The organism is Niabella sp., assembly GCF_030150205.1.
Classification (GTDB): domain Bacteria; phylum Bacteroidota; class Bacteroidia; order Chitinophagales; family Chitinophagaceae; genus Niabella.
In genome coordinates this window covers 1-57,671 of record NZ_JASLGT010000012.1, presented here as the reverse complement: position 1 = coordinate 57,671, position 57,671 = coordinate 1, and the positions used below count along the sequence as shown (strand labels likewise).

Annotated in this window: 50 protein-coding genes (1 of these 50 running past the window's edge); 29 read left to right on the top strand and 21 right to left on the bottom strand. The window is 47.1% G+C overall.

Annotated elements, in window-relative coordinates; genetic code table 11:
- Nucleotides 1-105: the 5' portion of a histidine kinase gene (locus tag Q1V85_RS11985; RefSeq protein ID WP_300600212.1), read on the bottom strand. 945 nt of this gene lie to the left of the window's left edge; 105 of the gene's 1,050 nt are visible here — the first part of the coding sequence; its start codon is at nt 103-105; its stop codon lies beyond the left edge, outside the window.
- Between the two features lie 190 nt (nt 106-295).
- Here Q1V85_RS11985 and Q1V85_RS11980 point away from each other — a divergent pair, with 190 nt between their 5' ends.
- Complete coding sequence (locus Q1V85_RS11980; protein ID WP_300600210.1) at nt 296-1,024, top strand: LytTR family DNA-binding domain-containing protein; 729 nt, start codon at nt 296-298, stop codon at nt 1,022-1,024.
- Here Q1V85_RS11980 and Q1V85_RS11975 read toward each other — a convergent pair.
- On the bottom strand, nt 1,017-1,487 hold the full coding sequence (locus Q1V85_RS11975; RefSeq protein WP_300600209.1) for a hypothetical protein: 471 nt from the start codon (nt 1,485-1,487) through the stop codon (nt 1,017-1,019). The two genes, Q1V85_RS11980 and Q1V85_RS11975, sit on opposite strands and share 8 nt — an antisense overlap.
- Nucleotides 1,488-1,912: 425 nt before the next feature.
- Here Q1V85_RS11975 and Q1V85_RS11970 point away from each other — a divergent pair, with 425 nt between their 5' ends.
- The gene (locus Q1V85_RS11970) at nt 1,913-2,911 is read left to right on the top strand and encodes an Ig-like domain-containing protein (RefSeq protein ID WP_300600207.1); all 999 of its coding nucleotides are present in this window, start codon (nt 1,913-1,915) and stop codon (nt 2,909-2,911) included.
- Between the two features lie 153 nt (nt 2,912-3,064).
- On the opposite strand, the gene Q1V85_RS11965 is transcribed toward Q1V85_RS11970, so the two are convergent.
- Nucleotides 3,065-3,430: an ArsC/Spx/MgsR family protein gene (locus Q1V85_RS11965; RefSeq protein ID WP_300600205.1), complete on the bottom strand. Its 366-nt coding sequence runs from the start codon at nt 3,428-3,430 to the stop codon at nt 3,065-3,067.
- Between the two features lie 376 nt (nt 3,431-3,806).
- Here Q1V85_RS11965 and Q1V85_RS11960 point away from each other — a divergent pair, with 376 nt between their 5' ends.
- The 4 genes from Q1V85_RS11960 (at nt 3,807) to Q1V85_RS11945 (ending at nt 6,502) form a co-directional block, all read left to right on the top strand.
- Nucleotides 3,807-4,403 carry a NifU family protein gene (locus tag Q1V85_RS11960; RefSeq protein ID WP_235555314.1) on the top strand — a complete coding sequence of 199 codons (597 nt, stop codon included), beginning with the start codon at nt 3,807-3,809 and terminating at the stop codon, nt 4,401-4,403.
- Nucleotides 4,404-4,516: 113 nt separating this feature from the next.
- Nucleotides 4,517-5,065, top strand: coding sequence for a M23 family metallopeptidase (locus tag Q1V85_RS11955; protein ID WP_300600201.1), 549 nt, complete (start codon nt 4,517-4,519; stop codon nt 5,063-5,065).
- Nucleotides 5,066-5,119: 54 nt separating this feature from the next.
- A complete protein-coding gene (locus tag Q1V85_RS11950) occupies nt 5,120-5,656 on the top strand; it encodes an ATP-binding protein (RefSeq protein ID WP_300600199.1) in 537 nt (178 codons plus the stop codon).
- A 69-nt stretch (nt 5,657-5,725) separates the two neighbouring features.
- Nucleotides 5,726-6,502, top strand: a complete 777-nt coding sequence (locus Q1V85_RS11945) for a M48 family metallopeptidase (protein WP_300600198.1) — start codon at nt 5,726-5,728, stop codon at nt 6,500-6,502.
- A gap of 472 nt (nt 6,503-6,974) precedes the next feature.
- On the opposite strand, the gene pdxA is transcribed toward Q1V85_RS11945, so the two are convergent.
- The 5 genes from pdxA to Q1V85_RS11920 form a co-directional block, all read right to left on the bottom strand.
- Nucleotides 6,975-8,060, bottom strand: coding sequence for a 4-hydroxythreonine-4-phosphate dehydrogenase PdxA (pdxA, locus tag Q1V85_RS11940; protein ID WP_300600196.1), 1,086 nt, complete (start codon nt 8,058-8,060; stop codon nt 6,975-6,977).
- A 155-nt stretch (nt 8,061-8,215) separates the two neighbouring features.
- Nucleotides 8,216-11,074: a carbamoyl-phosphate synthase large subunit gene (carB, locus tag Q1V85_RS11935; protein WP_300600194.1), complete on the bottom strand. Its 2,859-nt coding sequence runs from the start codon at nt 11,072-11,074 to the stop codon at nt 8,216-8,218.
- Nucleotides 11,075-11,224: 150 nt separating this feature from the next.
- Nucleotides 11,225-12,823 carry a S8 family serine peptidase gene (locus Q1V85_RS11930; protein WP_300600192.1) on the bottom strand — a complete coding sequence of 533 codons (1,599 nt, stop codon included), beginning with the start codon at nt 12,821-12,823 and terminating at the stop codon, nt 11,225-11,227.
- A 44-nt stretch (nt 12,824-12,867) separates the two neighbouring features.
- Nucleotides 12,868-13,536 carry a DUF4476 domain-containing protein gene (locus tag Q1V85_RS11925; RefSeq protein ID WP_300600191.1) on the bottom strand — a complete coding sequence of 223 codons (669 nt, stop codon included), beginning with the start codon at nt 13,534-13,536 and terminating at the stop codon, nt 12,868-12,870.
- A gap of 308 nt (nt 13,537-13,844) precedes the next feature.
- Complete coding sequence (locus Q1V85_RS11920) at nt 13,845-14,813, bottom strand: c-type cytochrome (RefSeq protein ID WP_300600188.1); 969 nt, start codon at nt 14,811-14,813, stop codon at nt 13,845-13,847.
- Nucleotides 14,814-14,931: 118 nt separating this feature from the next.
- Here Q1V85_RS11920 and Q1V85_RS11915 point away from each other — a divergent pair, with 118 nt between their 5' ends.
- Both Q1V85_RS11915 and bcp read left to right on the top strand, forming a co-directional pair.
- Nucleotides 14,932-16,806: a peptidoglycan DD-metalloendopeptidase family protein gene (locus Q1V85_RS11915; protein ID WP_300600187.1), complete on the top strand. Its 1,875-nt coding sequence runs from the start codon at nt 14,932-14,934 to the stop codon at nt 16,804-16,806.
- Between the two features lie 24 nt (nt 16,807-16,830).
- Nucleotides 16,831-17,298, top strand: a complete 468-nt coding sequence (gene bcp / locus Q1V85_RS11910) for a thioredoxin-dependent thiol peroxidase (RefSeq protein WP_300600184.1) — start codon at nt 16,831-16,833, stop codon at nt 17,296-17,298.
- Nucleotides 17,299-17,324: 26 nt separating this feature from the next.
- Here bcp and Q1V85_RS11905 read toward each other — a convergent pair whose 3' ends face one another.
- On the bottom strand, nt 17,325-17,927 hold the full coding sequence (locus Q1V85_RS11905) for a Uma2 family endonuclease (RefSeq protein WP_300600182.1): 603 nt from the start codon (nt 17,925-17,927) through the stop codon (nt 17,325-17,327).
- Nucleotides 17,928-17,985: 58 nt separating this feature from the next.
- On the opposite strand from Q1V85_RS11905, the gene Q1V85_RS11900 reads away from it, so the two are divergent.
- A complete protein-coding gene (locus Q1V85_RS11900; RefSeq protein WP_300600179.1) occupies nt 17,986-18,327 on the top strand; it encodes a DUF4157 domain-containing protein in 342 nt (113 codons plus the stop codon).
- 31 nt (nt 18,328-18,358) lie between these two features.
- On the opposite strand, the gene Q1V85_RS11895 is transcribed toward Q1V85_RS11900, so the two are convergent.
- Nucleotides 18,359-19,132, bottom strand: a complete 774-nt coding sequence (locus tag Q1V85_RS11895) for a biotin--[acetyl-CoA-carboxylase] ligase (protein WP_300600176.1) — start codon at nt 19,130-19,132, stop codon at nt 18,359-18,361.
- 92 nt (nt 19,133-19,224) lie between these two features.
- Between Q1V85_RS11895 and rsfS the strand changes: the two genes are divergently transcribed.
- The 4 genes from rsfS to Q1V85_RS11875 all read left to right on the top strand — a co-directional run bounded on the left by rsfS (nt 19,225) and on the right by Q1V85_RS11875 (nt 23,075).
- Nucleotides 19,225-19,632, top strand: coding sequence for a ribosome silencing factor (gene rsfS, locus Q1V85_RS11890; RefSeq protein ID WP_300600174.1), 408 nt, complete (start codon nt 19,225-19,227; stop codon nt 19,630-19,632).
- A 71-nt stretch (nt 19,633-19,703) separates the two neighbouring features.
- A complete protein-coding gene (gene ftsH / locus Q1V85_RS11885) occupies nt 19,704-21,770 on the top strand; it encodes an ATP-dependent zinc metalloprotease FtsH (RefSeq protein WP_300600171.1) in 2,067 nt (688 codons plus the stop codon).
- Between the two features lie 234 nt (nt 21,771-22,004).
- Nucleotides 22,005-22,646 carry an LUD domain-containing protein gene (locus Q1V85_RS11880; RefSeq protein ID WP_300600169.1) on the top strand — a complete coding sequence of 214 codons (642 nt, stop codon included), beginning with the start codon at nt 22,005-22,007 and terminating at the stop codon, nt 22,644-22,646.
- A gap of 12 nt (nt 22,647-22,658) precedes the next feature.
- On the top strand, nt 22,659-23,075 hold the full coding sequence (locus Q1V85_RS11875) for a gamma-glutamylcyclotransferase family protein (RefSeq protein WP_300600166.1): 417 nt from the start codon (nt 22,659-22,661) through the stop codon (nt 23,073-23,075).
- A 99-nt stretch (nt 23,076-23,174) separates the two neighbouring features.
- On the opposite strand, the gene Q1V85_RS11870 is transcribed toward Q1V85_RS11875, so the two are convergent.
- Nucleotides 23,175-24,707, bottom strand: a complete 1,533-nt coding sequence (locus Q1V85_RS11870; protein ID WP_300600165.1) for an arylsulfatase — start codon at nt 24,705-24,707, stop codon at nt 23,175-23,177.
- Between the two features lie 408 nt (nt 24,708-25,115).
- Here Q1V85_RS11870 and Q1V85_RS11865 point away from each other — a divergent pair, with 408 nt between their 5' ends.
- The 3 genes from Q1V85_RS11865 (at nt 25,116) to Q1V85_RS11855 (ending at nt 27,957) form a co-directional block, all read left to right on the top strand.
- Nucleotides 25,116-25,892: a UDP-2,3-diacylglucosamine diphosphatase gene (locus Q1V85_RS11865; protein ID WP_300600163.1), complete on the top strand. Its 777-nt coding sequence runs from the start codon at nt 25,116-25,118 to the stop codon at nt 25,890-25,892.
- Nucleotides 25,889-26,698, top strand: coding sequence for a hypothetical protein (locus Q1V85_RS11860; protein ID WP_300600161.1), 810 nt, complete (start codon nt 25,889-25,891; stop codon nt 26,696-26,698). The genes Q1V85_RS11865 and Q1V85_RS11860 overlap by 4 nt, the downstream gene beginning before the upstream one ends.
- 137 nt (nt 26,699-26,835) lie before the next feature.
- Nucleotides 26,836-27,957, top strand: a complete 1,122-nt coding sequence (locus Q1V85_RS11855) for a mechanosensitive ion channel domain-containing protein (RefSeq protein ID WP_300600159.1) — start codon at nt 26,836-26,838, stop codon at nt 27,955-27,957.
- A 109-nt stretch (nt 27,958-28,066) separates the two neighbouring features.
- On the opposite strand, the gene Q1V85_RS11850 is transcribed toward Q1V85_RS11855, so the two are convergent.
- Nucleotides 28,067-28,588, bottom strand: coding sequence for a thioredoxin family protein (locus tag Q1V85_RS11850; protein WP_300600158.1), 522 nt, complete (start codon nt 28,586-28,588; stop codon nt 28,067-28,069).
- 124 nt (nt 28,589-28,712) lie between these two features.
- Entirely contained in the window at nt 28,713-29,402 is a 690-nt protein-coding gene (locus tag Q1V85_RS11845; RefSeq protein ID WP_300600156.1) for a MerR family transcriptional regulator, read from the bottom strand.
- Between the two features lie 589 nt (nt 29,403-29,991).
- Here Q1V85_RS11845 and Q1V85_RS11840 point away from each other — a divergent pair.
- The 4 genes from Q1V85_RS11840 to Q1V85_RS11825 are packed head-to-tail and all read left to right on the top strand — an operon-like array spanning nt 29,992 to nt 32,791.
- A complete protein-coding gene (locus tag Q1V85_RS11840) occupies nt 29,992-30,705 on the top strand; it encodes a hypothetical protein (RefSeq protein WP_300600154.1) in 714 nt (237 codons plus the stop codon).
- Nucleotides 30,706-30,733: 28 nt separating this feature from the next.
- Nucleotides 30,734-31,378 (top strand): hypothetical protein, encoded by a 645-nt coding sequence (locus Q1V85_RS11835; protein WP_300600153.1) that lies wholly within the window; start codon nt 30,734-30,736, stop codon nt 31,376-31,378.
- Nucleotides 31,360-32,169: an ATP-binding protein gene (locus Q1V85_RS11830; protein ID WP_300600151.1), complete on the top strand. Its 810-nt coding sequence runs from the start codon at nt 31,360-31,362 to the stop codon at nt 32,167-32,169. The genes Q1V85_RS11835 and Q1V85_RS11830 overlap by 19 nt, the downstream gene beginning before the upstream one ends.
- Nucleotides 32,159-32,791: a response regulator transcription factor gene (locus Q1V85_RS11825; protein WP_300600149.1), complete on the top strand. Its 633-nt coding sequence runs from the start codon at nt 32,159-32,161 to the stop codon at nt 32,789-32,791. The genes Q1V85_RS11830 and Q1V85_RS11825 overlap by 11 nt, the downstream gene beginning before the upstream one ends.
- Before the next feature lie 93 nt (nt 32,792-32,884).
- Here Q1V85_RS11825 and Q1V85_RS11820 read toward each other — a convergent pair whose 3' ends face one another.
- From Q1V85_RS11820 to Q1V85_RS11810, 3 genes are all read right to left on the bottom strand, one after another.
- Nucleotides 32,885-34,354 carry a S41 family peptidase gene (locus tag Q1V85_RS11820; protein ID WP_300600148.1) on the bottom strand — a complete coding sequence of 490 codons (1,470 nt, stop codon included), beginning with the start codon at nt 34,352-34,354 and terminating at the stop codon, nt 32,885-32,887.
- Between the two features lie 290 nt (nt 34,355-34,644).
- Nucleotides 34,645-37,485: a DNA polymerase I gene (gene polA / locus Q1V85_RS11815; RefSeq protein WP_300600146.1), complete on the bottom strand. Its 2,841-nt coding sequence runs from the start codon at nt 37,483-37,485 to the stop codon at nt 34,645-34,647.
- 520 nt (nt 37,486-38,005) lie between these two features.
- The gene (locus tag Q1V85_RS11810) at nt 38,006-38,680 is read right to left on the bottom strand and encodes a hypothetical protein (RefSeq protein ID WP_300600143.1); all 675 of its coding nucleotides are present in this window, start codon (nt 38,678-38,680) and stop codon (nt 38,006-38,008) included.
- A gap of 182 nt (nt 38,681-38,862) precedes the next feature.
- Between Q1V85_RS11810 and Q1V85_RS11805 the strand changes: the two genes are divergently transcribed.
- Nucleotides 38,863-40,905, top strand: coding sequence for an OmpA family protein (locus tag Q1V85_RS11805; protein WP_300600141.1), 2,043 nt, complete (start codon nt 38,863-38,865; stop codon nt 40,903-40,905).
- A gap of 123 nt (nt 40,906-41,028) precedes the next feature.
- Here Q1V85_RS11805 and Q1V85_RS11800 read toward each other — a convergent pair whose 3' ends face one another.
- On the bottom strand, nt 41,029-41,445 hold the full coding sequence (locus tag Q1V85_RS11800) for a hypothetical protein (RefSeq protein ID WP_300600139.1): 417 nt from the start codon (nt 41,443-41,445) through the stop codon (nt 41,029-41,031).
- Nucleotides 41,446-41,582: 137 nt separating this feature from the next.
- Here Q1V85_RS11800 and Q1V85_RS11795 point away from each other — a divergent pair, with 137 nt between their 5' ends.
- Nucleotides 41,583-42,050, top strand: coding sequence for a hypothetical protein (locus Q1V85_RS11795; protein ID WP_300600137.1), 468 nt, complete (start codon nt 41,583-41,585; stop codon nt 42,048-42,050).
- A 251-nt stretch (nt 42,051-42,301) separates the two neighbouring features.
- Here Q1V85_RS11795 and Q1V85_RS11790 read toward each other — a convergent pair whose 3' ends face one another.
- The 3 genes from Q1V85_RS11790 to Q1V85_RS11780 all read right to left on the bottom strand — a co-directional run bounded on the left by Q1V85_RS11790 (nt 42,302) and on the right by Q1V85_RS11780 (nt 47,960).
- Nucleotides 42,302-44,752 carry a glycoside hydrolase family 9 protein gene (locus Q1V85_RS11790; protein WP_300600135.1) on the bottom strand — a complete coding sequence of 817 codons (2,451 nt, stop codon included), beginning with the start codon at nt 44,750-44,752 and terminating at the stop codon, nt 42,302-42,304.
- A gap of 486 nt (nt 44,753-45,238) precedes the next feature.
- A complete protein-coding gene (gene uvrB, locus Q1V85_RS11785; protein WP_300600133.1) occupies nt 45,239-47,278 on the bottom strand; it encodes an excinuclease ABC subunit UvrB in 2,040 nt (679 codons plus the stop codon).
- A 214-nt stretch (nt 47,279-47,492) separates the two neighbouring features.
- Nucleotides 47,493-47,960, bottom strand: coding sequence for a methylglyoxal synthase (locus tag Q1V85_RS11780; protein WP_300600132.1), 468 nt, complete (start codon nt 47,958-47,960; stop codon nt 47,493-47,495).
- 101 nt (nt 47,961-48,061) lie between these two features.
- On the opposite strand from Q1V85_RS11780, the gene Q1V85_RS11775 reads away from it, so the two are divergent.
- The 7 genes from Q1V85_RS11775 to Q1V85_RS11745 all read left to right on the top strand — a co-directional run bounded on the left by Q1V85_RS11775 (nt 48,062) and on the right by Q1V85_RS11745 (nt 57,393).
- Nucleotides 48,062-48,952, top strand: coding sequence for a hypothetical protein (locus Q1V85_RS11775; RefSeq protein ID WP_300600130.1), 891 nt, complete (start codon nt 48,062-48,064; stop codon nt 48,950-48,952).
- Between the two features lie 225 nt (nt 48,953-49,177).
- Nucleotides 49,178-51,811, top strand: a complete 2,634-nt coding sequence (alaS, locus tag Q1V85_RS11770) for an alanine--tRNA ligase (protein ID WP_300600129.1) — start codon at nt 49,178-49,180, stop codon at nt 51,809-51,811.
- Nucleotides 51,812-51,946: 135 nt separating this feature from the next.
- Complete coding sequence (locus tag Q1V85_RS11765) at nt 51,947-52,822, top strand: ion transporter (protein WP_300600127.1); 876 nt, start codon at nt 51,947-51,949, stop codon at nt 52,820-52,822.
- 3 nt (nt 52,823-52,825) lie between these two features.
- Nucleotides 52,826-53,419 (top strand): hypothetical protein, encoded by a 594-nt coding sequence (locus Q1V85_RS11760; RefSeq protein WP_300600124.1) that lies wholly within the window; start codon nt 52,826-52,828, stop codon nt 53,417-53,419.
- A 101-nt stretch (nt 53,420-53,520) separates the two neighbouring features.
- Nucleotides 53,521-54,516: a PDZ domain-containing protein gene (locus tag Q1V85_RS11755; RefSeq protein WP_300600121.1), complete on the top strand. Its 996-nt coding sequence runs from the start codon at nt 53,521-53,523 to the stop codon at nt 54,514-54,516.
- Nucleotides 54,517-54,701: 185 nt separating this feature from the next.
- Complete coding sequence (gene gatB / locus Q1V85_RS11750; protein ID WP_300600120.1) at nt 54,702-56,147, top strand: Asp-tRNA(Asn)/Glu-tRNA(Gln) amidotransferase subunit GatB; 1,446 nt, start codon at nt 54,702-54,704, stop codon at nt 56,145-56,147.
- 76 nt (nt 56,148-56,223) lie between these two features.
- On the top strand, nt 56,224-57,393 hold the full coding sequence (locus tag Q1V85_RS11745; RefSeq protein WP_300600118.1) for a TlpA disulfide reductase family protein: 1,170 nt from the start codon (nt 56,224-56,226) through the stop codon (nt 57,391-57,393).
- Between the two features lie 96 nt (nt 57,394-57,489).
- Here Q1V85_RS11745 and Q1V85_RS11740 read toward each other — a convergent pair.
- The coding region (locus Q1V85_RS11740; protein WP_300600116.1) for a transposase family protein at nt 57,490-57,671 on the bottom strand (182 nt) is incomplete at its 5' end.

The window sequence follows — 57,671 nt, the reverse complement described above, 5'->3', positions numbered from 1 at the left end:
CAGCCTGGGGCTGCCGTACAGCAAAGTCATAATAACAAGGGTGGCTATAAACACCAGGAGCTCCTTACGGGTAGCGTTGTTGGATGATTTTTGTTGCTGCTGCATTAAGGGGTGATTAATTCCTGCAAGTTTACGATAAATTACAATCCGTACTGGTGCAGATCTACCAACCGCCCGTACAGCGGATGAAACCCGCAACTTCGCGGATTTTGAGGTTGTTTGTCGAAAAGAACAGCCGCATTAAAGAATTCGGATTATCTTGGCCCTTATTTACCCTTTCTAGTAAACAACGGTTATGTCGAAAAGATCGGTACTGGTTGTGGATGATGAAGAACACGGAAGAGTGCTGGTAAAGCAATACCTGAAGGGCCACGATCACTTTTTTATTGCAGGCGAATGCCATAATGGTATTGAAGCCATCAAATACATTAATATGATGGAGCCGGATCTTGTATTTCTCGATATACAGATGCCGGGCGCTGATGGCTTTGAAGTACTGCAGCGCATTGAGCATGTTCCCCGGATCATTTTTACCACCGCATTTGACCAGTATGCCATTAAAGCTTTTGAGATCAATGCCGTCGATTACCTGCTGAAACCCTACACCCGGGAGCGCTTTGACAATGCAATGACCCGCCTGCACGCAACACCCCGGCAGCTTTCCAACCTCGTGACAGAGGTTACCGCCGCAAGAGGCAGCTATCCAGAACGTATTATGGTAGAACATAAAAAAAGATACCAGAATATATCCGTGGCGGATATCATGTATATGAAGGCCAACCGCGATTATACCGAAGTGCATACAAAATCCGGCTCCTATTTAAGCACCCTGGGCATTAGCATGATTGAAGGCAAATTTGATCCCGCAAAATTTATCCGCATACACCGGTCGGTTATTGTAAACATGGACCACGTAAAGGAGCTCTACCGCGATACGGGAAAGACCCTGCTGGTAATAGATAACGGGCTTGAGCTCAATGTGGGCAGGAACTACCTGGGTAATATTAAAAATCACATCATTTAATGGTATAAACCGCCGTCATTTCATGCTGCCGGCTGCCATTGCTAAACCGGTGCAGCAACACCAGTTTTTTTGCTTCAGAAACGGCCACCTCATATACCTTTGGTCCTGCGTTTTCTTCATTTACTGTTAGCCTTTTTTGTGCTGCCTCATAAGCCCAGTTTCCTGTTTCCTTTTGTGCTGCCTCATCATCACAACGGGCGGCACCGTAAAACCGCAGCACCCGGCGATTGCTCCGGAAAAGCAAGCCATCATCCCGCTCACAAAGATCCAGTTTTCCGGCAATATCGGTTTCCGGCTCGCCGTCAAGATCCCAATCCATTGCCGGGTGCACTGTTAGCGAAACCAGCTGCCAGTTCTTTTCTGTAAACGGTGCCTCCTCTTCCGGAGCATTACGTGCCTGCAGCTTGCAGGAAACAAAGGTTAACAGGCCTATTACAAAAGCCCACCCGGTTGTTCTGTTCATAGTTGTTAATAACGAAATCGTACAAGAATTTAAATTTCCCGCCAAAACTAAGTACCCTTCCGGTATTCATACGGCGCCTTCTACCAGCAACGTAATAAAAAGATAAATGGCCGTTTTTATCGACAAAGACCATTTACAGATTAGTGATTACTGCATTCAAAAAGAGCCATGAGCGGCGTTGCTTCCCTTGTTGTTATGACATCACTATATGGCCATATATATCCCACACAATAAGAATTCCGGCCGTTTGCCAAACGCCACTCATACAGCTCCGGCAGCAGCCTCACATCGGTTCGTCTCCTTATCCCGTTGTTCATCCGCAGCATATGAATCTGGCAGAATACCCAACGGCGGCGGCCCGCCGTCGTTTATCTTGCGCAGGCTTTTGTAAAAGGTATTATTGAAATCCAAAATCAACCATCACAATGAAAAAACAATCACTTATTGCTGTCCTGTGTCTGATTACACTTTTTCTAACCAGCTGCTCAAAAAAAGACGGACCTTCCAAAGACGATGATCCAGGCCAACCATCCCCCGCAGATGAAATACGGACACCTGTTCCTTTTCAACAACTGCCGCCATCTTCCCGGGAATTTACGGTTGCCGGTACCCGCACTTATGTGGATGTAATGGGAAAGCAACGCAGCAAACTGCCGGCCTTCCGGAATCTCGCCGTTAAACAAAATACGATGCGCGGATATGTAAAAGATGTGTATGGCCGTCCTGTAAAAGGAGCCGATATCGGCATCCGCTCTTCCATCATCGGCGGCACTTACAGTTCCGCTTCCGGTCAAACAGATGCCAATGGTTATTATGAGATCCTGCTGCCCGTAGGCACGGTTGCCGTTTGGGGTGCCAAATACCTGATGGATTATGAATCCGGAAAAGCCCCCGTATCATTGTTTCCGGCAGACAGCAGCCTGGGCAGTTTCCGTTCTGTGGACGGCGCAATAAAAAATTTCGTACTGCTGCCCTACGGACAGGGCCAGCCGGAACAGATCGTCAAAGGCCCTTACTGGCCCAGCAGCTATATGGGCGGTTCCATACACCTGTCGTATAGCCTGCGTACCGAATCGCTGCCGCTGCCCGGAAGTTTCCCGGTTGGTTCGGTGATCCTTATAAAACTTACGCCGCTGGATCTGCTGTATGCCGATGAAAAGATCAGCTTTACTATCCGGAAAGTGGTAGAGAGCAATGAGCTTTATATCAACAATATTCCGGTAGGGCGTTATAAACTGGAGCTGAAGCTGGAGAATGGACCGGATATCCGCATGACGGAAAGCATCAACCTCAAACCCGATTTTGGGATGCAGCCCAAGCAGGCTTTGGGCAGCACGCAAATTACCTTTATACCCGGAGATCCGGAAGTGATGGTATGGTATGGCAACTGGTGGATCGTACCCATCAATATTGAGCTCCCATAGCATTTCAGTTGCCCGGTTATTCTTTTTTTAAGCCCGGCCGCAGCACTGCTATGATGCACTGTTTAAGCCTGTTCCGCTACAGCTCTTCAACCTCTGGTGCACGGCCAGTTTCTTCGCGCAGCGTTTCCCAAAAGGAACGCTGCGCATCAATAATCACAAAGACGCCGATAAAAAAGCAGACAGGGCTTCTACATTTTTCTTTTCGCTGCCGATAAAAATCTTATGATCAATGATCACCACCGGGCGTTTTAAAAAAGTATCATGTTCCAGGATATAATCGCGGTAATCATTCTCAGTGAGTTTTTTATCCTTTAATCCCAGTTCCTTATACAACAGTGCCCGGCGGCTGAACAGGGCTTCATAACTTCCTGCGAGGTCCTTCATAGCACTTAATTGCTCAGGTGTTATTTTTTCCGTACGAATGTCCTGCAGCTGAAACCCGTTCTTCACATTGATTCCGGCCTCTTCCATTATTTTCTTACAGGTATCGCAGGTTGCGAGATAATATATTTTTTTCATGTATCAATAGATCGCCCCTGACGGGCTGTTTTGAAGAATCGAAAATATCCGGTCAAAAATAACGATTGCAACAATAAAGAGCGGGCATTGCCGCGAATCTTCGGCGCCATATTTTAAACTACATTTCCATTTATATTGCTCTCCGCTTATACCCCCCGGGTTTAAAATGTCTATGGATCAACGGAGGCCCTGGTAAGTACAGGATCAAAAAAGGAGACGGATTATCTGCGGCAGGTCCCATTTTTCAAAAACCAGGAGCGGCCTTACAGGAGCACTCTTGAACGGTCTGAACGACAAAATGTTATATACTGAGGCCCACTCTTTTCAACCAATACGGTCAAATATTGTTAATTTTGTAAATTAATAGCAGCATATCATGATAAAAACAGGCAACCCCGTGATCAGTATTTATACAGAAATGACTCCGAACCCGGAAACAATGAAGTTTGTGGCCAACAAGTTATTGTACCCTGGTAAAAGCATTGATTTTCCGGATGCAGAAGCAGCCAAGCCTTCGCCGCTTGCAACCGAATTGTTTGGTTTTCCTTTTATAAAAGCTGTTTTTATAGCCAGCAACTTCGTTACGCTTACCAAAACCGCCGATGCGGAATGGCAGGATGTAACGCCTTCGATCCGCCAGTTTTTAAAAGATTACCTGGAAGAAGGCAAGGTGGTGATTAACGAGGATGAAGTGGTTACCGTTAAAAAAGAAAGCAGCAATGAAGTTTCCGCAGACGATGATGATGTGGTAAAACGCATTAAAGAGCTGTTAGAGAACTATGTAAAGCCGGCCGTTGAAATGGACGGCGGAGCCATCCAGTTTCGCAGTTATAATGATGGTGTGGTAAACCTGATGATGCAGGGAAGCTGCAGCGGCTGTCCGTCTTCGATGATTACGCTGAAAGCCGGCATTGAAGGAATGATGAAACGCATGATCCCGGAAGTAAAGGAAGTAGTAGCAGAAGCAGAATAATCCATCAGAATTAATACATTTGTTGGCGTCACCGTACTGGTGGCGCTTTTTTAATGCGTTCAGCCATCCTCATATTCCTGGCCCTTGCTGTTTTGGCAGGCAGCTGCGGTTACATGAACAATCCTTTACGCCGGGAAACACACCGGCTCCAAAGGGGAAAAATCGTTGATACCAGTTCCTTTATTTACGACCTTCCCTATCCCAAAGGTGTTAGTCATACCCTGGTACAGGGCTACTTTACACAGTTTACACATAAACGCCGGGCAGCCCTCGATTTTAAAATGCCCATAGGTTCTGTTGTTTGTGCCGCAAGGGAGGGGGTGGTTGTCCGGCTGAAGGAAGACGGAAACCAGGGTGGCATTAAAAAATCGAACCGGGTGCATGCCAATTATGTGGTCATTCAGCATGCGGACAGCTCGCGGGCCGGATACTGGCACCTGCAAAAAAACGGGGTATTGGTAAATGTGGGCGACACGGTTAAAAAGGGACAGCCCATCGCACGCAGTGGTAATACCGGTTATACCTATTTTCCGCATCTTCATTTTATTGTATGGACCTTTGACCGCAACGGACGGTTTAAACAAATGCCCACCCGGTTCCGCATCAAAAAGGGGACGCGATATCTGCGCGCCATCCGCAATTACCGCAATCCTCCGGATTAACCGGCCCCAGCCATTTTCGTTTTCATTATTTCCTGATCTCTTACTCAAAAAAACATGCTGAAAAAAATTGTGATCATTGGTCCCGAAAGTACCGGAAAAAGCAACCTATGTGCCGCCCTGGCCCGGCATTACGAAACCAGCTGGTGCCCGGAATATGCCCGGGATTTTCTGATGGAAAACGGGAAAACCTATACCTATGATGATCTGCTGGTTATTGCAAAAGGCCAACTGGCACTGGAAGATCAATACAGTCAACAGCTCCGGAACACCGGGACTTCACCGTTGTTTATTGACACCGATATGTATGTAATGAAAGTGTGGTGCGAATTCGTTTTTAATAAATGCCACACTTTTATCCTGGATGCCATCGCCGAACGGCGCTATGATCTGTACCTGCTTTGTAACACAGACCTGCCCTGGGTACAGGACGAACTAAGAGAGTACCCTGATCCCGAAACCCGGGAAGAGCTATTCCAGATCTATAAATCCCTGCTGATTGATCAGGAAACACCGTGGGTAGAAATTAAAGGCCTGGGAACCAACCGGATCGAAGCCGCAATAAATGCGGTAGATGGATTCATGAATTCCTGATCCCGTAACACTGTATTAACAGAAACCCCTTAGTTTTGGCGCAAAATTTATCATTCAAAACCGAAAAACATGAAGAAAGTCGTATTATCACTCGCTATCCTTACAACACTGGGCACCACTTCTTTTGCACAATTCAAACTAAACTCAAAAACCATTGGCGCTGCAGAAAAAGGCGTAAAAGCAGCCACTTTCAGCGATGCTGATGCCGCCAAACTGGCCAGTCAGGCTGTAGAATGGATGGATGCCAACAACCCGGTTGCCAGGCCGGAGGATCCATATGCCGTTCGTTTGAACAAAATCTTTGCAAAACATAAAAGCGAAGACGGCCTCAACCTGAACTATAAGGTTTATATGGTGAAGGATATCAATGCCTTTGCCTGTGCCGATGGCAGCATCCGGGTATTTGCAGCCCTGATGGATCTGATGACTGATGAAGAGATCCTTTCGGTGATCGGACATGAGATCGGGCACGTAAAAAATAAGGATACCAGGGATGCCATTCGTGCAGCTTATAAAAGAGCGGCTATTACCGATGCAGCGGCCTCCCAGTCCGGAGCAGTAGCGCAACTCAGCGAAAGCCAGCTGGGCCAGTTTGCCAATGCCGTTCTTGAGTCAAAATACAGCCGTAAGCAGGAATCTGAAGCAGACGCCTACGGCTACGATTTTCTAAAAAGAAATGGCTATAATGTAATGGCCATGGCCAGCGCATTTAATAAACTGGCAGACCTGAGCAGCGGAGCTAAGGCCAGCAATACCGAAAAGATGCTGAGCAGCCACCCGGATAGTAAGGATCGCGCTGCCAAAGTGGAAGAAAAAGCCAAACAGGACGGGCTTTATAAGAAATAATTCAGAACGCTTTTAATAGCTGCAGCGATCCTTCGGGATCGCTTTTTTTTGTGCCGGTGCCGGGATGGTCCGGAAACAGCAAAAACAGCAAGCACCGTTTTGCTTCACCTTTTTTTTTGCCGGTCCGGGCTTAAAAATCGGGGCATTCATCGAATAATTTTAAAACAGAGTTTTGGGCATGCTACTTTTACCACGGTTTAGAGGGCTTAAGAGTGGGCTACCGGATCTTTCCAGATCATCGTACCCCCTCTTATTTTTTTTTTACACCCTCCCGTTTTCAGTGTTATGTCACTGAAACATTGAAGATTCAGCATTAGCAGCTCCGCAAAATTATTACTGACGAAAACAGCAAAACAGTTTTATCCAATTCAGAGGGGAACGTCATGCGCCGCCGAAGGAATGCCAGGCATCGGCCTCAAAAAAAATCCCGCCGTGTACCGGCAGGATCCTGAATCATATGTTATTGGATAATCTATTCTTCTATTTTTTCATCTTCCAGCCGGGAAACCACCTCAGGTGATACTTTGCGCAGCGGATTGGCGTGTTGTTCTCCATACTCCGCACGCTGACTGATGATATCAGCACAGGTATAAACCGCCTGCAGGAATGAACCGGCATCTGCCCGCCCCTTGCCGGCAATATCAAACGCCACACCATGGTCCGGTGAGGTACGCACCACTTCCAGTCCGGCCGTATAATTCACCCCTTCTCCCTGCGCCAGCGATTTAAAGGGTATCAATCCCTGATCATGGTACATGGCCAGTACGGCATCAAATTTTTCATATTGTCCCCGGGCAAAAAAGGCGTCTGCGCTATACGGGCCAAAGGCAAGGATATTTTTGTTCCGCGCCTGTTTAATGGCCGGAGCAATAATGGTTTGTTCCTCGTTCCCGACCAGGCCTTCATCCCCTGCGTGCGGGTTCAGCCCAAGCACGGCAATACGGGGTTTGCCAATACCAAAATCCCGCTGCAGGCTACTGTTGATAATCGCAAGTTTGCTCAGGATTGCCTCAGCTGTAATATGCTGCGCCACCTCGCTGATGGGAACATGTTCGGTTACCAGCGCTACCCGCATATTTTCGGCACACATCATCATCACCACATCCCTGGCATTGAAACTGGCTTTGAGATAAGGCGTGTGCCCGGTATAGGAAAACTGCTCCGATTGTACATTGGTTTTATGAATGGGTGCTGTTACCAACCCGTCGATCTTTTTTTCCTTCAACGCCCCGATGGCTGTTTCCAGAGAAGTAACGGCATAGCGGCCGCCGGTTTCATTGAGTGTTCCGGGGGTAATATTCACTTCCTCTTCCCAGCAATTAAAAATGGTTACCTGTTTGGGGTTGATCTTATCATATTCCCGGGTATGAAAAAAGCTGAAATTACTTTCCGATACCGTTTTCCTGTAAAAATTTACCGCTTTGTTATTGGCAAAAATAACAGGGGTACAGATATCCAGGAGGCGCGCATCAGAGAACGTCTTCACAATCAATTCAATACCAATACCATTCAGATCACCGGAAGTGATCCCGATCACCGGTTTTTGTTTATGCGTCATAGTATGATTGTCGATAATTAAACCGTGAAAATACGATAAAAACAGTTATGCAGGACTTGAAGTCCCGTATCACCATCTGCTTCCAATTCCGCATAGCGCAAAAAAGCCGGTACAAAATAATTTGTCCGGCTTTTGATTTAAGGTTATTGCATTGATTACTTGCTAAGGAACATGCTCCGGTCTTTATATAACTGTCTGAAATAAGGATCTTTCAGATTTTTGATAAAGCGGATGGCTTCCCCGGTACTCTTCATCTCGGGCCCCAGTTCTTTGTTTACACCCGGGAATTTATTAAAGCTGAAAACCGGCTCTTTGATCGCATAGCCGTCCAGTTTCTTCTCAAATGTAAAATCGGTGAGCTTGTTGGCTCCGATCATTACCTTGGTGGCAATATTCAGGTAAGGGATCTGGTAAGCCTTGGCAATAAATGGCGTGGTACGGGATGCACGTGGGTTGGCCTCAATCACATACACAGTGCCATCTTTAATGGCAAACTGGATATTGATTAATCCCCGGATGTCCAGTGCCCGTGCTATTTTTTCCGCGTAATGCTCCATGGTGGTTACCTCCATCGGGGAAAGGTTAAAGGCCGGTAATACGGCGTTGCTGTCTCCACTGTGGATGCCCGCCGGCTCAATATGCTCCATTACTCCCATTACGTGGAAGTTCTCGCCGTCATAGATCGCGTCTACTTCTGCCTCCTGGCAACGATCGAGGAAATGATCGATCAGGATCTTATTGCCGGGAATATGCTTCAGCAGGCTGATCACCGCTCTTTCTACTTCATCATCATTGAGCACGATCCGCATCCGTTGTCCGCCCAACACATAGGAAGGACGTACCAGTACCGGATAGCCCACGCGGTTGGCGATCTGTACGGCTTCATCAACCGTCCAGGCCGAACCATATTCAGGATAAGGGATCTTTAATTCTTTCAGCATATCGCTAAACCGGCCGCGGTCTTCTGCAATATCCATATTATCAAAGCTGGTACCCATGATTTCTACGCCCATTTCTTTGATCTTTTCTGCCAGCTTCAGGGCAGTTTGTCCGCCCAGCTGCACGATCACCCCTGCGGGTTTTTCGTATTCGATCAGTTCGCGCACATGCTCCCAGTATACCGGCTCAAAGTACAGCTTGTCCGCCATATCAAAGTCGGTACTCACCGTTTCGGGGTTGCAGTTCATCATGATGGCCTCATAACCGGCTTCTTTAATCGCCAGCAGTCCGTGCACACAGCAATAATCGAACTCAATGCCCTGACCGATACGGTTAGGACCGCTGCCCAATACGATGATCTTTTTCCGGTCAGAAACTTTTGACTCGTTGTGCACCAGGTCCCCGGCACTCAGGTCCGACTTGGCAGGCGCATCAAAAGTGGAATAGAAATATGGTGTTTTTGCCTCAAATTCGGCACTGCAGGTATCTACCATTTTATAAACCCGGTTGATACCCAGCTCTTTCCTGCGGGCATACACGGCTTCTTCGGTATTTCCATGCCCCATGATTTCGGCAATCTGGGCATCGCTGAATCCGTTTACCTTGGCATCCCGCAGCAGGTCTGCCGGCAAGGTATCCAGGTTATACTCGGCAATTTTCTTTTCCAGTATGCAAAGTTTCTGAATTTCAGAAAGGAACCAGCGATCGATACCATTGGTGGCTTTTGAAATGGTTCCTACAGAAACACCTGCCATCAGGGCATCTTTTATACGGAAAATACGATCCCATTTCGGCGTTTTGATATATTCCAGTAATTCTTCTGCGCGCATCAGGCTTTTACCATAGTATCCCAGGCCGATGGCGTTATTCTCCAGGCTCTGGCAGGCTTTCTGTACCGCTTCGTTAAAGCTGCGGCCGATGGCCATTACCTCACCCACACTCTTCATCTGCAGGCCCAGTGTATCATTGGCTCCTTTAAATTTATCAAAATTCCAGCGGGGAATTTTTACAATTACATAGTCGAGCGCCGGTTCAAAATAGGCCGAAGTGGTTTTGGTGATCTGGTTTTCCAGCTCATCCAGGTTATAACCAATGGCCAGTTTTGCGGCAATTTTTGCGATCGGATAACCGGTTGCTTTTGAAGCAAGCGCTGAAGAACGGCTCACGCGGGGGTTGATCTCAATCGCGATGATCTCTTCGGTTTCGGGGTTCATGGCAAACTGTACGTTACAGCCGCCGGCAAAGTTGCCCAGGTCGCGCATCATCCGGATAGCGGTATTCCGCATCAGCTGCATCCCGGTATCGCTCAAGGTCATGGAAGGCGCTACCGTAATGGAATCACCGGTGTGCACCCCCATGGGGTCGAAGTTTTCTACCGTACAAATGATGCATACGTTGTCCGCAGCATCTCTTAACAATTCCAGCTCAAACTCTTTCCAGCCCAGCACGGCTTTTTCTACCAGTACCTCGTGAATGGGCGAAGCTTGTAAACCGCGGTTCAGCGCTTCATCCAGCTCATCTTTATCGTGTACAAAACCGCCACCGGTACCCCCCAGGGTAAAAGAGGGGCGGATCACCAGGGGAAAACCGATCTCCTGGGCGAATTCTTTTCCTTCCAGGAAGGAGTTGGCTGTTTTTGCTGTAGCCACCTGAATTCCCAGCTCAATCATCCACTGACGGAACAATTCCCGGTCTTCTGCCTTATCTATCGCCTTGATATCCACACCAATAAGTCGCACATTGTATTCTTTCCACAGCCCCAGTTCTTCTGCTTCTTTACAAAGGTTCAATGCTGTCTGACCTCCCATTGTGGGCAATACCGCGTCAATTTCATTCTCCTGCAGAATCTGTTCAATACTTTCGGTGGTCAGCGGTAAAAGGTATACACGGTCTGCCATCATCGGATCGGTCATGATCGTGGCCGGGTTGCTGTTGACCAGGATCACTTTGATCCCTTCTTCCCGCAAACTGCGGGCGGCCTGGGTGCCGGAGTAGTCAAATTCACAAGCCTGACCGATCACAATGGGACCGGAACCAATAATTAATACCGTTTTTATGGAAGTATCTTTGGGCATCTTTTATGCTTTCTTTTAAAAAAAATAAATTGCGCAAAAGTAGGCCTAAAACAGGAAAAAGAGGGCTTTAATATTGAAGAATTTCCAGGTAATTTTCATTTTCAAAAAACGAACGGTAGTAAAATGTCGTATGGCCAATGCTTCCCGGTACTAGTTTTCCCGGCTGATCGCCAGCTGTACTGCCCCGGCGGCATTGGCGATCCTGCCGGAGCTACACAGCTCAGATAGCAATATTTTCTCGTCTTTTGTACCCGGTTTAACAACCGGCTCCTCCAATAGGGTTCCGGATTTTTTTATTATATCTACCACTTCGGTAGCCTTCAGTTTTGGAAAATACGATCGTAAAAGGGCTGCAATACCGGCCACAACCGGGCTTGCGAGACTGGTACCACTGGCCATTTGTGTACCATCACCGGCAATGGCGCAGTGAATCTGGAGCCCCGGTGCAAACAGATCTACCTTTTTCTTACCATAATTGCTAAACCCCGCCACCAGGGCACCTAAACTGGCATCCCCGCTGGCCCCCACCTGGAGCATGTTTGGCAAAAACCGGTGATCAATGGTATATGAACTGGGATAATGATCATCTACATCAATATCTTCAGCATCATTGCCGGCGGCGTGTACCAGCACCACATCTTTTGAAAGCGCATATTCAATGGCCTCGTCTACCCAGCGCTTATCGGCCGATATGTATTTGCCAAAGCTCATATTGATTACCCGGGCGCCATGATCTACTGCATACCGGATGGAAAGCGCCACATCTTTGTCAAATTCATCCTTGCCCAGGATCCCCCGGATCATCATGATCTTTACATTATCCGCAATGCCATCAATGCCAATACCATTGTTGCGCACGGCCCCAATCACGCTGCTGACACCGGTCCCGTGATACCCGCTGAAACCCGTAAGATTATGATTCCCATATCTGGTCTTTGTAATATCATAATCATCATCCTGCAGCAGTTTCCCCCGCACGTCCTCCGGAGTGGTGGTTAATTTCAGCAGGTTGTCTTCCTGCTCTTTTTTGTAATCGCCGAATTCTTTTATAAAGCCGGCATTACTGGTTTGTCCGTCTCTCAGAATATTTTTCCAGATCCCGATCAGGTCCCTGTTGGCATCGGTAACCAAAACGCTGTCCAGGTCCTTCAGGGTGAACACTTCTTTATTCAGCGCTTTTTTCAGCATTGTATTCGACCGTTCGGCCAGCGCCCAATCTCCACGCAGGTTATCGATGATCTTTGATGCACTGTTGTACGAATCAACCAGCTTTTGATGGGCCCGTTTCCATTCCCGGTAGTGCCACTGCTGGTTCGTTGCAATGGCTGCACTATCCTTTCCTTCAAACTGTGCTTTAAACCGGTGGTAAGTACGCCAATCGTCGCTGATGCTTATTGAAAGGTTTTCACCGTTTGGCGCGCCCAGGTAATTCCATCCGTAATAATCATCTACCAGTCCGTTGCCATCATCATCTGTATGATTATTGGGAATTTCTTTGGGATTGTGCCACAGCACGGGTTTCAGGTCTGGCTGCAGGGTATCAATGCCGCTGTCGATTACCGCCACAATCACCGGGGTACTTTTGCGTCCTTTTAAAAGTGTATAGGCCTGGTTGAGACTGATGCCCCGGTACCCATCCTGCTGATAATCCAGGTAATGCCAGTCTTTTATTTCAGGCTTTACGGTTTGTGTATGCCCCAGGCTTATGCAAAACAGCAACACAGCGGTTACCGCCATCCGTTTTTTCATGTCTCTTATAAATAAAGTCCATGAAAATAATCCTTATTATTGATTTATTGCTGATTTAAAAATTTCATAAACTCCGTTTGTTCACCCAAAAAAGTAAAGGAATCCCTTAACTGATGGTAGTTCTGTTTATCCAACACCTGGGGAAAAACCAGTTTTGCCATTTTCAGTTTATTGCTTCCAAAACTAAAACTGGAGATCCACTGCCGCACCTGGGCCGTGGTAAAGGAATTGTATTTGGTACCCGCCCTGAGAATCGCTTCTTTATCGTTGTCAAATACCTTACTACCGATAGCCGCCGCCAGGGCATTGGCATCTGCGTCTTTCATTTTCGGAAGCCGCGGATAAGCCGGTTGTTCCGGGTACGATACCGGTGGTACAACAGTGCCTCCCGGTTTTGTCTTTAATGTTTCCGTGGTTTTATCCAGCTGCATTTGTTCTCGTACCCGGATGATTGCCTTTTGACCGGATTTCAGATCCACCGTGGTTTCGCGCATAGAAGCTTCGGGGAAAAACGGATCCCATATCTTCAGATAATATATACCGGCAGGCAGGTTGGCAATGGAAATATTCGATCCGCTTTCTTCAAAGTAACAGTTTGTATTTTCCAAAATGACCTGGAAGGTATGATTCCGGTCGTTTTTTACCTGGATCGTCGATTGAGCCCCTGCAAAACAGGGAAGGCAGAGCAACAGGAAGTGGTACAACTTTTTCATAACATTTCGCTTTACGGATAGAAGCATCTTTTTATAAAAGCGTTCGCTTCCGGTTGTTAAGAATGTTACAAATAGGAGGTTCTGGTTGTAGCTAAGTCAATAATAATGCCGCAGATGCGCAGATTTTAGGATTTAAACATGGAAAAGCTTCAAAAATGGATTGCCCCCTTAATATGGACAACCCGTGAAAAATGGTTGCAGCACACTTTGGTGTCCTGCAAAGCAGCATCAGCAGATCAGCGGCGATAAAGGCTTGCCGATGTGATAGCCACTGATCAGTAGCCGATCAATAAAAGGGTTGTTTGCTGCTATTTTTTTGCTTCTGTAAATATAACCACGCGATGATCTGCCGGCTTTATTGTTTTGAGGTACGCAAAAATGGCTTTCAGATCACGCTCCGTCATACCCGCATACATACTCCAGGGCATGATCGTGTTGAACTCCTTTTTTCCTACAGGGTGCAGCGCTCCGGGCAGATTGTATGATTTAAACCGGCTAACGAACATACTATCTGTCCAGGCGCCAATGCCGGTTTTAACATCGGGTGTAATATTAGGTGTGTGCAAAACACCGGCCGGCATCACAAATTCCCGTCCTCCATTGAATGCTTTTTCCAGTATGATCTGTCCTTTCTCAATAGGTGTATGACATTCCACGCAGGCGGCAATCGTCACCAGGTATTCACCCCGCTTCACCACATCGGACGTATCAGGCCGCGGCATCGGCACCGCCTTTTTCGGGATGGTATTGATGATAAAGTTCAGCGGGAAGTCGATCTTCCGGGCCGGCGGATCACTTTTTATGGATGTCAGGGTGCGCAGGTAGGCAATGATGCTTAACACATCCTCCGGATCCATTTTCCCATAATTCAAATAGGGCATCACCGGGAACAATGCTTCCCCCTCCCGGTTCACACCGGTTGTAATGGTCCGGTAAATCTCACCATCGGTCCAACCGGAAAGATGATACGGTGTAATATTTTTAGAATAAAAGGTACCTGGAAAGCCCATTTCAGGACCGAAATATTCACCGCCTATACCGGTTGACCCTTCTACCACCGGACCCGAAAACCGCGTCCAGTCTCTTGTTGAATGACAATCCATACAAACGGCCACATGATTGGCCAGGTAGCGGCCTCTTTCGACCCGGTCCGGTAATGACTTCGCCTGCACATCCGGAGCTTTTCCTACCGCAGGCAATAAAACTTTAAGATATCCCAATGCAGCTACAATCAGTATGATAACAGCAAGGATCAAAAATTTCAGGAAACGTTTCATAAAGCAGTGGATTTACGTACCTATAAATGTAATCCCTTTCCTCCGGGAAAGGGCCTTTATCGCTAAAATTTGGGATATAGGGTACACCAATTCTGCCTGTTTCCCTATTTTTGAATGGATGGCAAAGCATTTTTTCTTATCCCTGTTCTTGTTAGCCGGTTGTTTTTCGCATGCTCAACTTTATAAAAAACCGGTTTACCCGCAAAATTATTTCCGCTGGCCCACCCTGCTGACGCCCGATATTGTTGCCAATATGGGTGAATTGCGTCCCAATCACTGGCATATGGGGCTGGATGTGCGCACCAATCAAAAAGTAAACCAGCAGGTGGTAGCAGCGGCAGATGGCTATATTGCGTTTGTAGGTATTGAACCCTTAAGCTGGGGTCGCTGGATCATCATCAATCACCCCAACGGACTCTCTACACTGTATGGTCATCTGAATGATTTCCGGCCCGATCTGGAAGCATATGTAACCAACCATCAGTACCAGCAGGAATCCTGGGAAACCCACCTGGATATTCCGCCGGGAAAATTCCCGGTAAAAAAAGGAGATTTTATTTCCTATAGCGGTACTACCGGTGGTTCCCAGGGGCCTCATGTACATTGGGAGGTGATCGATACCAAATCCGGAAGGCGTTTGAACCCGGATCTGTTTGGCACGCCGTTTAATGATATTTACCCCCCAACCCTGGTGAAGCTGGTGATGTACGACCGGAGCAACAGCAGCTACGACCAGTACCCAGCCGGGTTTTCGCTGCACCGGGCAGGAACCAATTACACCGTTTCGGGAGGCACTATTCAAACCGCGCTCAACAACCTGAGCTTTGCCATTCAGGCCTACGATACCTGGAACAGTGCCGGCAACCGCGATGGCATTTACAGTGCCCGGCTTTTTTTTGACGAGCAGGAGATCTCCAGCTTTTATATCGACAGCATCGGCTATAACAACACCCGGTATATGAATTGCCAGGTTGATTATAAGATGAAGGCCAGTGGCGGACCCTGGGTGCAGCATGTATCCAAACTCCCGGGCGACCGCGGAGGCGTTTATTATGATCTGGGCTGGAATAACAATACGATCCGGTTGAAAGACACCAGTGACCATGATATACAACTGCTGGTAAGCGATACCCGCGGCAATACGGCAACCCTTTCATTTAAACTAAAAAACAACGGAACTGCACCTCCTGCTGTTAAGTCCTATGAATGGTTACCCAACCGGTTGAACCGCATTTTTAAACCTGACTTTGAGGCCTACCTGCCGATGTTTGTTTTGTATGATAAAATGAACGCCGGTTACGCACGGTTTCCCTCTGGAGGCGGCAGCAGCATTTCTGCAAGGCATAAACTGGGCGAAAATGATATTCCGGTGCACAGCGATTTTGAAGTACGCATTAAACCGGAAAAACCGGTTACGCAAGAGAACCGCGATCGCATTGTGATCAAAAGAACCGGCAGCAGCAATACGGTAAAAAAAGCCAGCTGGAACGGGGAATGGGTGAGTGCATTATTTCGTGATTTCGGGACCTTTGAAGCTTTTGTAGACAATACGCCCCCCTCCATCAATGCATTGGGCAGTGGTGAAATTGTTGATCTCAGCCGCAGTTCCCGGATCGCCTTTACCCCTACCGACAATTCCGGTATTGCCGGTTTCCGTGCGGAGATAGATGGCCGCTGGATACGGTTTACCAATGATAAGGGCAAAACGTATCTCTATTATTTTGATGAAAAAGTACCTCCGGGAGAACATACCCTTACCGTAACTGTTACAGATATAGCAGGCAACAAAACCGAACGCAGCTGGAAGTTTAGAAGAGGAGCCGGTACTGTTGCGGATGAACCGGTACGCGAACGGTCGAAAACCACCACAAAAAAAACGGCTTCCGGCAAACATACCGTTTCAAAAAAGACCAATCCCTCCCGGTCAAAAACAGGAGGAAAGACGTCTTCTGGGAAGACCGTAAAAAAGACCCCCAGCAAGAAGAAAAAATAAGGAGCAAAAACTGTTTAAATTTATATGGCAACGCATTTAAAAGAGGGTGACAAAGCCCCCGCATTTACCGGTACCGATCAGGATGGTAAAAAGATTTCGCTGAAAGATTTTAAAGGGCAAAAAGTAGTCCTGTATTTTTATCCTGAGGATGACACACCTACCTGCACTATACAGGCCTGCAACCTGCGCGACAATTACGCCCTTTTGAAAAAAGAAGGTTTACAAATCATTGGCATTAGTCCCGATGATGAGGCAAAGCACAAGAAATTCGAAAAGAAATTTTCGCTTCCCTTTCCGCTGCTGGCCGACCCGCGGCATGTCATTATTGAAAAATATGGAGTATGGGGCGAAAAACAAATGTTCGGCAATAAGTATATGGGCTTACACCGCACTACTTTTGTGATCGATGAAAAAGGGATCATCCAGAAAATCTTCCTCAAGCCCAAAAGCGCCAGTCATGCGGAAGAAATTATCAGCAAGCTGAAAAAATAAAACGCACCAACCGGCTCACCGGCGGTTTACGATGTTAATTTGGTTCCTTCGTAAATATCAGGAATTGCAATGCGGGCATCAACTGCTTTAATGATCAGGGTATCGCCGGAAGTTTTATACTCTTCCAGCTCCCAATGCCCGGAGTTATTGAGCCGGAACACTTCGATGCTGATGCTTTCTGAATCGACCAGGATATACTCTTTCAATGCCGGGATATCGCGGTATAGTTTGAATTTGCTGCCCCGGTCATAATCTCTTGTAGAACGCGAAAGGATCTCGATCAGCACAGTAGGAGCAACAGCGGTTTCGGCATCTTCGGGGGAAGAAACAATATCTCCGCAGATAATGGAAATATCGGGGTAAGTGAATAGTGTATTTTCCGGGATATGAATCCGCATATCACTTCCAAAGGGCGTACACGGTTTCCCCCGAAGCTGCAAGTACAATTGCCCCATCATGTTTGAGAAAATAACATTGTGCTTTCTTCCGGCGCCGGCCATGGCAAAAATTCCGCCGCGGTAGTACTCATGTTTTTCCGGGGAAGCGTTCTCCATTTCCAGGTATTCCGGAATGGTGTAATATGCTTTCTGGTAAGCGGGTGCAGGCTCATTCAAAATATGATCTTCCATATTTGCAAGTTACAACTTTTTACAGCGGGTTTTCTGTCGTATTTTTGAGTCACCGATCATGCATTTTTTTCGCATTAAAGAAAATTCATTCCTTGCCCGGCTGGCCGCCGGAAAATTAAAATCAAAAAATGTGGCCATGGTCCTTGGCCACACCATTCATTTGTATGGGGTTAGCCAGGCTGCATTCCTGGCGGATGAACGTTGGGTGCGGCACGAGCTGAAACACATTGAACAATACCAACGATACGGAGTACTCAGATTTTTATTCAAATACCTGGTTCAGTCCATAAAATATGGGTATTATAACTGCCCGCTTGAAAAAGAAGCCCGGGCTGCTGAAAAGGATGCCGCTATCCTGGCCCGGTTTGAATTGAAGAAGAATGGCAATGCGCAGGTGTGATGATTACTACCGGAAACGCGGCCATATTTCCTTACACTATCTGCCAGCCTAACTCGCCAAAATCATACATGGGCTTGGGAGCGCCTTCCAGCAACAGCTGGCCCTCCGCGCTTACGGCTTTCACCACTGCGGAAAATATGCCGCCCTGCTCATCCCGGAATGTTACCTGTTCGTTTCGCTTGTATAAAAAACGGTTATATTGCTCCAGCACGGTGGCGAAACTGGCTTCAAAACCGGCATCCAGCGCTTTAAACCGCTTAAAAATACGCTCCGCCAATTCGTTTGCCAGCGTCAGGCAGTCAAAGCTTTTCCCGGTTACCTGTTTAAGGGAAACGGCCTGCTTCAGTTCCTCCGGAAAATGATCCTGGTTGATATTGATCCCGATACCAGCCACCGCCCATTTCCATTTCTGTCCGGTAATGATGTTTTCAATCAGCATTCCAACTGCCTTTCTGTCTTGAAAATAAATATCATTCGGCCATTTAATAAACCAGTTGCCGGGTGCCAGATCCGCCAAAAATGCCCGGGTTTCCACCGCAATCATCGCACTCAATGCAAATAAATGGTCCAGTTCCAGGCTTTTAGGCGCTATAATAAGGCTCAGGTGGATGTTTTGCCCCGATGCGGTCACCCATTTTTTACCTCGTTGCCCCTTACCGGCCAGTTGCTCGTGCGCAAAAATCCCCATGCCATGGTATGCCAAACCTTCACGTATCCGGCTAAGGGCATAGTTATTGGTACTGTCTACCTGCGGCAATTCAATGACAACAGGAAATTGGGAAGCATCTGCCTTTTTTTGCGTCAATATTTGCTATTTTTGAACAAAGTAAAATAAGTTTAAGGATTCAGTTCCTGTAAAGGGGTCGATTCCCGTTAAAAAAATATAAATTCTTCTATTTGGAACCATTAGCATCGCTAACAAAACGTAAAATTTCAGGTACAGCCAGGCTTACAAGAAATTCTAAAATTTTCAAGACGATCATTTCTGCCATCCAGGAAAAAAAGGGGGAACGTATTGTTTCATTGGATCTGAGGCAGATAACAGAAGCCGTATCTGATTTTTTTATCATATGCGAGGCTACCAGCGGCCCCCAGATCAAATCGATCGCCGATAACATTGAATACCGGGTTAAAGAGGCAACCGGAGAAAATGTTTACCAGCGGGAAGGAGGACAAAAACTGCAATGGGTTTTAATGGACTATGTGAATGTTGTCGTTCATATCATGCTGCCGGAACAACGCAAATTCTACAACCTGGAAGAAATGTGGAGTGACAGCAATGCAAAAGAGCACAATGAGTCTTGATTGAGGAAAAATAATAATACCTCTTTAAACATTTCAATAAAATTTGCCTTATAGTATCATAATTACAGAACATGTCTCAAAACAATTATAACAGACAAGAAAAACAGCGGAATAACCCGTTTTCACCCAAGCCTTCGGGTAACGGTGGCGGTAATGAACCCAAAAAGGTGAGATTTGGCAGCTATTGGGCATTTATTATCATCCTGGCCATTATGCTGGCCTTGCAATTCCTGAATCCATTTGGTTCTTCGAGCAAAGAGATCAATATTGATGTATTCCAGGCCATGGTTCAAAAAGGCGATGTAGACAAATATGCGATTGTAAACAACCGGAGTGTTGTAAGAGTCTGGATAAAAAAAGACAGTCTTTCCAAATACCAGGAAACCGATAAAGGAAAAGGTGGCAATACCCTGATACCGGCCAACAACGATCCCAACATGTTTTTTGAAATTACCAGCGGGGATAAGTTTGTCGATCAGATGAAAGACTTCTACAAAGATCATCCCCAGGTGGTGCAGCCTCCAAAAACAGTAACGAATGACAGCGATTTTATCGGCCGTTCGATCAGTTTTATTCTTCCGTTCCTTTTATTGATTGGCGTATGGATCTTAATGATGCGCAAAATGGGTGGTGGCGCCGGTGGCGGTGCCGGACCTGGCGGTATTTTTAATATCGGTAAATCCAAGGCCACTCTTTTTGATAAAGGCACCCGGGTAAACATCACTTTTGCAGATGTGGCAGGGCTGGATGAGGCGAAAGTGGAGGTGATGGAAATTGTTGATTTTTTAAGAAATCCAAAAAAATACACGAGTCTTGGTGGTAAAATACCCAAAGGCGCCCTGCTGGTGGGTCCTCCCGGAACCGGTAAAACCCTTTTGGCAAAGGCGATGGCCGGCGAAGCACAGGTACCTTTTTTCAGCCTGAGCGGCTCCGATTTTGTGGAAATGTTTGTTGGCGTAGGTGCCAGCCGGGTACGCGACCTGTTTAAACAGGCCCGTGAAAAAGCCCCCTGTATCATTTTTATTGATGAAATTGACGCCATTGGCCGTGCACGTGGTAAAAATGCCATGATGAGTAATGATGAGCGGGAAAGCACACTGAACCAGATGCTGGTGGAAATGGATGGGTTTGGTACGGATACCGGTATCATTGTACTGGCCGCTACCAACCGCCCGGATGTATTGGATTCTGCATTACTTCGGCCGGGCCGTTTCGACCGTCAGATCACCATCGACCAACCCGACCTGGCCGGCCGTGAAGCGATCTTTAAGGTACATTTAAAAGAGATCAAAACCTCCGAATCGCTGGATATTCATAAACTGGCAGAACAAACGCCCGGTTTTGCGGGGGCAGATATTGCCAACGTTTGTAATGAAGCTGCATTGATCGCAGCCCGTAAAAACAAAAGCGGGGTGGATATGGCCGACTTCCAGGATGCCATTGACCGGGTAATTGGAGGTCTTGAAAAGAAAAACAAAATCATTGCCCCGCACGAGAAGGAAGTAATTGCGTACCATGAAGCAGGACATGCTGTAGCCGGATGGTTCCTGGAGCATGCGTATCCGCTGCTGAAAGTAACCATTGTTCCAAGAGGAACAGCGGCTTTGGGATATGCACAGTACACTCCGAAGGAGCAATACCTTTACCGGACCGAAGACCTGATACATCGTATGTGCATGGCTCTGGGCGGCCGCGTAAGTGAGCAGATCTTTTTTGGAAAAATATCTACCGGTGCCGGAAGCGATCTGGAGAATGTAACACAAATCGCATACTCGATGGTAACTGTGTACGGCATGAGCAAAAAAGTAGGGAATGTGAGTTTCTATAACCCGCATCAGGATACCTCTTTTACAAAACCGTACAGTGAAGAAACGTCCAAACTGATCGATGAGGAAGTACGGGCCATCATTGCCGAATGTTATGACAAAACGGTAGCTCTTTTAACAGAAAAGAAAGAGCAGGTAGAGATCATTGCAAAAGCGCTGCTGGAAAAAGAAGTATTGTTCCAGGCAGATGTGGAAGTCCTGATTGGCAAACGGCCCTTTGAGGAAAAGAAATTGCTGGCGGATGAACCCCCGGTAGTTCCGATTGAACCGGTTCCCGGTGGTGTGCCTCCCACAAGTCCGACAGCGAATTAATCGTTATCATACTTATTGCAAAGCGTTGTTTCACACATGTTGAAACAACGCTTTTTTCTTTTAATGTATTGCACGCTTTAACAAAACGTATTTTATACGTTTGCCGGCATCAAAAACATCTTCCTGAAAGAAGAACAATACAGACGCCGGTAGTTATAAATACACCGGCCCGGATTCTAAAATATTGTATGTAGAATCTGTCAGGTACATCGGCTAATTGACTAAATTCGCACAGTGATCAGATCCTCAAAAGATACCGTACTAAAGAAGATCCGGGAAGCACTGAGCCAGCCAACACCCATCCCTTTTCCCAAAAGTGAGGGACAATCGCTGGTTTTCCAGCCGCTTCACCAGGAACTGGAAATTGAATTTGCAGAACGTTTTACGGCACTCCAGGGGCAATTTGCCTTTTGTTTGAGCCGGAAAGAACTGATCAGCCAGTTTCATGCCCTGTTGTCAAAAACCGGCTGGCAAAAGATCTATTGCCAGGAACCGGAACTGTCTGTGCTGATGGGTCAGCAGCTTGAGATCAGCAGCAACCCGGCAGACCTTGAAGCCTGTGATGTAGCCATCACCAGCTGCGAGTACCTGGTTGCCCGTACAGGAAGCATTGTAATGAGCGCGGCTCAGCTCAGTGGCCGGAGAACCAGCGTTTATGCACCGGTTCATATTTGTATCGCGTACACCAGTCAGCTGGTTTTTGATGTAAAAGATGCGCTGGAAGGATTGAAAGAACGGTACAACGATGCCCTACCCTCCCTGATGACCTTTGCCACCGGCCCCAGCCGTACGGCGGATATTGAAAAGACCCTGGTGGTAGGTGTACATGGCCCGAAAGAAGTATTTGTTTTTTTAATTGACGACATCTCCGAATAGCAACCCCATTATATGCAAAGCAATTACCTGTTTGTGTACGGCTCCCTGTTAAGCGGGTTCAAAAGCCCGGCCTATGAATATATTGCCCGTTATTTTGAATTGGTTGGACCGGCCACGGCATCCGGTACTTTATACGACCTGGGAGCATACCCTGCGGCCCTTCCGGACAGCAGCGGGCGAAAGATCATCGGAGAATTATACAAAATCCGCCATACCCATCAGCTATCGTATGCCATCGCACAGCTGGATGGGTACGAGGGATTGCATCCTGAGGCCGGTGAAACCGCCGACTATAAACGGGAACTTTCGCAGGTCCTTCATAACGATGCGTCTTTTGAAGCCTGGGTATACTGGTTTAATCATGCAATCAATGACAAACCGGTTATTGCATCGGGCGATGTACTCGAATACCTGAACTCCAGGAAATAATATTCCGGAAAAGATGGAGCCATACATCGTTCTGTGAATCGCTACATCCCTTCGGGATTGAGCAAATAATAACAGGTTATTTTAAATAGCGGCACCGGGTCATTCAGCGGCATATCCTTTTTTCCAAAGATCCACCGGGGCATCATTTTTTTGGCGCCTGCCCGGTGTGCTTCTTCCATTATCCACATATTGCTGCAACAGCGCTGTTAACCGCTTTACCACCTCGGGATATGCGGCCTGGACATTGTGCTGTTCCCGGATGTCAGTATCCAGGTCATACAATTGCACAACCGGTAGCCCCCGTTTAAACGCTTCGGCATTTTTCGGTGCTGCCCATCCCCCGGAACCGGGGCATAACTCCAGCTTCCATTTTCCCTGACGGATCGCAAAGTTTCCGTCGATGGAATGATGCACTGTCGCTTCCCGGATCTCACGCGAAGACAGCCCTGTTAAATAAGGTAATATATTATAACTGTCCCCGGCCGCTGCATCCGGCAACGGTTTGCGGAGTATGCCGGCAACCGTTGCCATAAAATCGCTCAGGCAAACGGTATAATTACAGGAAGTGCCGGCACGTACCATACGGGGCCACTTCACCAGGAATGGGATGCGATGCCCACCTTCCCAAATATCTGCTTTATACCCCCGGTACTCAAGACTGGGGTAATGCCCCTGTGCTTCTACATTCCAGGTGTTTAATACATAGGGGGCAAAACCGTTATCACTGGCAAACATGATCAGGGTATTTTCTGCAATTTTTCCTTCATCAACCGCTTTCAATAGCTCACCAACAGCCCAATCGGTTTCCATTACATAATCGCCGTATTCCGTTACACCGCTTTTCCCTTTAAATGCATCCGACGGAACAATGGGGGTATGCGGTGATGGCAAGGTAAAATACAAAAAGAACGGGCGCGGTTCCTTGGATCGGTTATGTATATAGGATACGGCCTTTGAGGTAAGTGCCGGCAAACAATCTACCGCTTCAAAATCAGCAGCGGCAGGCCCTTCCCGCACCCATTTTTTGGTTGTATTGGGAAGACCCACGGTGCGGTCGTTCTCAATAAAAACAAACGGTGGCATATCCAGCGAAGCGGCAATGCCATAAAAATAATCAAAGCCCAATGCGTTGGGACCACCCGTAATACGGCTGCTGTAATCGACCTCCGGTATCTTACCCGGTTTGGTTATCTTCCATCCCAACCCCAGGTGCCATTTGCCAATACAGGCTGTAGCATAACCATTTTGCTGTAAAAAGCGGGCCACTGTCAACCGGGAGGAATCGATCAGCGGTTTACCATAACCATCAATCACTCCCTTGGCCAGTCGGCTACGCCAGGCATACCTTCCGGTTATAATACTGTAACGGGAAGGAGTACATACCGCCGAGGAAGCGTGCACGTCGTCAAAACGCATGCCTTCCTGCCCGATCCTGTCGATATTAGGGGTCTGGATCTTCCCATTTTTGTTGTACAACTTTACATCTCCAATGCCTAAATCATCGGTGAGGATGTAAATGATATTCGGAGCAGCGGCGGCCTGTTGTCGTTTTTGAGCCTGAACCGCCCCGGGCTGCGCCAGCAACAAAACGGGCACCACTGCGCTCCTCAGTAACCGGATAAAAGCTTTCATGGATCCTGATTATATTGTTAAGAGAATGGCATACATTGCGTATATAAAAGTAGGCGTTCCAGACAGGTTATCCTCTTTCTTTTTTACCGATCATTCAGTTATTTTAACCAGAAGGTCATTTCCCCATTGAACTTCCTATCGCCAGAACCTGTAAATGCCCGAAAGGCAGCCTGCCAAAGCAGCAAAAAGTGCCTTGTGTACAAGAAATTTGTTTACAAAAATCCTGTACACAAAAAAGTTGTACACAAAAACGCGGCACCCAGATTTGTGTACAAAAAATCGCCGTCCAAAAAACTGTAAACAAACGATAACCGGCCGGCGTACCTCTATTTGCTCACACCGGACGGTAGCCGGGATAACCGGTTCTTTCCGCTTTAACAATTACCTTTGCGTAAATTTATACATCTCTTGCAAGCAGGTAAACATATCTATTTTCTTTCCGATTTTCACCTGGGGGTTCCTACCTATGAAGACAGCCTGGAACGGGAAAAACTATTGGTCCGGTTCCTTGATGAGATCAAAGACAAAGCCGCTGAGATCTTTATTGTAGGCGACATGTTTGATTTCTGGTATGAGTACCGCCATGTGGTGCCCAAGGGTTATGTGCGCATCCTGGGCAAGCTCGCCGAACTGTCTGACCAGGGCATCCGGCTTCATTTTTTTGTGGGCAATCATGATATGTGGATGAAGGATTATTTTCAGCGGGAATTAAATATGCCCGTTTATTTTGAGCCCAAGGCATTTGAATGGAACGGCAAACAGTTTCTTATCGGCCACGGAGATGGCCTGGGCCCGGGGGATCATGGCTATAAACGGCTGAAGAAAATTTTCCGCAACCCCGTTTGCCAATGGTTATTTGGTGTATTGCCGCCCATGGTCGGGATTGGAACGGCTAACTTCATGAGCCGCAGAAGCCGGGCCAAGACCGGCAGCACGGAGGAAACCTTCCTGGGGGCAGACCGGGAATGGCTGATCACCTATTGCAGGGAACAGTTGCAAAAAAAGCACTACGATTTTTTCATCTTCGGACATCGCCATCTGCCGATCGATTTTCGTCTTACACCAGCCAGCCGCTATATTAACCTGGGCGATTGGATCCGCTTTTTTACATATGCCGTCTTTGATGGAAACGATGTACAACTGATTTCTTACCTGGACAAACAAGAAAAAATAATCCGCAGATGAAATGCCGCTTCGTTCTATTGCCAATTGTTTTATTGCTGTGGGTAACGGTAAACGGCCAGCTTTCTCTTGAAAAGCTCCGAACATTCCCGGGTAATTACGCATCCATGGCGGTAGACAACCTGGAGAATATATATCTCCTGGGAAGCAATAATCAATTAAAAAAGCTAAACGAAAAGGGAGACTCTGTTGCAGTATATAACAATATAAAAAAGCTGGGTGCCGCATCCCTGCTTGACGTATCGAACCCCTTGCGGGTACTTTTATATTATAAGAACTTTGCAACGGTTGTTATGCTAGACCGGTTATTGTCGCCTGTCAACAACATCGATCTCCGCCGTCAGCAGATCTTCAATGCAGAAGCCGTAGGACTTTCCTATGATGGCAAGATCTGGTTATATGACAATATGGAGAATGTATTAAAAAAAGTGGATGAAAATGGCACCATTCTATCCAAAACACCAGATTTCCGGCAGATTTTTAACGAAGCACCTGCCCCCCAGCAGATCATCGACCGCAATAAGCTGATTTATCTTTATGATTCTGCCCGCGGCATTTACACTTTCGATTATTATGGTGCGTATAAAGGCAAGATCGCCATCACCCGCTGGCAGAATCTTCACATCACCGATAAATACATTTACGGCAATGATGCCGGGCGGTTTTACCGTTATACGCTTAACTCCCTCAAATTTGAAGAATGGACCATTCCCGGTGTCATCCAAAATAAACGGCAATATATTTTTGAAGATGGCTTGCTTTATGTACTGGATGCAGAAGGACTTTCTGTTTATTCCTGCCGCTTATAGCATACGTTCCTTTTTCTGATAGTGGCCAATGCATCCGTTTTTTCCGCTGCGACCGGAGGCTTTCTATATATTCCCATACAATCTCAATCAACGACCAGTGGGTCTTAATCTGCGCATTAATTTTTATTTTTGCCGTCATGAACGAATTCTTAAACCAGGTTTACTTCAATAATTCGATACGATCCTATATTGCAGTTGGCACTACGATCCTTGTAGTGCTGTTGTTTAAAAAATACATCGCACACTACCTGGCCCTCGGCATTTTTAAGATACTAAAGATCCGCTGGAAGAACATCGATTTTCCTACTTTTCGTGCACTGGCAGCAAAGCCCCTGGGACTTTTCTTTGCTGTGCTTATCACGGTTACAGCGCTGGACAAATTAAACCTTCCTTCAGAACTGGAGTTTAGTCTTTATAAGATCACCTTCCGGGAACTGTTGCGGATGACCGGCACCTTCTTCATCATTTTTACCTTCTTTCAGTTTATTATAAAAATGATCGATTTTATAATGCTGATGGTGCAGGGAATTTACATGAAGGAGCAAACAGGCCAGGGAACCCACCAGCTGGTTTTCTTTTTTAAGGACCTGATCAAAGTACTGGTTGCCCTTGTTGGGTTACTTTTCATCCTTAAATACACCTTCAACTATAATATTAAAGGCCTGCTTACCGGCCTGAGCATTGTGGGCGCAGCTGTTGCCCTGGCATTAAAGGAAAGCCTGGAAAACCTGATTGCTTCCTTTATCATCTTTTTTGATAAACCCTTTGCCACCGGCGATTCAGTAAAACTCAATTCCGTTTCGGGAGTTGTTGAAAAAATTGGTTTAAGAAGCACGCGTATCCGTTCGGATGACAAGTCGTTTATTACCGTACCGAATAAACAAATGGTAGACAGCGTCCTCGACAACCAATCGAACCGGGTGCAACGCAGGGCCGAACTAAAGCTGGAGGTTTCGGCTTCCACCAGCGCTGGGGCCATTGAACAACTGCTCAGCGGCATTCGCGAAATTCTGAGCGGCGAAGGCGTGCTTTCATCTTCTGCATTTGTAACAAGCATTACCGCCAATGCCATCCTGATCAATTGCGAATATTTTACGGGGGCCAATGCGCGGGAGTTTAGTATGATACGGGAACGCAATACGCTGAAAGTGCTTTCCCTGCTTGAACAGCTGAACATTGCCACGGCTCAGAGTGTAAGCGATATCAAGATCATCCGGGATGAAGCCACCAATGTAGCCACAGAGGCACAGAAGCAATGAATGCGATGATTTTTCCGCTTGGTGAGTGCCGGGTTGGCAATCAGGATGTATTTGGTTAAGAAATCTGTGTTTCAGCGGCATTGCTGCAGCGAATATGAAAAACCGTAGCTTATTTGGCCTTCTTTATAATATCGGCCAGCTCCACATCAAACCTGCCGGTTTCTCCGTATTCTATTACACGGCCCAACTCTGTATCGTGATGATAAACAATAATGGTAGGCACCCGGGTCACATTCAGGTTTTTCGTAATCGCTCCCTTATCCAGCTTGCTGCGGTCAACCGCCAGCAACGACACTTTTCCTTTATCAAAACCAGCGGCCTCCAGTATCTTGTAAAAACGGGGGATCACATAGTGTGAATCCGGACACCAGGTACCCATAAAAACCTTAAACCAGATCTGCTCCCTGTTTTTTTTCACAGTTTTCACCACTTCCGGCCGGGGCTCATAAATCCTTTCTCCTTCTGCAAACCACTTAAGGGTGGTGTCGGCCTTTAGCAGGCTATCTGTAATATGTCCCTTGTATATTTTCTCCTGCCTGCCATTATGATCCTCCATGGCCACCTCATATTGCTGGGCCCGGCTCAGCATTGAAGCACACAATAAAATGCCCGCAAAAAAGATTCTTTTCATAAAACTTACCGGTTTCACTAACAGGGACGTTTAGTTCCCGTAATAACGTTGTACCATCACAAAAAAACAGTCCGTTCTGTTCCAAAAATGAAAAAGGTTCGTGCTTTTACGAACCCCTTTATTATTAGATCCCGGCTTTGAGCTCCAGGAGAAATCCCCTGATCCGCTGCAGCGACTGTACTGCTGCAAATTTCTCATCCGCCTTTTTATGATTCTTCAAATATTCCTTGGCACCCTCAATCGTAAATTTTCTCCGGCGCAGCAGGTCGTAAATCAGGAAAAGATTTTTAACATCCTGCGGCCGGAAAAAGCGATCGCCTTTGCCATTCTTTTTAGGTTTCAAAATATCAAACTCCGACTCCCAGTACCGGATCAGTGAATGGCTTTCTTTAAACATGGCTGTCACTTCACCCATACTATAATAGTGTTTTTTAAACAGCACTTCTTCATCCGGCATTTCTACTGCATCCGCCGCAATGCTGTTTTCCCGCACAGACCTCCGGCCCCGGGTACCCGGCGGACGGCGCTCCGGCAGATCGGCAGCTTTTTCATCAGCCTCATCCTCTTCCAGGTCTTCCTCGCTATCTGCCACCGCTTCCGGTGTTATAACCGCATCTTCAGAGAACTCCTGTTCCTCCGCAACCGCCGTCTCCAGAACTTCCTCCGGAACGGGCTGCGCCTCCTCTTCCGATACCTCCAGCTCAATCGTTGCGGGGGGCCTCAGTATATTCTTTTTAGGCTTGGGTAGTGGTTCCACTTTTTCCACTTCATCCAGAAATGAAAAAGCGCCCTGGGGTTGTGCTGGTTTTGTCATGAGTGGTACAAATCTGGTAATAAACAAAAAATAAAAGTAAACAATGAAATGTTAAGGCATCTCAAAAAATACAGGTTGCCGCAATTTAACCTTTAAACAGGGATCTCCAAAGTATTTTATGCCTTCTTATTCCTATCAAAAAAAGGGCCATCCTGCATTGGCGGGATGACCCATTGGGGTTTCTAGAGTTTAGCTGTTGACTGAATTTCCGATAAGTCAGGACATGTATTTTGATGGTTTGCGTTTTCTGAATACTTTAAAAATGGATTGCATTGTTTATGATGTTTGTTTCCTGTTGATGCAGGAACCCTTGTTTTAATGTGGTGCTGCACTGCAAAGATGCAGCGGCAACCGGTCCGTACCAATGTGATAAATACCCAATTTCAGGGGGATTTTCCCGATTTCGATTACCGTATTTTTACGGATGGTGTTTCTGGCTGATTTTATCAAAAAACGAACACATTCTATTGATATTAAGCCCTTTGCAAATCGATTGTACCTGTATTTGTAAACTTATTTTTTATCATCCGGCATTTGAATATAGATTTATGCTGCCAGATCAAACAATAAAAAACTAAAACCATTTATTATGAAACGATTTCCCTCCTTTTTGCTTTTCCTGGTAATGCTTGCCGGGCTTATTTACCTCTTTTTGGAGAACCGGAAACTGCGGGAAGCGGGCAGCAATGATACCCGTTTTTTTGTATCTGAGGGCAGCGTAAATCCCAAAGATATCAAGCTAACCTTTGTATCGCGAAGCAAGGCGCTGGAAATGACCAAAACATTCCGGGATTTTCAATACCAGTTTATCACGGAAGGGCTCAACCGGTACCTGGGCAATCAGCCCGATAGTACACAAAAAACTACTTTCTGGGATTCTAGGCTGACCACCTTTTCACTGGACAGCATTAAAAAACTGGTATATACCATGGATGAATTGGTACGGAGCGGAAAACTGGTAAAACCCGATGGCACAAAAGTAACCAGCTCCGAACTGGGTATCAAGTTCTATGATGCAGCGTATCCGGGCCTGCAACCCAAAAGTACCGACAACCTCAGTCTTAAAGGCCGGCATACACTGATCCTGGTGCCCGCTTACAAGGATCTGGCAACAGCGCAGTATCATGATTTTCTTCCTTCCGGTGAAATCCCTGACAGGGGAAAACAATTGCATACCCTGTTTGCCGCCACCCCCAACCGCAGATTGGTAACGACGATGAGCTTTCTTCCGCAGCCGCAGGAAAGCGATATAGATGTTGGTTTAAACCAGGGCGGCGCCTGTCCTCCTCCCCGGATAGAGTAATATTAAACCCATTCTAATTTCACAATTGATGACCTCATTCCATATCCTGATCCTTTTAGAATGGGCCAGTTTTTTAGCAGGGCTGTTTTTTCTGAAAAAAACCGGCCGTGAGGGTGCGCCGATCGTCGCATTCCTGGCGGCCGTCGTCATTGCTGAAACTGCGGTATACTTCGCACGCATTTTTTTACCTGATGCCACATTGGCCAATCTCACCAATCTATGGTACAACTGCATGCTTCCGGTACAATGCATCAGCCTCCTGCTATTTTTTTACCGGAAAACGGGACTGGTGTACTGGAAGCATGCCATCAAAGGCTTTATAAGCATGGTACTTTTTATAACCCTGCTACAGTTCTTTGCAAGTGATCCTTACCGGTTCAATATCTTTAATTATACCCTTGAGGCCATTTTTATTTCGGCTTGCAGTCTTCATTATTTATTTGAGCTGATGAACAGTGAGGAAATAGAGGAAGTAACCCGGGATCCGTTTATGTATGTTTCGATCGGGCTGCTTTTGTTTTACCTGGGCACCCTTCCGTTTAATATTACCAAGCTTTCGCTGTTTGATACATATCCCCGGCTCTTTTATATTTACTACTACCTGTTCTTTGCTTTCAATTATTTTTTATATGGTATTATAACTTTTGGATTCCTATGGGCGAAAAAGAGATAAATGTTTTTTTTCTTTCGGTGATTCTGACCGTATTACTGCTGGTAATGGCTGTGTACTTTATCATTATCAGCATTCGCCGGCGCAATATCCTTTATAAAAGGGAGCGGGAGGCCAATGCCATCCTGCATAAACAGGAGCTATTGGAAACACGGCAGGAAGTACAGCAAAGGCTGATGCAGAATATTGGTAGTGAGCTGCACGACACCATCGGACAAAAACTGACACTTACGTATCTTCAGATGGAGAACACCCTGTTATCGGATGATATGGATGACATTAAGCGGAGGATCTCGGCTCAGAATGTGCTGATCCAGGAGTCGCTGAACGAATTGCGCAGCATCAGCAAAATGCTGACCACCCAGAACTTTGCAGATTTCAGCTTTGTACATTACCTTGAAAAAGAAATGGCGCGTATTAATGAAAGCGGGCTTTGTCAAACGTTCTTCTCCTGCAACCGGGATATCTCCGGCCTGCTGAATGAGCATGCCAACCTTTCGATTGTGCGCATCTGCCAGGAATTTATCCAGAACAGTTTAAAGCACAGTGGAGGAACCGCCATTGAAATTAAAGTTGTATTAGCCGGCTCTGTGCTTAAAATTGCCTGTGCCGATAATGGCAAGGGCATCGACCGGGAACAGGCAGCAGCCTACCGTATTGGCGGAGGCAGCGGGTTGCAGTCTATCGAACGAAGGATCCAGAGCATGGGCGCCGCTTTTCAATGGAGCAGCAACAATGGTACTCAATTACACATTTCATTACCTTTAAACAAAATACCCGACCATGAGGCATAGTATTGTCATTGTTGATGATCACGTACTGATTGCACAGGCCTTGTCTACAATGATCAGCTCCATCCCCAATTTTGATGTGCTATATGTATGCAGCAGCGGCAATGAAATGATGGAACGGTTTCATCAGCCCAAAAACATTCCGGATGTGGTGATACTGGATGTACAGATGCCGGTAATGGATGGATACGCAGTAGCTAAATGGCTGACGGAACACCATCCGGGCGTAATTGTGCTGGCCCTGAGTATGCAGGATGATGATGAAAAAATTATCAAGATGATCCGCTCCGGAGCCAAAGGTTATTTACTAAAAAGTATTCAGCAAAAGGACCTGGCCCATGCCCTTAATACCATTGTAAAAGAAGGCATTTTTTACAATGCCAAGGTAAGTAAGGCGCTGGCAAATGATTATATCAAAAAAGAGGTAACACAGCAGGAACTAAGCCCCAAAGAACGGGAACTGATCCCCTGGCTTTGTTCTGATGCCACCTACAAGGAAATTGCGGCCTCAATTTTCCTGAGTGCCCGTACCGTGGAAAGCTATGCCACCAGCATTATGGAAAAGCTGGAGGTACGCAACCGCGTAGGGCTCGTGTTGGTCGCTGTAAAAAAAGGATGGGTTTGATCAACACTGACGGAAGCCATCAGCGGTCAGCTATCAATGCCATTTACAAGCGATAATTCCCCGTTTAAAGCGCACCCATTGCAACCGATCCTTTTAACGTATGATCCGCTCCCTTGTTTCGATCATACCTTTGAAATTCAGGTCAGGCATGGGATTGCGGATCATCAGCTTACGGTTGCTGGCAGGTTCTTTTAATCCGGTACGGCTCATGAGCTGCGCAGGCACGGTAACGCCCATGATCTTTAATGCCCTGCGCAGGTAGATCTCGTCTGTACTGCCCCAGTCTTTGGAATAGTCCTCATATTTTTCAGCCGGTATGACCGCAGATGCGTCGTCCGGAATCATCCCATCAAAATAGTCGCCAACACCAGCCATATTCTTTGACCAGATAGATACAGCATACATATCAAATTTACCAATGGTCATTCCCACAAAGCCCACCGGTTTTCCGTAGGTGGTATCGCCCACCAGTTTTACGGTCATATAGGGCTTGAGCACGTTGATGAGCAATTCACTGGCAGATGCCGTTTGACCGGTTCCGATAAAAGCAACCTTAGAAAGATTAAGTGACTTTGCTTTCTTGAAAGGCGTAGCCGCATATGCAACCCAGGAATCGAAAAGCGTTCCATATGAGAAATCATACCCAGGCACCATCCTTGTTCTCAGGTAATTGCTATATCGATGTGCAGAAAGATTCGTGTTGAAATTTTCGGTGTACATCAGGTTTATATCTGTACCTACAGCAGTGGGAGCAATAAGATCTGCAAGGTATTCTGCTGTTTCAACAGCACCGCCACCATTGTACCGAAGGTCTACTACCAGATCCGTAATACCATTGCTGATAAAATTATCAAATACCGGATCTAAATAGGGTTGCGCTTTTGCCTTCACAATAAACTGGTTAAACACGATATATCCTACTTTTCTTCCCGACAAATTCAGGATATTGCTGTACAACACCGGGTTGATATCAAAATTAGCTGCATTAATCGTCACGGTTACAGAACTGCTGTCTGGCTTTTGCAGGGTCAGTTCTGTACTATTGCTGTAGTAAATCCCATCAATAACCCGCTTTACATTCGGGCCGGGATTATTTCCACCTCCATCATAACTCAGATTGGTATTGCCATTGATGGCAGTGATCCTCCAGGAACGGCGGACACCCTTCAGGTAAGCCGGAGAGCCCGGGTAAACCGATACCACCCGAAGATCATTCAATGCGTTATAATTTACAGTCATTCCGAAGCCGCCGGAAACACCGCCGATCTCCCCGGCAACGGTTCCATCATCCAGGAAACTATATTTATCCAGGTTTTTACCATCCCGTTTGTTGAACGCGATCAGTGCATTAAACATATCCTCCGTTTTAGCGTAGCTGTTGGGCTTAAACGTGGCAGAGTCCGGGATCACGTCATTCCACAAATACTGATCCTTAAAAAGGAAAAACATCGAATCATTTACGCTTGGCACTTTGTATACCGGAGTATGATCTTTCCGGCAGGCAGCCAGTATCAGGGAAAATAGGCTCACAATCAGCGCAGTTCTGTTCAATATGGTGGTCATAAGACGTAGTTTAAACATTAAAAATAGTCAATTCCTCTAATAATACATGGACGGTATTTGAATCGCGGTTGTTCATCAGCCGGTTTACAGTCAACGGATCTTCTCTTCTACATTATAATTAAGATATCTTATTCGTTATTTCTAATTCTCAAACGAAAACGGCTTCAGCTTTGAAGTTTGAGGCTCTACCTCAGACCCGTTTTTACCTGCGAAATGTCGACCGGAGGAAGATTACCGGGCCGTGACAGATCTTCATTTCCACATTTCCATATCTTCAAATCCCCACATTATCAATGCGCTTCCAGCCAGTTGCTACCCTCACCGCATTCTGCGATCACGGGTACTTCAAACGGCAAGGGTAATGCAATTTGCATGTTTTCAATGATCAGCGGTTTAAGCTCGTGTACTTCCTCTTTTAACGCGTCAAAGATCAGCTCATCATGCACCTGCAGGATCATCCGGCTTTTAAGCCCGGCTTTTTTCATGGCTGTATATACTTTTTGCATCGCCAGTTTAATCATATCGGCCGCCGTTCCCTGGATAGGCGAGTTAATGGCGTTGCGTTCGGCAAAGCCTCTTACGGTAAAATTGCTGGAATTAATGTCCTTCAGCCAGCGCTTGCGCCCCATCAGGGTTTGCACATAGCCATGCTCCCGTGCAAAATTGATGGTATCATCCATATACCGCTGGATACCGGAAAATTCCTTTTTATAGCTGTCGATGATCCCCTTGGCTTCGGTACGGGAAATACCCAGGTTATCGGCCAGTCCAAAAGCACCCTGACCATAAATAATTCCGAAGTTTACGCTTTTCGACTTATAGCGCATTTCCCTTGTTACCGCATCCATTTCCACGTTAAATACCTTGGATGCCGTGGCCGTATGAATATCTACACCCTGTTTAAAGGCGTTGACCATATTTGCGTCGCCGCTCATAGCCGCTACAATCCGGAGCTCGATCTGCGAATAGTCGGCCGACAATAATATATGTTTTTCATCCCGCGGGATAAACGCTTTGCGGATCTCTTTACCCCGCTCGGTACGCACTGGTATATTCTGAAGGTTGGGGTTATTGCTGGCCAGCCGTCCGGTAACCGCCACCGCCTGCCCATAGGTCGTGTGCACCCTGCCGGTCTTTGGGTTGATCAGCTGAGGAAGGGCATCCACATAGGTAGAGCGCAATTTGGTCAGCTCACGGAAGGTAATGATCTGGTCGGCAATGGCATGCCCCTTTGCTGCCAGCTTCAATAAAACGTCCTCCCCGGTCTGGTACTGACCGGTTTTTGTTTTTCGTGCGGAGCTGTCCAGCTTCAGCCGTTCAAACAAGATTTCTCCCAATTGTTTCGGAGAGGCCAGGTTAAATTTTACACCGGCCATCTCGAATACTTGTTTTTCTGCTTCGGCAGCATCTTTTTCCAACTCTTTTGAATAGTTTTTCAAAAACGCTTCATCAATACGGATGCCTTCAAATTCCATATTGGTCAACACCCGCACCAGTGGATTTTCTACTTCTTCAAAAACCTGTTGTACCTGCCGTTTTTCCAGCATGGGCTCAAACACTTCTTTTAGCTGAAGCGTTATATCTGCATCTTCCGCCGCATAGTCTTTTATTTTTTCGATCTCCACATCGCGCATGGTGCCCTGGCCTTTCCCTTTCTTCCCGATCAGTTCTTCAATATGAATCGGCTCATATCCCAGGTATTTGGCACTTAGTTGGTCCATACTCCGCTTACCGTCCGGCTCAATCACATAATGCGCCAGCATGGTATCAAAGATCTTTCCTTTCGGTTCCACACCATACCATTTCAATACCAGCAGGTCGTATTTTAAATTCTGCCCGATCCATAATTTCTGCTCATCTTCGAATAAAGGCGCCAGTAAGGCCAGTATCTTTTTTGTTTCCTCCTGGTCGGCCGGGCAGGGAATATAATACCCCGTACCTGCTTTAATGGAAAAGCTCATGCCCACCAGTTCCGCAAGATTCGCATCGATATTGGTGGTTTCCGTATCAAAGCAAACCTCCGTTACCGGCAGCAGTTCATTTACCAGTCCGGCAATAGCTTCCTCACCCACAATGGCTGTATAAACCGGTTGGGTATCCTTGATGGTTTTTAACGTTGTAAAACCTTCGGAAACCGTTTCCGTTTCAGCGGCCAATGGTTCGGCTGCTTCTGCACCGCCGATCACATTTCCAAACAGGTCGATCTGCAGGCCTTTATTGGCCGGTGTTTTTGCTACCGGGGCGGCAGAATCTCCTGCGTCTTCTCCCAGCAGGCGTTTTGCCAGCGTGCGAAATTCCAGCTCTCCAAAGATCTCTTTTAGTTCGTCTTTGTTCCAGTCCTTGATCTGAAAATCTTCTTCATGAAATTCAACCGGTACCGTAGTGATAATGGTAGCCAGTTTTTTGGAAAGAATGGCCATCTCTTTTCCTTCCTGCACTTTCCGGCCAAGGGCACCTTTTATATTCTCCGCATTGGCCACCACATTTTCGAGGGTTTCATATTCTGCCAGCAGCTTTGCGGCTGTTTTTTCTCCCACTCCGGCTATTCCGGGGATATTGTCTACTGCATCCCCCATCAATCCCAGCACATCAATTACCTGGGATACGCTTTTTATATTCCATTTGGCGCATACCTCCTCCGGCCCCATGATCTCCACATCGCCTCCCTGGTAACCGGGCTTATAGATCTTTATTTTATCGCTTACCAGCTGGCCATAATCCTTATCCGGTGTTACCATAAATACCTCGTATCCTTCAGCGGCCGCTTTTTTACTGAGGGTACCAATGATGTCATCCGCCTCATAACCGTCTGATTCAATCACCGGTATATTAAATCCTTTAATAATCCGTTTAATATCCGGTACGGCAATCAAAATATCTTCCGGCGTTTCCTGGCGGTTGGCTTTATAATCGGCAAAATCCGTATGGCGTTCCGTAAGGGCGTGTGTATCAAAACAAACGGCCATATGGGAGGGTTTTTGCTTATTGATGAGCTCTACAAGGGTATTGGTAAACCCGAACTGGGCATTGGTATTTTTATTTTTACTGGTGATGCGGGGACTGCGAATGAGTGCATAATAGGCGCGAAAAACAAGCGCATACGCATCTAACAGAAATAACTTTTTCTCCATGCCGCTAAGGTAATGTATAGAATCTAAAACGCGATAAGGGAACCATAATAGGCAGGGTAAATGAGCTTAAGGGTTTCCGGCGGTTTTCCCGCGGATCCCGCAGATTTTTCCCGCGGATCTTCGCTGGTAGTTTTCCCGTCTGCGCCTCATCTGTGTCATCTGCGGGCAAAAAAAATTAAAAGCTTACTCGATCGAAATCAATTCCGTTTTACCGTATTTCGATTCCGTACGCACCACTCCGAAGCCCGGCACAAACCATTCCGTTGTTTCAATCTTAAGGGGAACTTTGCGGCCGCCGCTTCCCGCTGATTTCCGCAGATTTTTCCCACGGATCTTCGCTGATGGCTTTCGTCTGCGTTTCATTTGCACCATCTGCGGGCAAAAAAAAGCGTAAATAGGCTTATCTATTCAATGGTCACTTCCCCGCTGATCCCGCAGATTCTTCCCGCGGATCTTCGCTGATGGCTTTCGTCTGCGTTTCATCTGCGCCATCTGCGGGCAAAAAACGTCCGGAGGTTAGCTATTCAATGGAAAGCAATTCCGTTTTGCCGTATTTGGATTCCGTGCGCACTACCCCAAATCCCGGTACAAACCATTCCGTTGTTTCCATTTTAAAGGGCACTCCAAAACCCATGTTGATCAGCATTTTTGACTGGTAGGTGATCTTATATGCATCCCAGCTGCCGGCCGGGGTGCTCACTTTTTCTTTTGCCACCACATGGCGATCCGTAATATCCAGGGACACAGAAGCCGGGATACCCGTGGCCATTTTCATGTCCATTTCAAAACTGCCGTCTTTGAGATCCTGTCCAACACTTAGGGATGAAGGATACTCCAGGTACATGCCTTTGGCACTGGTTTCGGTCCATTGCAATTGTCCGCTTTGCTGCGGTGCCATCATCATTTTCATATCCATCAACAGCACGCCGCCCTTGCATTGAACGGTTCCGGAAGATACCGCCACGGACTTGTCTTTACGGTCAAACACCTCAGAGCGCAATGCCGCCGTGCTATTTCCTCCACTGGCAGTTACCTCCCTGGTTTTGTATACTACTTTTCCATCTGCATTTCCTTTTTTATTAAAGATCCCGATGGTGACTGTTTTATTATTCTGAAAAAAATAATAGCCGCATTGTGCAAAGATGCCTTTATACGCTGCCAGCAGCAGCAGTAACAGCGCCAGTTTTGTCTTCATTATACCCTGTTATTTGATGATTAATGGGGTAAAACTAGCCCTTTCGCGGTGGTACCCCTATCGCCAAAATGGGGGAGCGATAATTGCCGTGGGTTGACTACAGGTTTTTATACATGCGGCTTTTCATCTATATTTACCGCCAATCTGGCTACTATAACCATTTTTATATTATTCAAACTACCATGAAAAAAAGATCTTTACTGCTTTCCTTTGTCTGCCTGCTGACCGTTATGCAGGTAGTTATTGCACAAGATGATATTGTTACCAGCACTGCCAGCACCGATGATCCGGGATATCCGCTGTACCAAACAGGATTTTATGCCGGGCTGCGGGGCGGCTATCTTTTAAAAAACAAATCCCTTTGGGACAATCCGCTTTATCACCTGGGCAACGGTATGTTTGCAGAAGTGAACGGTGGATGGAGAAAAAACGCTTTTGGATGGGAACTGGCTGTTGGTATGCTGAACATCAAAAGAAATCATCCGCAAACCCGCCGTTTTGCCGCTTCTGCTGAAGAAGTCCTGCGGGGAATGGGCAATCCCGGGCAATTTAGCAATGCACTGGATTCCGGGCAGGCGAGGAATGATTATTTTACATTTCCGGAAAATACACAGCAGGTAACATCTGTTAAAGATTTTAAAGGATACTATGCATTAACCGGACCGCGCCTCTGGTTTGGGCGGCAAAAGCTTCAGGGTTCGGTTTATGCCCAGGGTGGTATAGCGATGAGCCGTTTTGGTTATTACTACCTGAGCGGAAGTGGTACTTCTCCAGACCATTTCAGCTATAGTTATAACAATACGCTTGTGGAAACTGCCCCTGTTAAGGATGCCGTAACTCCAAGTTCAACAATTGGTACGGCCACGGTAAATGTGGAAGGTAATTATGAAAAATATGGCATGTCCGGCGCTTTTTTTGATGCCTATAAAGCCAGCGGAGCCGCCAGTCCGGCAGACATTAAGGAAAAAAACAAGATGCAGTTTCTCGCCCGCGGGGGTGCCAGCCTGGAGTTTTTCTTTTCCCCCAAGGCTTCTCTGTCAGCAGGTGTCGACTATTGGTACATTCCTTCACCAGAAATGAAAGGTCAGGCCTCCTCCAATGGTACGGTAAGCGGCAGTATCAGTCCATTTAAACCAGATGCTACTTCAGAACGGGAAATGCGCTACGGGGATAAATATGCCTTTACCCATCCCTATACAGAAAAAAAGAACCTGGGCTTTTTAAGTGCCAGCCTGGGCGTAAAGATCTGGCTGGGCAAAAAAAGGGCGGTGCCGGTCAATGACCCACCGGTAATTGCCCCGGTGCAGCCACCTGCTGATAAAAACCTGGCAATAAAAGTGATTGATAAACCTACCGGCAAACCGCTGGATGGGGTAAATATCCGGATTGAAAAAGAGGGCGATGAATCCGTTATAGAAACCATGACCCGGGAAGATGGCAGCATTCCCGTACAACGGGCCCTGGCAACCGGAAATTATAAGATCACCGGTATCAAGAATGGCATTAAAACCACGGAAGCAGCCGTTGCCATTGCTGATTTTTCCGCACCGGCAGCAACCATTTACCGGGAGCTGATCCATAACGATATCCGGTTTACGCTGGCGGGCAAGACCATCAACAAAGCCGATATGGGTGCTCTTCCGTTTATCCAGACTTCATTAACCAATGTGACCCGTGGCAGCGCCGAACAAAAAACCTCCGACTCAATCGGCCGGTTCTATTACCAGCTGGACCAGCAAACGGATTACAACGTCATCGCGCAGAACAAAGGTTATTTCTCCAACCGGGAAAAAGTTACCACAAAGGGCCTCAACCGCAGTGAGGTGATCTACGTAAACCTGGCGCTGGAAGTGATGGAGCTGAAGAAGGACGCCTCCATTGTATTAAAAGATATTTATTACGACTATAACAAATGGGACATTCGCCCGGATGCAGCACTGGTACTGGACAACCTGGTAAAAATGCTGACAGAGAACCCTGCGGTTAAAATAGAACTGTCATCGCACACGGATAGTCGTGGGGGCGATGCCTTTAATATGACCCTTTCCCGCAGGCGCGCCGAAGCAGCCGTACGCTACCTGGTAAGCCGGGGCATTGCGGCAAACCGCCTCAAGGCGAAGGGTTATGGAGAAAGCCGGTTACTGAATGATTGTGGTAACGACGTGCCCTGCAGCGAGGAACAACACCAATTAAACCGGCGTACGGAGATAAAGGTGTTGGAGTAAATTCAGTTCCGGAAACAGATCATTACCAAGTGTTGCCCTGGACCTCCATGCCCCACTCTCTTTTCGGGGGACATGGAGGTCCAGGGCGACATATAAATACCGATACAAGAAGCTGGTGACATCTTATTCCTTTTCTTTGTTATTAGGCAGCCACCCGCCAATTGTGGCTTTAAGCGGTGCCAGCAGGTCCCAGAACCAGCGGTTTGTATCATGTTCCTTTTCTCCGCAATCGATCACCGCGCAATATTTTTGAACGGGATGCAGGAGTTTTTTTACCAGGTTCAAATCTGTTAGCCGGGCAATGTAATCCGCAAACTGATCTACGTATACATGTCCCCAGATTTCTACCACAAGCGAATCGGGAGCAATTTCCAGTTTACGATGAAACTGCGTTTCGTAAGCCTGAAATATTCCCTGCACCAGCGTTTCCGTATGTTGTTCCGGATTCTTATCCAATAGCCGCCATAATACTTCATCATTGTGAATATGAATGGCGTGTAATTCCATTTCAATGGTAACTCCGGATAAGGTGATCTGCATAAAGAAGGAATATTTGCCATTGCAAAATAGGATAAATGTCACTTCCTTCCTACTCCAAATAGATTCGTTACTTTTATGTTACATGATTTCGTTTTTTAATAAAATAATTGATACGCTTACCGCACAAAACATCCCTTATGCTTTCCGGGAGTGTAGCAATGGGGATATATGTTATTCCAAGAGCGACAAGAGATTTCGATATTGTTGCGCTTATACAGGAAAAGGATATCGATGATTTTGCAAAAGCATTTAAAACAGGCTTTTATTGTGAACCTGACGCAATAAAGGATGCAATTAAAAACCACGGGCTTTTTAATATTATTGATTTTGAAAGCGGGTATAAAGCAGATTTTGTAATTTTGAAAAATACTGAATATAGGCAGGAAGAATTTAGTAGAAGGAAGGCAATTGATTTTTGGGGAAAGCAGATCTATGTTGTAACAGCAGAAGACTTGTTGTTGTCTAAGTTGATTTGGATCCAGGATCTTCAGTCTTCTATTCAGCAAGAAGATATAAGACAGTTGGCGCAATTGGAAAATTTAGATATTGCTTATATTCATAAATGGATAAATAAACTACAATTACAAACATTTAATTTGCTTTAATGCAGGATACTCCGGAACATATAAAGAAATTACAATTACAAATCTGGTTGCAAAAAACACCAGGGGAGCGGCTTTATCAAACCCTGAAAAGCAATGAGGAATTGTATTTGTTCTGGAAAGAGACCCAAAAAAACTTGAAAAGTCAGAACGAAAGGGAGGCACAATTGCAAGCATGATCTCATTGCGTTCCTTCGCTGATTCTTTTTTGATTGATGCCTAAAATAATCTGCGCATCTGCGGCATTCAATAAACTAAAACTCCGCCGTCAGCATCAGCCACCTTGCTGCGGGCGCGCCCCAAACCTCCTTATAAGTAGCGGTATTAAATTGCGTCCAGTACGGACGGTCTTCATTAAAATAGGACTGCATGCCCACGGGTATGGCACCAACCGTTTCACCGGGCAGGGCCGTATATAACTGCGGGTAGTTACTACCCTCGCCATAGATCAATGATTGCCCAAAGGGATTTTTACCTACGATCCAGAACAGTTGCTGTTCTGCAATATCCATCAGCGCTTTGTCTTTTAAGATCCTTCCGCAGATGGCAGCGGCTTTCCCTGTTGAAAGACTTACAGCGCCGTTGCCCCGGAACGAGTACCAGACCGGGAAAATCCGGAGCCGGTGTTCATCATCCAGCCGGATGCCGTTCTCATACTGTTCTTTGTAATCCGGACCACCGCCACTCCGCACGCCTACCTGCACCGCATAGAAGTTGGCGGAATCCTTTACCTCATCCCGGTGATACACGCCACTGGGTACCATGCCATAGGGCTGTACATACTGCATGATCTTTTTCAGATAAGTGCCATACAGGGTCATCGAGTTGATCCATTTTCCATAATCCGCATGTTTGGGCTGGGTTTCGCAAAGCGCCGCCAGGGCTTCCATATAAGCATAGTCCCGCGATTGATGATTATAATGCACAATGGAGCGCTTGTCCAGGTCGCGGTAAAAGAAACCACTCAGGCCATCTTTATCCTTCAACGGTTCCGTGCGCTGGCATTGCAGCATATATTGAATGGCCGTTACCGCTTCATCAGCATATTTTTTTTCACCAGTGAGTTTATACAGCATACTGGCAGCCCAGGAGATATTGGCCATATACTGACTTTGAGAGGCCATTCCCGCATGACCGCCGCCCTTTTTATTCAGCTCCGCATAGCCCAGTTTTTCAAAGCGGTCGAGGGCAAATCCAAAATCTTCAATGGCGATCTTCCGGAGATTCTGTTTTAGTGCGTCATCGTTGTTGATCATCTGCGAAGCATAGGCCTCGATACCGGCAAGGAGGAAGTTTTCCAGGGCACCATTAAACACCAGCACCGAGCGACGTGCAGTATCATCAATGGTGCCGATCGCGCGATCGGTCCACAGGTTGGTGCCCCAGGTCTGCGCGCGATAGCCCTTGCCCAGGCGGGAGCGCATCACAAAATCCATTCCCCAGAGGGCTTCTTCCATCAACCGGTTATATAATTGCAGGTTGTTCTTTTGCTTTGCCCTTGCGGCCATTTCAAATAATGATAAAGAGATCTCCCCGGTTTGCAGGGTCTGCTGCGACATATCGGCCGCATCATGCCAGCCACCGTTTATCGGTATCATCTTCCCTTCAAAATCCGCATGCAGATCGGTATGACAGGCCCCGTGCTTGCCCGGCACCGGGTAGCCGCAGCGCTCGGCATACAGGAAGTTGATCATGCGCCACACGGAGTTTTCCCAAAGATCCTTGTGAATATAGAACGGCAGGGTTTGCACCCCTCCCGCCTGTATGATATACTGCCCTTCTGTTTTCAGGTCTGAAAAATCGGCTGTCCGGAAGGTCCCGATGTTCGTTTGTTGCTCCCGGATCTTACCGTTATATACCACACGCCCCGTTTGTGCATCTTTTAACTGGAAAGCCGCCGGGTTGCCCGTTACATTAATGATCGCCGATTTTTCGCTGCCTACGCGGTAACCGCTGGTTGAAAAAATGATCCGATCCCGCGCCGGTGTCCATCCCCGCACGGTTTCCGGGTTGTCCACGGTTTGCAGTTCCACCGCGTCTACATCAAACTTCAGCGAATCGCCCATGGTCAGCTCCTTTCCAAAGGTCTCGATGGCAAAGGAAATTTTGGTCACCTTATCCCGGGCCAGTCCGGCCATTTCCACAAAGCATTCGTTCCATTCACCGTTCTTCAGGTTGATCTCATGATAGCCTTCCCGCCCGTATTTGTCCGGAACCTTTGTAACCCCGTCGTTTTCTACATAAAGGTTCAGGTAAATGCTCCGAGCGCCCTCGCAATCGGGATAGATATAAAATTTAAGCCGGTTGTATTTTTCCCAGTTGGCGCCGCCCACATTGAAGGAGGCCAGGCAGGTGCCCCTTCCCAGGCCCCAATCCGGCAGGGTTGGTGAGGTAGCCGGTGCGGCCAGTCGCAGGCTGTATTTACCAGATTTACTCCGCTCCGCCGTCTGGCGAATACTCCCAATGCCCTTGTGCGTCCATACATTGAGGTCTTCCATATCGCAGAGCATTACGGTATTCAATACCTTTTTTTTGATACCAAAGGCTTCAAAGCCCTTCGATGGATCCAATGGTAACAGGCTTTGGTGAATATAGCCTGTCTGGAGCAATTCCTGTTTTAGCTTTTGATCGGGTTGGGCCAATAACACAAGGGTACAAAACAGCGCCGCAAGCATGGCGAGCAATGGTTTAAGGATCGGGTTCATGGTTTGGGTTTAAATCGTTTTAAGACCGGAACATTTCTTCTTTGTATAACGAATATCTTCTGGAACAGATATTCCCCGGTAGTGGCAATACGCGGACCGGGTATTTAAAGTTAAGTAAAAAACGGATTCAGTGCTGAGAGGACAGGTGGATTTGGAAGACATGGGTATTGCAGCTATTTTGGGTGGAGATGAAAGAATTACATATTGCCCTGGTCGACCAGGGCAATAAAACAATAAGCCACATTCTTTCTTCATTGAGGGACAAGTAGGACTTGTGAGACACGGGTATTACCGCTATTTTTTGGAGACAGAGGATTGCACCTTGTCTCACCAGTCGCCCAAGTCCCCCGAAAACAACCAGCTGCCCATATTCAACTGCTGAAGTGTGCGACGCAAGACCGCCGCCATCCCGATTGCCATCGGGACTAAAGCCGGGCTAATAAAAAAGGGCATTGTAAGATAATAGCTATCCCCAGGTATAAACCTCTACCGCTTCATCTCCTCCAGCTCCTTTTGCATTTTGAACATCTCATCCCGTAACCGCGCGGCTTCCATAAAGTCGAGGTCCTTGGCGGCTTTTTCCATTTCCTTCTTTACTTTGGCCACCGCCTTTTCCATCTGCGGGATGGTTTTGTATTCTGCCGGGTCTTCGGCCGCTACGGTAATCATATCCTCGTCGAAGCTGATGGCGTATTTATCTTTTTCATCAAAGCCTTTAATGTCCAGTACAGAAGTTTGTTTGAACACCTGTTCCTTTGATTTCTTTACCGTACGGGGAGTGATATTGTGCTCTATATTATACGCGATCTGCTTTTCCCTTCTCCGCATCGTTTCATCGATCGTACGTTGCATGCTGCCGGTCATTACATCTGCATAAAAGATCACGCGGCCATCCACGTTCCGCGCAGCGCGGCCTGCCGTCTGGGTCAGCGATTTTTCATTCCTTAAAAAGCCTTCTTTATCCGCATCCAGTATGGCCACCAGGCTTACTTCCGGAAGATCCAGTCCCTCCCGCAGCAGGTTTACCCCCACCAGCACATCGATCTCGCCCAGGCGCAGCTGGCGCAGGATCTCCACGCGGTCCAGCGTATCTACCTCGCTATGGATATACTTGGATTTAATATTGATGCGGTGCAGGTATTTGTCCATTTCCTCTGCCATGCGCTTGGTAAGGGTGGTTACCAATACGCGATCACCTTTCTTCACGGTCTTATCAATTTCATCCAGCAGGTCATCGATCTGGTTGATGCTGGGCCGCACTTCAATCGGCGGGTCCAGCAGGCCTGTGGGACGCACCACCTGCTCCACGATTACCCCTCCGGTCTTTTCCAGTTCATATTTATCCGGCGTAGCCGAAACAAAGACCATCTGGTTTTGCAGGTTTTCAAATTCATGAAAATTCAGCGGGCGGTTATCCATCGCGGAAGGCAGCCGGAACCCATAATCCACCAGGATTAGCTTACGGCTGCGGTCGCCCCCATACATCCCGCTGATCTGCGGCATGGTCTGGTGACTTTCATCAATAATGGTAATATAGTCTTTGGGAAAATAATCCAGCAAACAGAAAGGCCGGGTACCGGGGTTGCGCCGGTCGAAGAAGCGGGAATAGTTTTCTACGCCGTTACAATAGCCCAGCTCGCGGATCATCTCCACATCATATTCCACACGCTCTTTCAAGCGCTGCGCTTCGATCAGTTTATTTTGTTGTTTGAAATATTCCACCTGGGCATTCATCTCGTCCTGTATCTCAAACAGCACCTGGTTAATCATGTCCTTGGGCGCCACATAGAGGTTGGCGGGGAAGATGGCGGCATTCTCCATCTTGGCAATCCGTTTGCCGGTATTGACATCGATGCTTTCGATCTGTTCGATCTCATCGCCGAAAAAGGTCACGCGGTAACCAAAGTCGAGGTACGGCAGGTTAATGTCTACCGTATCCCCTTTTACCCGGAAGCTCCCCCTCGTAAATTCCAGCGTGGTGCGGGTATATAATGAATTGACCAGGGCATGTAAAAACCCCTGGCGGGAAAGCGTTTGCCCCTTGTCGATCCGGATGATTCCGTTTTCATAATCGGTAGGGTTACCCATACCATAGATACAACTCACGGAAGCCACCACGATGATGTCCCGGCGACCGCTGAGCAAGCTGGTAGTGGCACGCAGGCGCAATTTATCCAGCTCCTCGTTGATGGCCAGATCCTTTTCAATATAAGTATCGCTTACCGGCATATAGGCCTCCGGCTGATAATAATCGTAATACGATACAAAATATTCCACCGCATTCTCCGGGAAAAACTGGCGGAACTCGCCGTACAACTGGGCTACCAGGGTTTTGTTATGGGTGATGATGAGCGTGGGCCGCTGTACATTCTGGATCACGTTGGCCATGGTATAGGTTTTACCACTACCGGTAACACCCAATAAGGTCTGATATCGTTCCCCTGCCAGGAGCCCCTCCGTTAACTGACGGATGGCTTCCGGCTGGTCGCCGGCGGGGGGAAAGGGAGTATGTAAGTTGAAAGGCATGTAGAATTGAGATTTGAGACTTGAGATTCGAGACTTGCGCTCTTTACCGGCACAAGTTAAAAATAATAACGCTTTTTAAAAATGCTGCATGCTAAAAGCATTTTTTTAATAATTGGCAACGTACTGTGGCATCGTGACTTTCGGGGGACAGCGAGACCCGGGGGACAATGAAAGTCGCATGAGTCGCCCTGTCCCCCGATAAGTTTTACAAAAACTATAAACTATTATCCACCTCCGGCAATTTCCGCTTCAGATACGTGGAATAATCCGTTTGTACGGCTGCATATTCCTCAGTCATAAACGGGGCTGCAAACATAAAATCGGCGGTGGCGGCGTTGCAGGCTACGGGCAGGTTATAGGTTGCCGACAGCCGCAGCAGGGCTTTTACATCCGGGTCGTGCGGCTGGGCTTCCATGGGATCCCAGAAAAAGATGAGGATGTCCAGTTTTGCTTCAGCGATCATGGCCCCGATCTGCTGATCGCCACCCAGGGGACCGCTTAATAATTTTTGAATGGGCAATTGCAGGGCCTGCTCCAGGATGGTGCCGGTTGTTCCGGTAGCAAACAGGGTATGCGGCACCAGCTTGTCTTTATTGGTCATCGTCCAGTGCAGTAATTCTTCTTTTTTATGATCATGCGCTACCAGCGCAATCCTTTTTTGGGCACCCAGTGTCCGTTCCATATCCTAAATTTGAAAAATAAAGATAACCCAATCCCTACTTAGATTGTTGCGTTTGTTCTTTTAGTTGCGTCTTATATTTGGCATTCAAAATATTGCACATTATGAAAAAGTTGATTTACCCGGCTATTGTAGTTACCCTTCTGTCCTGCCTATTTTCCTGTTCAACGATCCATCCACGGTATATCAATAATCCTGCTGCTTACAGTCCTTCTTTTTTTCGCCATAAAGGCGATCTGAAGCTTTCCGGCGCATTTGCTTTTAATCCTGATAACTGGGGCTCCGATACCTCCAGCAATGGGGTGCATCGTAAAAACCTGGGATTTGACGGACAGGCAGCCGTGGCAGTTACGGATCACTTTATGATCCAGGCGGGAGGCATGTACCGTACAGAGAAAGATGTATACAACAATGATGACATTACGGCTACCAACAGCGGCATGAAAATCAATTACACCAGATCCATGTTTGATATCGGTGCGGGTTTTTACACGGCTATGGGCGGATCCGGAAAAGTATATTTCAACAGCGTACTGGGTGCCGGCTTTGGATCTTCACGGTCAACCGATATTGGTGTTCCTGTTGAAAGAAACCGCAATTATGATTTTGATTTTATTAAATATCATTTTACGCCTTCCTTTAATTTCTTCTTTACAGACAATGTGCGTCTGTCCGTAGCCCCCCGGGTTTCCTTAATGACCGCCAATAATATAAAAACCAACTATACGGAAGAAGAACAGCTCCGGCTGAACTACAATACATTTGGGAAAAAAGGTAAGGTGTTTTTTGAACCCAGTCTCCTGTTCCAGGGAGGTCCCTCCAATGTGCCCTGGCTGAAATTTGACCTGGGTGCTCATTTTGCCACCAATCCGCTGGCGTCCAGTTCCAATGAGAATAATCCGCCAACTGTGTATGAAAGCGGGAAGCTGCGCTCCCGGAGATTTTTACTGTCTTTGGGATTGTCTTTTTATCCGTTTGAGAAGAGGGGCCGGTAAGTACTGTTTTGCTTTCGGGCGACGAGGAGACCTGGGAGACTGTTTAAAAATTATGACAGGTCACACCAGTCGCCATGTCGCTACCAACGAACGCCTGCTTTTCCGCAGTTCTACTTTGGTTTGTCTGTTAAACAGGAAACCGTCTGTGTTTCTGTGCCTGTGTGGCTTCCTTCAGCTGATTTCAACTAAATTTGCAGCCCACCGCCTTAATTACGGTGCCTTTATATGATGACCAGTACTGAGATCCGACAGGCTTTTTTAGACTTTTTTAAAAGTAAAGGGCATGAAATCGTACCCTCTGCTCCTATTGTAGTAAAGAATGATCCTACCCTGATGTTTACCAACGCGGGGATGAACCAGTTTAAGGATTATTTCCTTGGCAACAAACAAAGCCCGTTTCCGCGGGTGGCAGATACCCAGAAATGCCTGCGCGTAAGCGGTAAACATAATGACCTGGAGGAAGTGGGGGTAGATACCTACCACCATACCATGTTTGAAATGCTGGGCAACTGGAGCTTTGGGGATTACTTTAAAAAAGAAGCCATTGCCTGGAGCTGGGAACTGCTGACCGAAGTATTGAAGATACCGAAAGACCGTTTATATGTTTCGGTTTTTGAGGGTGATGAAAAAGAGGGACTGCCCTATGATGAGGAAGCGGCAACAGAATGGAAAAAATGGATCAGTGAAGACCGCATCATCCGGGGAAAGAAAAAGGATAATTTCTGGGAAATGGGCGACACCGGCCCCTGCGGCCCCTGTTCGGAGATCCATGTAGATTGCCGGCCGGATGAAGAACGGCAGCAGGTAGATGGAAAGGCCCTGGTAAATGCCGACCATCCCCAGGTGATTGAGATCTGGAACAATGTATTCATCCAGTTCAACCGCCTGAAGGACGGCAGCCTGCAACCGCTGCCCGCCAAGCATGTAGATACCGGTATGGGATTTGAACGGCTTGTAAGGGTGTTGCAAAATAAAACGTCTAACTATGATACGGATGTGTTCAGCGGTACGATTGGGGCCATTGAACACATCGCCGGGAAAAAATATGATTACAGCGACAGCCGGGAAGCCATTGCCTTCCGCGTGCTTGCGGATCATATCCGGGCCATTAGCTTTACCATTGCCGACGGACAATTGCCCGCCAGCACGGGCGCGGGTTATGTGATCCGGCGGATCCTGCGCCGGGCCGTGCGTTATTATTATTCGTACCTGGATTATAAACAGCCCCTGCTGAACCAGCTGGTCAGCGTTATCGCCAACCAGTTTGAACATGTGTTCCCCGAGTTGAAACAACAGGAAGCATTTGTTACCAAGGTGATCAGGGAAGAGGAAGACTCCTTCCTGCGTACCCTGGAGAAAGGACTGAAACGCATGGATGAGTTGATCGATCCTATCCGCGGTAAATCCGCGCCATCCGCGGGAATCATATCGGGAAAAGATGCTTTTGAGCTCTATGACACCTACGGTTTCCCGATCGATCTTACACGCCTGATCGCTTCAGAAAATAATATTGCCATTGATGAAGCCGGTTTTGAATCGGAAATGCAGCAGCAGAAAAACCGCAGTCGCGCCGCCACAGCAGTGGATACCGAAGACTGGCAGCTGGTGCATGCAGAAGTGCCGGTGACCTTTGTGGGCTACAATGACCTGAACGTGCCCACCCGGGTGACCAAATACCGTAAAGTAAAAACAAAGAATAAAGAACAATACCAGCTGGTGCTGGAAACCACACCATTCTATGCCGAAAGCGGCGGACAGGTGGGCGATACGGGCAGTCTGCAATTTGGCGATGAGGTGATCCCGGTCACCGATACCAAAAAAGAAAATGACCTGATCATCCAGTTTACCGACAAACTGCCTGCGGCCATTGATGGGGCAACCACCGCCATTGTCGATTTTGAAAAGCGTTTAAATACAACGTATAATCATACAGCCACACACTTATTGCATGCCGCATTAAAACAGGTATTGGGTGCGCATGTGAACCAGAAAGGCTCGCTGGTCTCCCCGGATGTACTGCGTTTTGATGTATCGCATTTTGCCAAGATCACCGATGAAGAGATCCGCCAGGTGGAAATGATCGTAAATGAAAAGATCCGGGCAAACATCCCGGTGGTGATCAAAGAAATGCCCAAGGAGGAAGCCCTCAAACTGGGCGCCATGGCCCTTTTTGGAGAAAAATATGGCGATACCGTACGCGTGGTAACCATCGATCCGAAGTTCTCTGTGGAGCTTTGCGGGGGTACCCATGTACCGCAAACCGGTATGATTGGTCTGTTCCTCATTACTTCCGAATCTGCCGTGGCAGCGGGTGTACGCCGGATCGAAGCATTGACTGGTCCCGCAGCATTCCGTTACCTGAGCGAAAAAGTAGCCGAATACAAGCAGGTGGGCGAGTTGCTGAAAGCCGCCAATCCTTTAAAAGCGATTGAAAAATTAATTACCGATAAAGCCGCCCTGGAAAAGAAAGTGGAGCGCCTGGAAGCAAAAGAGCTGGTAGGCATCCGCAACAGTCTCCTGCAAAAAGATGAGATCATCAACCAGGTGAATTTTATCGGTGACATCGTGGAAGTAAGCAACCCGGACGCATTAAAGAAACTCTGCGGTGATCTGAAGAACCATCTGCGCGATTTTGTAGTAGTGCTCTGTGCCAATATCGGCGGTAAGGCTTCCGTAGCCGTTGCCATTGCCGACACCGTAGTTGCTGCAAAAGGCCTGGATGCAGGACAGATCATTAAGCAACAGGTAGCCCCCGTTATTAAAGGTGGCGGTGGCGGACAAAAAACGCTGGCCACCGCGGGCGGACAGGAAGCCGGTAACCTGCAGCGGGTGATCGATGCGGTGAAGGCCTTGCTCTGATGAATCGCTATTATTAGTTTAAATAAAATTGCCGCAGATGCGCAGATTGATTTATTAGCAATCTGCGGCTAAAATTTTTAAGCCCGCCGCCGACCTGTAACAATAAAAGAATCCTCGATTTCCTATATTTGGTCTATGTCTTTATTCCGGCTCATCCCCGACAGACCCGATGTGGTGCAGGACCAGAACCGGCCTGAAGAAAAAGGAACCTTCCGGGAATGGCTTTATATCACCATCTTCCAGGCGACCACCACCGCAGGGAAAATCTTTGATATCGGGCTTTTTATACTGATCCTTTCCAATATTACCCTTTTAATGCTGGAAAGTGTGGAGTCTCTTGCGATACAGCATGCCCATATGTTTAAAACGCTGGACACCGTTTTCCTGGTATTGTTCTCCATTGAATACCTGCTGCGCCTCTATTGCGTACGCTCCGCAAAGCGCTATGCCACCAGCTTCTACGGGATCATCGACCTGCTGGCCATTCTGCCTTCCTATATGGAATTCTTCTACCCGCAATGGCATGTATTCATGATCGTACGCAGCTTCCGGCTGCTGCGGATCTTCCGCATTTTCCGGATGGTAAAATTCCTGGATGAAAGCCGGATACTGATGTTTGCCCTGCTCCGCGGATTCCGGAAAATTGTGGTGTTTCTTTTTTTTGTGGTGCTGCTGGCTATTTTCCTGGGGTCGATGATGTATGTGGTCGAATTTCCGCATAATCCCGGGTTTCGCTCCATTCCCCAAAGTATTTACTGGGCCATTGTAACCATTACCACTGTGGGCTATGGCGATGTGGCCCCTATTACTGCCGTTGGCAAGGTCATTGCCTCCTTTATCATGATCCTGGGGTATTCCATCATTGCTGTTCCAACAGGCATTATGTCGGCTTCCGTGATCCAGGAAGAAAAAAGGAACTGGGGCAAACGCTGTCCGCATTGCGATACCGCCGGACATGGCGCAGACGCCATTTATTGTAAGCATTGCGGGGAAAAACTTAAAACCGATTAATCCATGCCGGCGATCATCCTGGCGCAACTAACGCCTTTTGGCTGGGCGCTCATTGCTGCAATGATGGCAGCTGTTTTTGTCGCTATAAAATTTCTTAAAAGAACCAGCCCGGGCAGCAAACCCGGATGTGCAGGTGTAGCTTATGTGGCCACTATCTGTTTTATACTCTTCCTGTTTGTTATGGTGTTCTTACCACTTTTATCACAGCGCATTTACCAGGGAATTACAGGTACGCGGTCCGGTGGCTTTTTAGAGTGGGCAACGGTAGGCGGCTGTTTTATAATGGTATTGGGAATGTTTTACCTGATGAGCTGGGGCCTTGCCTTCGCCTTTGGGCGCAATACCAAACGATTTGCAACCGTGGGAATGCGGCTCCTTAGCTGGCTGCTGCTTCCAGCCGCGATGCTGTTTATGTTCTCTATGTTGTGTTACGCAATGTACCTTCATTTTTCAGGAGAAAAACGGCAACCTTTTTGGGTTATCGCCATTTGCCTGTTATTTGCAATCATCCTCTTTTTAGGATTTTGGGGATATATGAAAATGCTCATCAGCCAGCGGCCAAAGCCCCGGAACAACGGAAGCAAGCGCCGCGGGTGATAAACTTTAACATTTCCGAACACTTTCGTATTTACTAAACCTCCTAACTTTGATCTACGAAGAAAAACGTATTTCTCTAACTTTAAATGTTTACAGAAGCAATGAGATCCTATTATTTTTTGTTGGCGCTTTTAATTCCCGCCCTGGGTTTTGCGCAAAATCGCAATCAGAACAAAGAAGCAGAACAAATTATCATTACAAAAAAAGGAGTTGCCAATGATCCGATGAATATAGTGATTGATGGCGATAAAATTACCGTGAACGGCAAGCGGGTTGATACAGATAAAGAGGCTGATATTACGGTAAAAAGAAAAAAGATCAAAGACCTGGACGTGTATAATGAAGGCGGGCTTTCTGATCGCGGGCGCTCCTTTAATTTCAATATGGATAGAGCGGGCGGAATGGCCCCCAATAAGGCGATGCTGGGCGTAGTAACCCAGAAAACCGACGATGGTGTTACAGTAATGAATGTGTCGGAAGAAAGCGCGGCTGATAAAGCGGGGCTTAAAGAAGGGGATATTATTACCGCTGTAGACGGTAAAAAGATCGAAGCACCGGATGAACTTTCGGCAGCCATAAAAGGCAAAAACCCGGGAGATAAGGTTTCCATTTCCTACAAAAGGGATAACAAAAGCTACACCGCCCAGGCGATCCTTACCAAATGGAAAGCGCCGGATACCATGGGGCTGAACCTTGGCAAGGGCAATTCTTTTTCAGCACCGGATTTTGACTTCAATGACCTGATGCGCCAGCTGCCTAACCAGCAGGGGGGCGTAAACCGCAATTTCCGGTTCTATGGCAATCCCGGCTTTGAACCCAACAGTCCTAAGATCGGTATCCGCATCCAGGACCTGGATAAAGGTGATGGCGTAAAGATCGTGGACGTGGATAAAGGCTCCGATGCCGACAAAGCAGGGTTAAAGAGTGGCGACATTGTTAAGGAGATCAATAACCAGCCGGTAAATGGCACCGACCAGGCTTCGCGATTGATCCGGGGCAACCGCAAACCGTCCCTGGATTTTAAGATCAGCCGGAATGGGAAAAGTCAATCAGTAACGGTAACCCAGTCTGCCCGGATAAAAACCGCAGATCTGTAAATTTTTCAACCTTTTCTTTCCGGGAACGTTATATCGGTAGCATATCTCTATGTGCTGATAGTTTTTAAGTTTTCGTGATTTAGGGTTTAAAGGCCGCCCCGGTTGAATCGTGGCGGCTTTTTTATGGCCGGTAAAACCAATCTCCTTGCGTATCTTCGCGAACCTGAACAATTGATACGGAACACATGGAATGGAGTGAAAAATATGAAATCGTGATCGGCCTGGAAGTGCATGCCCAGCTGCTGACAGAAAGCAAGCTTTTTTGCGGAGACAGCATTGCATTTGGCGCCGCACCCAATACTCATGTAAGTCCCATAACCCTGGCGCACCCCGGCAGTTTGCCCAAAATGAACCGGAAAGCAATCGAATATGCAGTAAAACTGGGGCTGGCCTGTCAGTGCGAAATAGAACAAAAAAACTATTTTGCCCGCAAGAACTATTTTTACCCGGATCTGCCAAAGGGCTACCAGATATCGCAACATACAACGCCTATTTGTAAAAACGGGCATGTAACCATTAAAACGGCTGCCGGAACCCGGGACATTCGTCTGAACCGGATCCACATGGAAGAAGATGCAGGAAAAAGCATCCATGATGTAGATCCATATAATACAGCAGTAGATTATAACCGGGCGGGCACCCCCCTGGTTGAAATTGTAACGGAACCTGACCTGCGCAGCAGCGAAGAGGCCTTTGCTTATGTAACCGAATTGCGTAAACTGGTGCGTTACCTGGAGGTATGCGATGGTAATATGGAAGAAGGCAGCATGCGTTGCGATGCCAATATTTCCGTTCGCCTGAAAGGAGCGGAAAAGCTGGGTACCAAAGTGGAAGTAAAGAATCTCAACTCCATCCGGAATGTAAAGCGCGCCATTGATTTTGAAGCAGAACGTTTAATGGGCCTGTTAGAAGCCGGAGAAACCATCCGTCAGCAAACCCGGAGTTTTGATGCGGGAAATGGTACCACATTCGCCATCCGCGATAAAGAAGATGCCGAAGATTACCGGTATTTTGCTGATCCTGACCTGCCGCCCTTTGACCTGGAAGACGCGTTCATCAATGATATCCGCCGGATGATACCGGCCCTGCCCGCTGAACGCATCCGGCAGTATATGACGGAATACCAGTTGCCGGAATATGATGCGCATGTGATTACCGAAGAACGGGATACTGCTGATTATTTTGAAACCATTCTTCAACATACAAAAAATTACAAAGCGGCCGCCAACTGGATGTTGGGGCCGGTAAAAACCTGGCTGAACGAAAACAGTCAACCCATTGGCGCATTTCCGCTGCAACCGTCACAGGTAGCCGCACTTATCCAGTGCGTGGATTCGGGAAAAGTGAGTTTTTCCATCGCCTCTACCCGGCTCTTCCAGTTGCTGCTGCAACATCCGGAAGAACAGCCCCTGGTACTGGCTGAAAAAAACAACCTGATCCAGCAATCGGATGCCGCTGACCTGGAACCGGTTATTGACGCGGTGCTGGAAAAGCTGACCGCTAAAGTAGCAGAATACAAGAAAGGGAAAAAGGGGCTGCTGGCACTATTTGTAGGCGAGGTTATGAAACAGACAAAAGGCAAGGCAGATCCGAAAAAGACCAACGAGATATTGTTGAAAAAGTTACAATAAGAGTAACAGAGCTATGAGGTTTGCACCAGTACAAACAGGACCAACCCTTATAGCTTTTTTTTGAAAATTCAAGATCATGAAACAATTCATCTTTATTGCACTCCTGGCGATCGTTTTTGCAGGATGTAAACAAGACAATAAAAAAAGCTTTACTGTAAACGGAAGTATTTCCAATACACAGGCTAAAAAAATATACCTGGAAGAAGTGCCGGTAGCTTCTATGCAACCCGTCATTGTGGATTCTACAGATATCCTGAGCGGAAAATTCACGCTGAAAACCGAAGCGCTGGAAGATGCCGTTTATAATATCCGGCTGGAAGCACTGGAGTTTCCCGTAGCCTCTGTTATCAACGACGCTCCGGAGGTAGATCTTAGCATTACGATGAGCACCCGGAACCCCCAGCTGCCCGAAAAATTTGAAGTAAAAAACTCCCCGGCCAGCCAGGCTATGAAGGATTTTATGATGGCCTTTAATGATAAAATGATCCGGCTGGTAAACAATATGCATCAGCTGGATAGTCTGCGTACCACAAAAGTAGCCGACAGTACGCTTGCCCCGCTCAGGCAAACCATCAAACAGAATGGTGCCGATCTCCGGGAATATGCCCTTGGCGAAATCAAAAAAGGCATCAATCCAGCCCTGTCGATGTTTGAGCTGGGCTACTACCAGTCTACGGCAAACGGACAGGGTTTGGGCCTGGAACCGCTGGATAATAAGCAGGTTGTTGGCCTGATTGATGAAGTGTCAAAAAAATTCCCCAACCATATAGCAGTAGCCGGTTTAAAACTGAACCTGCAGCAGGAAATGAAGGCAGCAGAAGACCGGACCTGGATCGGAAAACAGGCACCGGATTTTACCCTGCCCGACGTTTCGGGGAAACCGGTGGCACTCAACTCCTTTAGAGGACAATACGTGCTGGTTGATTTCTGGGCCAGCTGGTGCCGTCCCTGTCGTGCTGAAAATCCCAATGTAGTGGCGGTGTTCAATAAGTACAAAACCAAAGGATTCACCGTATTAGGGGTTTCCCTGGATGATGACGCCACTTCCTGGAAGAATGCGATTCAAAATGACAAGCTGGCCTGGACCCAGGTTAGCGATCTGAAGAAATGGGAATCGCCGGTAGTACCGATGTATAAATTTGGAGGCATTCCGTTTAATGTGCTGATTGATCCGCAGGGAAAAATTATCGCTGAAGGATTGCGCGGTATGGACCTGGAAAACAAACTGGCTGCCATTTTCCCATAACACCGGTTCTATTATACAGCACTTTCGCGGAGTATTGTGTCCGGCGTATTTCAAGCTCCCCACAATAGCTCTTTTAAAACTGTTACTAGACCTCTTTCATAATTCAAGATTATAAATAGCAGCGATTAGATTCACCTTAAGGCCGAAACGCTTTCTTCTATTTCTGTAGGGATAGGCCATTATTTTGAATATTTTCATTTCCCGAATGATATGCTCCACCATTACTCTTTGAGAACCAACCTGATGGTTATGTTCCTTATCCTGTACAGTTAAAGGCT

Excerpts from the sequence above, each read along its gene's own strand:
- Q1V85_RS11930 (WP_300600192.1), bottom strand. The coding sequence starts at position 12,823 with ATGAAAAAACGGATGGCGGTAACCGCTGTGTTGCTGTTTTGCATAAGC.
- Q1V85_RS11875 (WP_300600166.1), top strand. The coding sequence starts at position 22,659 with ATGCAAAGCAATTACCTGTTTGTGTACGGCTCCCTGTTAAGCGGGTTC.
- pdxA (WP_300600196.1), bottom strand. The coding sequence starts at position 8,060 with ATGACGCATAAACAAAAACCGGTGATCGGGATCACTTCCGGTGATCTG.
- Q1V85_RS11780 (WP_300600132.1), bottom strand. The coding sequence starts at position 47,960 with ATGGAACGGACACTGGGTGCCCAAAAAAGGATTGCGCTGGTAGCGCAT.
- Q1V85_RS11905 (WP_300600182.1), bottom strand. The coding sequence starts at position 17,927 with ATGGAAGATCATATTTTGAATGAGCCTGCACCCGCTTACCAGAAAGCA.
- Q1V85_RS11980 (WP_300600210.1), top strand. The coding sequence starts at position 296 with ATGTCGAAAAGATCGGTACTGGTTGTGGATGATGAAGAACACGGAAGA.
- uvrB (WP_300600133.1), bottom strand. The coding sequence starts at position 47,278 with ATGCCTTTCAACTTACATACTCCCTTTCCCCCCGCCGGCGACCAGCCG.
- Q1V85_RS11860 (WP_300600161.1), top strand. The coding sequence starts at position 25,889 with ATGAAATGCCGCTTCGTTCTATTGCCAATTGTTTTATTGCTGTGGGTA.
- Q1V85_RS11965 (WP_300600205.1), bottom strand. The coding sequence starts at position 3,430 with ATGAAAAAAATATATTATCTCGCAACCTGCGATACCTGTAAGAAAATA.
- Q1V85_RS11945 (WP_300600198.1), top strand. The coding sequence starts at position 5,726 with ATGAAGAAAGTCGTATTATCACTCGCTATCCTTACAACACTGGGCACC.
- Q1V85_RS11950 (WP_300600199.1), top strand. The coding sequence starts at position 5,120 with ATGCTGAAAAAAATTGTGATCATTGGTCCCGAAAGTACCGGAAAAAGC.
- Q1V85_RS11920 (WP_300600188.1), bottom strand. The coding sequence starts at position 14,813 with ATGAAACGTTTCCTGAAATTTTTGATCCTTGCTGTTATCATACTGATT.
- Q1V85_RS11925 (WP_300600191.1), bottom strand. The coding sequence starts at position 13,536 with ATGAAAAAGTTGTACCACTTCCTGTTGCTCTGCCTTCCCTGTTTTGCA.
- ftsH (WP_300600171.1), top strand. The coding sequence starts at position 19,704 with ATGTCTCAAAACAATTATAACAGACAAGAAAAACAGCGGAATAACCCG.
- Q1V85_RS11960 (WP_235555314.1), top strand. The coding sequence starts at position 3,807 with ATGATAAAAACAGGCAACCCCGTGATCAGTATTTATACAGAAATGACT.
- bcp (WP_300600184.1), top strand. The coding sequence starts at position 16,831 with ATGGCAACGCATTTAAAAGAGGGTGACAAAGCCCCCGCATTTACCGGT.
- Q1V85_RS11975 (WP_300600209.1), bottom strand. The coding sequence starts at position 1,487 with ATGAACAGAACAACCGGGTGGGCTTTTGTAATAGGCCTGTTAACCTTT.
- Q1V85_RS11900 (WP_300600179.1), top strand. The coding sequence starts at position 17,986 with ATGCATTTTTTTCGCATTAAAGAAAATTCATTCCTTGCCCGGCTGGCC.
- Q1V85_RS11830 (WP_300600151.1), top strand. The coding sequence starts at position 31,360 with ATGGGCGAAAAAGAGATAAATGTTTTTTTTCTTTCGGTGATTCTGACC.
- Q1V85_RS11755 (WP_300600121.1), top strand. The coding sequence starts at position 53,521 with ATGAGATCCTATTATTTTTTGTTGGCGCTTTTAATTCCCGCCCTGGGT.
- Q1V85_RS11870 (WP_300600165.1), bottom strand. The coding sequence starts at position 24,707 with ATGAAAGCTTTTATCCGGTTACTGAGGAGCGCAGTGGTGCCCGTTTTG.
- Q1V85_RS11775 (WP_300600130.1), top strand. The coding sequence starts at position 48,062 with ATGAAAAAGTTGATTTACCCGGCTATTGTAGTTACCCTTCTGTCCTGC.
- Q1V85_RS11790 (WP_300600135.1), bottom strand. The coding sequence starts at position 44,752 with ATGAACCCGATCCTTAAACCATTGCTCGCCATGCTTGCGGCGCTGTTT.
- Q1V85_RS11840 (WP_300600154.1), top strand. The coding sequence starts at position 29,992 with ATGAAACGATTTCCCTCCTTTTTGCTTTTCCTGGTAATGCTTGCCGGG.
- polA (WP_300600146.1), bottom strand. The coding sequence starts at position 37,485 with ATGGAGAAAAAGTTATTTCTGTTAGATGCGTATGCGCTTGTTTTTCGC.
- Q1V85_RS11850 (WP_300600158.1), bottom strand. The coding sequence starts at position 28,588 with ATGAAAAGAATCTTTTTTGCGGGCATTTTATTGTGTGCTTCAATGCTG.
- Q1V85_RS11845 (WP_300600156.1), bottom strand. The coding sequence starts at position 29,402 with ATGACAAAACCAGCACAACCCCAGGGCGCTTTTTCATTTCTGGATGAA.
- Q1V85_RS11855 (WP_300600159.1), top strand. The coding sequence starts at position 26,836 with ATGAACGAATTCTTAAACCAGGTTTACTTCAATAATTCGATACGATCC.
- Q1V85_RS11820 (WP_300600148.1), bottom strand. The coding sequence starts at position 34,354 with ATGACCACCATATTGAACAGAACTGCGCTGATTGTGAGCCTATTTTCC.
- gatB (WP_300600120.1), top strand. The coding sequence starts at position 54,702 with ATGGAATGGAGTGAAAAATATGAAATCGTGATCGGCCTGGAAGTGCAT.
- Q1V85_RS11955 (WP_300600201.1), top strand. The coding sequence starts at position 4,517 with ATGAACAATCCTTTACGCCGGGAAACACACCGGCTCCAAAGGGGAAAA.
- Q1V85_RS11915 (WP_300600187.1), top strand. The coding sequence starts at position 14,932 with ATGGCAAAGCATTTTTTCTTATCCCTGTTCTTGTTAGCCGGTTGTTTT.
- Q1V85_RS11745 (WP_300600118.1), top strand. The coding sequence starts at position 56,224 with ATGAAACAATTCATCTTTATTGCACTCCTGGCGATCGTTTTTGCAGGA.
- Q1V85_RS11765 (WP_300600127.1), top strand. The coding sequence starts at position 51,947 with ATGTCTTTATTCCGGCTCATCCCCGACAGACCCGATGTGGTGCAGGAC.
- Q1V85_RS11835 (WP_300600153.1), top strand. The coding sequence starts at position 30,734 with ATGACCTCATTCCATATCCTGATCCTTTTAGAATGGGCCAGTTTTTTA.
- Q1V85_RS11795 (WP_300600137.1), top strand. The coding sequence starts at position 41,583 with ATGCTTTCCGGGAGTGTAGCAATGGGGATATATGTTATTCCAAGAGCG.
- Q1V85_RS11810 (WP_300600143.1), bottom strand. The coding sequence starts at position 38,680 with ATGAAGACAAAACTGGCGCTGTTACTGCTGCTGCTGGCAGCGTATAAA.
- Q1V85_RS11805 (WP_300600141.1), top strand. The coding sequence starts at position 38,863 with ATGAAAAAAAGATCTTTACTGCTTTCCTTTGTCTGCCTGCTGACCGTT.
- Q1V85_RS11800 (WP_300600139.1), bottom strand. The coding sequence starts at position 41,445 with ATGCAGATCACCTTATCCGGAGTTACCATTGAAATGGAATTACACGCC.
- alaS (WP_300600129.1), top strand. The coding sequence starts at position 49,178 with ATGATGACCAGTACTGAGATCCGACAGGCTTTTTTAGACTTTTTTAAA.
- carB (WP_300600194.1), bottom strand. The coding sequence starts at position 11,074 with ATGCCCAAAGATACTTCCATAAAAACGGTATTAATTATTGGTTCCGGT.
- Q1V85_RS11825 (WP_300600149.1), top strand. The coding sequence starts at position 32,159 with ATGAGGCATAGTATTGTCATTGTTGATGATCACGTACTGATTGCACAG.
- Q1V85_RS11760 (WP_300600124.1), top strand. The coding sequence starts at position 52,826 with ATGCCGGCGATCATCCTGGCGCAACTAACGCCTTTTGGCTGGGCGCTC.
- Q1V85_RS11970 (WP_300600207.1), top strand. The coding sequence starts at position 1,913 with ATGAAAAAACAATCACTTATTGCTGTCCTGTGTCTGATTACACTTTTT.